Origin of the sequence: Consotaella aegiceratis, from assembly GCF_036541425.1 — a bacterium.
GTDB lineage: Bacteria > Pseudomonadota > Alphaproteobacteria > Rhizobiales > Rhizobiaceae > Consotaella > Consotaella aegiceratis.
The window spans coordinates 1-41,035 of the sequence record NZ_JAZHFT010000038.1 but is presented as its reverse complement, the minus strand read 5'-3'; the positions used below and the strand labels follow the sequence as shown (position 1 = coordinate 41,035).

37 protein-coding genes, 1 other RNA gene and 2 pseudogenes are annotated in these 41,035 nt (G+C 64.2%); 31 read left to right on the top strand and 9 right to left on the bottom strand.

The window, feature by feature from the left end; genetic code table 11:
- From SMD10_RS20025 to SMD10_RS19990, 8 genes and pseudogenes are all read left to right on the top strand, one after another.
- Nucleotides 1-222 (top strand): annotated as a pseudogene (locus SMD10_RS20025) (ISAs1 family transposase); the annotation flags it as partial.
- A 32-nt stretch (nt 223-254) separates the two neighbouring features.
- Nucleotides 255-610: a transfer-messenger RNA gene (ssrA, locus tag SMD10_RS20020) on the top strand.
- 67 nt (nt 611-677) lie between these two features.
- Nucleotides 678-1,214 carry an SspB family protein gene (locus SMD10_RS20015; protein ID WP_331687506.1) on the top strand — a complete coding sequence of 179 codons (537 nt, stop codon included), beginning with the start codon at nt 678-680 and terminating at the stop codon, nt 1,212-1,214.
- Nucleotides 1,214-1,450 carry a DUF4169 family protein gene (locus SMD10_RS20010; protein WP_331687505.1) on the top strand — a complete coding sequence of 79 codons (237 nt, stop codon included), beginning with the start codon at nt 1,214-1,216 and terminating at the stop codon, nt 1,448-1,450. The genes SMD10_RS20015 and SMD10_RS20010 overlap by 1 nt, the downstream gene beginning before the upstream one ends.
- Nucleotides 1,447-1,716: a ribbon-helix-helix domain-containing protein gene (locus SMD10_RS20005; protein WP_331687504.1), complete on the top strand. Its 270-nt coding sequence runs from the start codon at nt 1,447-1,449 to the stop codon at nt 1,714-1,716. Before SMD10_RS20010 ends, SMD10_RS20005 begins: the two co-directional genes overlap by 4 nt.
- The gene (locus SMD10_RS20000; protein ID WP_331687503.1) at nt 1,713-2,183 is read left to right on the top strand and encodes a hypothetical protein; all 471 of its coding nucleotides are present in this window, start codon (nt 1,713-1,715) and stop codon (nt 2,181-2,183) included. The genes SMD10_RS20005 and SMD10_RS20000 overlap by 4 nt, the downstream gene beginning before the upstream one ends.
- A 354-nt stretch (nt 2,184-2,537) precedes the next feature.
- Nucleotides 2,538-3,815, top strand: coding sequence for a glycosyltransferase (locus SMD10_RS19995; RefSeq protein WP_432757283.1), 1,278 nt, complete (start codon nt 2,538-2,540; stop codon nt 3,813-3,815).
- Nucleotides 3,812-4,570, top strand: coding sequence for a sugar transferase (locus SMD10_RS19990; RefSeq protein ID WP_331687502.1), 759 nt, complete (start codon nt 3,812-3,814; stop codon nt 4,568-4,570). Before SMD10_RS19995 ends, SMD10_RS19990 begins: the two co-directional genes overlap by 4 nt.
- Nucleotides 4,571-4,621: 51 nt before the next feature.
- On the opposite strand, the gene SMD10_RS19985 is transcribed toward SMD10_RS19990, so the two are convergent.
- Nucleotides 4,622-4,789, bottom strand: coding sequence for a hypothetical protein (locus tag SMD10_RS19985; protein WP_331687501.1), 168 nt, complete (start codon nt 4,787-4,789; stop codon nt 4,622-4,624).
- A 153-nt stretch (nt 4,790-4,942) separates the two neighbouring features.
- Between SMD10_RS19985 and SMD10_RS19980 the strand changes: the two genes are divergently transcribed.
- The 7 genes from SMD10_RS19980 (at nt 4,943) to SMD10_RS19950 (ending at nt 13,966) form a co-directional block, all read left to right on the top strand.
- Nucleotides 4,943-5,737, top strand: coding sequence for a glycoside hydrolase family 16 protein (locus SMD10_RS19980; RefSeq protein WP_331687500.1), 795 nt, complete (start codon nt 4,943-4,945; stop codon nt 5,735-5,737).
- Nucleotides 5,738-5,984: 247 nt separating this feature from the next.
- On the top strand, nt 5,985-6,899 hold the full coding sequence (locus SMD10_RS19975; RefSeq protein ID WP_331687499.1) for a glycosyltransferase family 2 protein: 915 nt from the start codon (nt 5,985-5,987) through the stop codon (nt 6,897-6,899).
- A gap of 73 nt (nt 6,900-6,972) precedes the next feature.
- Nucleotides 6,973-8,547, top strand: a complete 1,575-nt coding sequence (locus SMD10_RS19970; RefSeq protein ID WP_331687498.1) for a lipopolysaccharide biosynthesis protein — start codon at nt 6,973-6,975, stop codon at nt 8,545-8,547.
- Nucleotides 8,540-9,814: a GNAT family N-acetyltransferase gene (locus SMD10_RS19965; protein ID WP_331687497.1), complete on the top strand. Its 1,275-nt coding sequence runs from the start codon at nt 8,540-8,542 to the stop codon at nt 9,812-9,814. Before SMD10_RS19970 ends, SMD10_RS19965 begins: the two co-directional genes overlap by 8 nt.
- A gap of 33 nt (nt 9,815-9,847) precedes the next feature.
- A complete protein-coding gene (locus SMD10_RS19960; protein WP_331687496.1) occupies nt 9,848-10,906 on the top strand; it encodes a polysaccharide deacetylase family protein in 1,059 nt (352 codons plus the stop codon).
- A gap of 179 nt (nt 10,907-11,085) precedes the next feature.
- Complete coding sequence (locus SMD10_RS19955) at nt 11,086-12,543, top strand: GumC family protein (RefSeq protein WP_331687494.1); 1,458 nt, start codon at nt 11,086-11,088, stop codon at nt 12,541-12,543.
- A gap of 115 nt (nt 12,544-12,658) precedes the next feature.
- Nucleotides 12,659-13,966 (top strand): O-antigen ligase family protein, encoded by a 1,308-nt coding sequence (locus SMD10_RS19950; protein ID WP_331687493.1) that lies wholly within the window; start codon nt 12,659-12,661, stop codon nt 13,964-13,966.
- A gap of 30 nt (nt 13,967-13,996) precedes the next feature.
- On the opposite strand, the pseudogene SMD10_RS19945 reads toward SMD10_RS19950, so the two are convergent.
- Nucleotides 13,997-14,632 (bottom strand): annotated as a pseudogene (locus tag SMD10_RS19945) (PIG-L family deacetylase); the annotation flags it as partial.
- Between SMD10_RS19945 and SMD10_RS19940 the strand changes: the two are divergent.
- Genes SMD10_RS19940 through SMD10_RS19920 form a run of 5 tightly spaced genes read left to right on the top strand, consistent with a single transcriptional unit; the run spans nt 14,591 to nt 19,796 of the window.
- Nucleotides 14,591-15,403 carry a carbohydrate ABC transporter permease gene (locus SMD10_RS19940; protein ID WP_331687492.1) on the top strand — a complete coding sequence of 271 codons (813 nt, stop codon included), beginning with the start codon at nt 14,591-14,593 and terminating at the stop codon, nt 15,401-15,403. The pseudogene SMD10_RS19945 and the gene SMD10_RS19940 overlap by 42 nt on opposite strands.
- Before the next feature lies 1 nt (nt 15,404).
- Nucleotides 15,405-16,268, top strand: coding sequence for a carbohydrate ABC transporter permease (locus SMD10_RS19935; protein WP_331687491.1), 864 nt, complete (start codon nt 15,405-15,407; stop codon nt 16,266-16,268).
- Between the two features lie 11 nt (nt 16,269-16,279).
- Nucleotides 16,280-17,803 carry an argininosuccinate lyase gene (gene argH, locus SMD10_RS19930; protein ID WP_331687490.1) on the top strand — a complete coding sequence of 508 codons (1,524 nt, stop codon included), beginning with the start codon at nt 16,280-16,282 and terminating at the stop codon, nt 17,801-17,803.
- Entirely contained in the window at nt 17,803-18,900 is a 1,098-nt protein-coding gene (locus SMD10_RS19925) for an ABC transporter ATP-binding protein (protein ID WP_331687489.1), read from the top strand. The genes argH and SMD10_RS19925 overlap by 1 nt, the downstream gene beginning before the upstream one ends.
- Nucleotides 18,897-19,796: a carbohydrate kinase family protein gene (locus SMD10_RS19920; RefSeq protein ID WP_331687488.1), complete on the top strand. Its 900-nt coding sequence runs from the start codon at nt 18,897-18,899 to the stop codon at nt 19,794-19,796. Before SMD10_RS19925 ends, SMD10_RS19920 begins: the two co-directional genes overlap by 4 nt.
- 26 nt (nt 19,797-19,822) lie before the next feature.
- On the opposite strand, the gene murA is transcribed toward SMD10_RS19920, so the two are convergent.
- Both murA and SMD10_RS19910 read right to left on the bottom strand, forming a co-directional pair.
- Complete coding sequence (murA, locus tag SMD10_RS19915) at nt 19,823-21,112, bottom strand: UDP-N-acetylglucosamine 1-carboxyvinyltransferase (protein WP_331687487.1); 1,290 nt, start codon at nt 21,110-21,112, stop codon at nt 19,823-19,825.
- Nucleotides 21,113-21,274: 162 nt separating this feature from the next.
- On the bottom strand, nt 21,275-22,144 hold the full coding sequence (locus SMD10_RS19910) for a glucosamine kinase nucleotide-binding domain-containing protein (protein WP_331687486.1): 870 nt from the start codon (nt 22,142-22,144) through the stop codon (nt 21,275-21,277).
- Between the two features lie 204 nt (nt 22,145-22,348).
- Between SMD10_RS19910 and SMD10_RS19905 the strand changes: the two genes are divergently transcribed.
- From SMD10_RS19905 to SMD10_RS19855, 11 genes are all read left to right on the top strand, one after another.
- Nucleotides 22,349-23,293: an N-acetylmuramic acid 6-phosphate etherase gene (locus tag SMD10_RS19905; protein WP_331687485.1), complete on the top strand. Its 945-nt coding sequence runs from the start codon at nt 22,349-22,351 to the stop codon at nt 23,291-23,293.
- A 142-nt stretch (nt 23,294-23,435) separates the two neighbouring features.
- Nucleotides 23,436-24,695 (top strand): ABC transporter substrate-binding protein, encoded by a 1,260-nt coding sequence (locus tag SMD10_RS19900; RefSeq protein ID WP_331687484.1) that lies wholly within the window; start codon nt 23,436-23,438, stop codon nt 24,693-24,695.
- 180 nt (nt 24,696-24,875) lie between these two features.
- Complete coding sequence (locus SMD10_RS19895) at nt 24,876-25,826, top strand: carbohydrate ABC transporter permease (RefSeq protein ID WP_331687483.1); 951 nt, start codon at nt 24,876-24,878, stop codon at nt 25,824-25,826.
- An 18-nt stretch (nt 25,827-25,844) separates the two neighbouring features.
- On the top strand, nt 25,845-26,684 hold the full coding sequence (locus SMD10_RS19890) for a carbohydrate ABC transporter permease (protein WP_331687507.1): 840 nt from the start codon (nt 25,845-25,847) through the stop codon (nt 26,682-26,684).
- Complete coding sequence (locus tag SMD10_RS19885) at nt 26,681-27,745, top strand: Gfo/Idh/MocA family protein (RefSeq protein WP_331687482.1); 1,065 nt, start codon at nt 26,681-26,683, stop codon at nt 27,743-27,745. Before SMD10_RS19890 ends, SMD10_RS19885 begins: the two co-directional genes overlap by 4 nt.
- A 9-nt stretch (nt 27,746-27,754) precedes the next feature.
- Nucleotides 27,755-28,825, top strand: a complete 1,071-nt coding sequence (locus SMD10_RS19880) for an ABC transporter ATP-binding protein (RefSeq protein ID WP_331687481.1) — start codon at nt 27,755-27,757, stop codon at nt 28,823-28,825.
- An 11-nt stretch (nt 28,826-28,836) separates the two neighbouring features.
- Entirely contained in the window at nt 28,837-29,871 is a 1,035-nt protein-coding gene (locus SMD10_RS19875; RefSeq protein WP_331687480.1) for an SIS domain-containing protein, read from the top strand.
- A 10-nt stretch (nt 29,872-29,881) separates the two neighbouring features.
- The gene (locus SMD10_RS19870; RefSeq protein ID WP_331687479.1) at nt 29,882-30,664 is read left to right on the top strand and encodes a GntR family transcriptional regulator; all 783 of its coding nucleotides are present in this window, start codon (nt 29,882-29,884) and stop codon (nt 30,662-30,664) included.
- Between the two features lie 48 nt (nt 30,665-30,712).
- Nucleotides 30,713-31,735: a serine hydrolase domain-containing protein gene (locus SMD10_RS19865; RefSeq protein ID WP_331687478.1), complete on the top strand. Its 1,023-nt coding sequence runs from the start codon at nt 30,713-30,715 to the stop codon at nt 31,733-31,735.
- Between the two features lie 288 nt (nt 31,736-32,023).
- Nucleotides 32,024-32,287 (top strand): Flp family type IVb pilin, encoded by a 264-nt coding sequence (locus SMD10_RS19860; RefSeq protein WP_331687477.1) that lies wholly within the window; start codon nt 32,024-32,026, stop codon nt 32,285-32,287.
- Between the two features lie 134 nt (nt 32,288-32,421).
- Nucleotides 32,422-32,604, top strand: a complete 183-nt coding sequence (locus SMD10_RS19855) for a Flp family type IVb pilin (RefSeq protein WP_331687476.1) — start codon at nt 32,422-32,424, stop codon at nt 32,602-32,604.
- A gap of 423 nt (nt 32,605-33,027) precedes the next feature.
- Here SMD10_RS19855 and SMD10_RS19850 read toward each other — a convergent pair whose 3' ends face one another.
- The 5 genes from SMD10_RS19850 to SMD10_RS19830 form a co-directional block, all read right to left on the bottom strand.
- Nucleotides 33,028-33,303 (bottom strand): HU family DNA-binding protein, encoded by a 276-nt coding sequence (locus SMD10_RS19850; RefSeq protein ID WP_331687475.1) that lies wholly within the window; start codon nt 33,301-33,303, stop codon nt 33,028-33,030.
- Between the two features lie 163 nt (nt 33,304-33,466).
- Entirely contained in the window at nt 33,467-35,890 is a 2,424-nt protein-coding gene (gene lon / locus SMD10_RS19845; protein ID WP_331687474.1) for an endopeptidase La, read from the bottom strand.
- 242 nt (nt 35,891-36,132) lie between these two features.
- Nucleotides 36,133-37,401, bottom strand: a complete 1,269-nt coding sequence (gene clpX, locus SMD10_RS19840; protein WP_331687473.1) for an ATP-dependent Clp protease ATP-binding subunit ClpX — start codon at nt 37,399-37,401, stop codon at nt 36,133-36,135.
- A 218-nt stretch (nt 37,402-37,619) separates the two neighbouring features.
- On the bottom strand, nt 37,620-38,252 hold the full coding sequence (locus tag SMD10_RS19835; protein WP_331687472.1) for an ATP-dependent Clp protease proteolytic subunit: 633 nt from the start codon (nt 38,250-38,252) through the stop codon (nt 37,620-37,622).
- Between the two features lie 184 nt (nt 38,253-38,436).
- On the bottom strand, nt 38,437-40,809 hold the full coding sequence (locus SMD10_RS19830) for a mechanosensitive ion channel domain-containing protein (RefSeq protein WP_331687471.1): 2,373 nt from the start codon (nt 40,807-40,809) through the stop codon (nt 38,437-38,439).
- Nucleotides 40,810-41,035: the final 226 nt, after the last annotated feature.

Genomic DNA, 41,035 nt, shown 5'->3' with positions numbered 1-41,035 from the left:
GCCATCGAGAACCGGCTTCACTGGGTGCTCGACGTCACCTTCGCCGACGATCAATCCCGCCTCAGAAAGGGCCACGGCGCCAAGAATATGGCCGTCGTCCGCCACTTCGCCCTCAACCTCATCCGCAGCGCAACCGACAAGAACTCCCTGAAAACCCGCCGTAAACTCGCAGGATGGTCGACAGACTACCTCGCCGAACTCCTCACATCATCCCTTCAGTAATTTGGATTCGGAGCCCTGCCTTTTGCCCGTCCGGCCTTTTCAGCGTGAGCCGGAACCCCTATATTCGCAGCGCCGGTCATCGGATCGGCTATGGCGATAAACGGCCGATGTAATAAACCTATCGGACCCGGGGGCGGTACCCGGCGCCTCCACCTGAACCCGTCTGCGGCGGGTTGAGGCGGGGGCGAAATAGGATCGACGAGGGTGTAAAGATCGGACTTTCGCTCGGCATGGTTCCGCCGTTATCGGGCCGAATTTATAGTTGCCAACGACAACTATGCGGAAGCACGTCTCGCCGCGTAAGCAGCGCGACAGCTTCAATTCAAAGCCCTAGGGGTTCGCACTTCTAGGCGGGGCTCGGAGGCGCCTGGCAACAGAAGCCTCCACTCAAGTTTCGTCGGTGCCTCGGGCATCGCCGTAAGGGCCGGTAGTAGAAGAGCACCGCAGGACGCCACATGGGCCAGGATCTCATCCGTTACGACATTCTTGCCCAGGACGCTCTTCGCGGCGTGATCCGCAAGGTCCTGAGCGAGGTGGCCAGGACCGGGCTTCCGGGCGAGCATCATTTCTTCATCACCTTCCTCACGGGCGCGCCGGGCGTGCGTCTGTCGACCCGCCTGCGCGAAAAATATCCCGAGTTGATGACGATCGTCATTCAGCACCAGTATTGGGACCTTCAGGTCACCGAGAACCATTTCGAGGTTGGCCTGTCCTTCTCCGACGTTCCGGAACGGCTTCTGGTACCGTTCAACGCCATCCGCGGCTTCTACGATCCGGCGGTGAACTTCGAGTTGGAATTCGACGTCCGCGACGTCGAGGCGGCCAATGGCGAAACGGCCGATGACACCGCGACCGACGAGATCGACGAGCCGCCAACGCAGATTCCCGCCAAGGCTCAGCCGGCGCCGAGCGCAACGGCCGACCCGGCCCAGGACGAGGAAAAGGCGTCCGCCGAGGTGGTCTCGCTCGACGCATTCCGCAAGAAGCCTTGATGGCCGCTGAGATCGTCAATCTGCGCCAGGCGCGCAAGCGCGCGGCCAAGCGGCAGGACGAGAAGCAGGCGGAAGACAACCGCATCCGATTCGGTACGCCGAAGGCTCTCGGCAAGCGCGCAGCCAGCGAAAAGGAAAGAGCCGCGCGACTTCTCGAAGGCCACCGCCTGGACCGGGACGAACGAAACACCGCGCGTTCCCGGCCCAACGACGATGACGCCGGTTCCGGCGAATGATCGTCAAGCGGTCCGTCACGATCCGTGGGCACCGCACCTCCATCAGCATCGAGGATGAATTCTGGCGACTCCTGCGCGCCGTCGCGGATCGCCGCGACATGCCGCTCGCCGGGGTGATTGCCGAGATCGACCAGCAAAGACCTCCTGCCACTAACCTGTCGTCGGCGATCCGCCTCTTCGTTCTGGCCGACGTGCTGTCGCGGGTGACCGATGGGCCCGGCGAAAACTTGCCCCCTCCCCGACCGCTCCCCGTCGAACAGCAGTGACGACGGCGCCCCGCCTTTCACCCGACCTAATCAAGACGTTGACGATGGCCGCCGAGGTGATCGCGCCGGCCCGCGACGACTGGTGGATCATTTCGAGTGCCGCCGTGGCCCTGCACGGCGTCAAGGCGATTCAGGTCGGCGACGTGGACGTACTGATGAGCCTGCGCGACGCGACCGCGCTGCTCCGACGCCTCGGGACACCGCCCGAGGACGATGGCGGCAACGAGCGGTTTCGATCCAACGCTCATGGCCGATGGCGCCAGCCGCCGCTCGCCCTCGACGTCATGGCGGGACTTCAGGTCCGCTTTCGCGGCGAGTGGCGCGACGTCGCGCCGCGGTCCCGCCTCGCCGTCACGATCGGAGGCCACCGCCTATTCGTGCCCGAGAGGACCGAACTCGCCGACCTTCTCCTCCTCTTCGGCCGGCCCAAGGATCTGGAACGGCACCGCCTGCTCACCGGGACATAGCCCCAGTCGTCGACGAGTGCCGGTGACGGCGACGGGCGTCGTCGAGTTATGCCCACACGCCGGCGAAGAGGCCACCCAGCCGGCGAAGGTGCTCCCTCCCGGCCTGAACCTATCTCACCACCAAGCGGCACTTGGCCGGGCACGCGCGCGGAGCGCCTGTCGCGGCCTCCGATTCCCCTGTGGTACGGGGCCGATGGCGTCATGGTTACCATATTATTAATTCCTACAAAAAAACTCTTTCGGTAGGTCGATTTTCATAGAAAACTAACAGCAACAACGAGAATAAAAAACTTATATAAAGTTTTAAATCAAGAAAAGTCGTCAAATTTATTTAAATTTTGCATGGAGGCGACGATGAAGCACCAACCGATCCCTGCCCGTCGAACCTGGGTGGAATTGGAAGCCGCGAGGCCGAACGAATTCGCGCATCTCCGCGTGGCGCTGGTGCACTATTGGCTGGTCTCCATGCGCGGCGGCGAGAAGGTGCTGGAAGCGCTCTGCGAACTGTTTCCGCAGGCCGACATCTTCACGCTGGTCTGTGACGAAGAGACCTTGTCGGAGCGTCTGAGACAGCACCGGATCACCACGTCTTTCCTGCAAAAGCTGCCCGGCGCGCGTCGTCTCTACCAAAAGTTCCTGCCCGCGATGCCCTGGGCGCTCGAGAGCTTCGACCTGTCGGGCTACGACGTCGTCATCTCCAGCGAATCCGGGCCGGCCAAGGGGATCGTGGCACCGCCGGATGCACTCCATATCTGCTACTGCCATTCGCCGATGCGCTATCTGTGGGATCAGCAGCACGTCTACCAGGTGAGCGCGGGTCGCCTGAGCCGCTGGGCGATGGCATGCGTGGCCCCGGCCATGCGGACCTGGGACGTGACCACCGCGGCTCGCGTCGACAGCTTTGTCGCCAACTCCCGTCACGTCGCCGACCGGATCCAGAAATACTACCGGCGCGACGCGGAGGTCATCCATCCTCCGGTCGCCGTCGAAAGCTTCGCGCCGACGTCCGAGGTCGGCGACTTCTATCTCTGCGCCGGTCAACTCGTCCCCTACAAGCGGATCGATCTGGCCGTGCAGGCCTTCACGCGGATGAACAAGAAGCTCGTGGTGGTCGGCGATGGGGCGGAGATCGACGCGCTGCGGAAGGTCGCCGGTCCGAGCATCGTCTTCATGGGGCGCCAATCCGACGACGTCCTGCGCCAGCACCTGTCGCGATGCCGCGCGCTGATCTTTCCCGGCGAGGAGGATTTCGGCATGGTCCCGGTGGAAGCGCTGGCTTCGGGGCGGCCGGTGATCGGCTATGCCCGCGGCGGCCTGATGGAAACGGTCGCATCCGAAACATTCGGCGTTCTGTTCGGCGAGCAGAGCGTAGAGGCGCTGATGGCCGCCGTCGCGCGGTTCGAAAAGCGCGAGACCGACTTCGATCCCACCATCCTACGAGCCTGGGCCCAACGCTTCGGCCGCGACGAATTCAAAAACCGCTTCGCCGGGAAGGTTCGCCGCGAACTGGCGGCGCGGGCCGAGCGGTCGTCGACCCTGTCCGGCGATGCCTTTGCCCCGATCGTCAGCCGATTGGCCGAGCCAAGGGAGCGCTCGGCGTGGGATTCGCTGGAGCACGAGGCCGTATCATGACGCGTCGTGACGACGATCGGATCTACGAGGAGGACTATCTGTCCATCGCCTCGGTGGGCTCGTTCGAGGCTTCGGGCGAGGTGTCGGAGCGAGTCCATCATCTCGCGACCATCTCCACCAAGGAAACGACCAGGCCGGAAATGGCTCGGCGCCGTTGGAAGCGGGCAGTCGACGTGGTCCTGGCGTCTGCGGCCCTGCTCTTCTTCCTGCCGGTGATGCCGGTGATCGCCGTTTGCCTCCTGGTCCAGGACGGCTGGCCGATCGTCTACGGCCACCGGCGGATCGGGCGCCACGGCAAGCCATTCTCCTGCCTGAAGTTTCGCACGATGCACAAGGATGCCGCGCTCATCCTCAACCATCTCCTCGCCGCGTCTCCAAAGCATCGAGCGGAATGGCAGAGCACGCGCAAGCTTCAGAACGATCCCCGCATTCATACCGTGGGCCGGATCCTGCGCCGTTCGAGTCTCGATGAACTGCCGCAACTGATCAACGTTCTGCGCGGCGACATGAGCATCGTCGGGCCGCGTCCGATCGTACAGGACGAAGTGCCCCTCTACGGCGCGAAGTTCATCACCTACTGCCAGGTTCGGCCCGGACTGACGGGCCTCTGGCAGGTCAGCGGCCGCAACACCCTCGCCTATGCCGAACGCGTCGAACTCGATGCGCGCTATGTGGAGACCCTGTCGTTCCGGTCGGACCTGGAGATCCTCGTCAAGACCGTTCCGATCGTGTTGCGGGCCGATGGCGACTACTGACCAGCGCCCCGAAAGCGACGCCTCGGACGCACCTGTCGGAAGGAGCGCCGATCAGAGCACCGCGACGGCGAATCCGATCCAGACAGACAAACAGCCGACGATCGCCGCGAACAGCACAAGACGCCCCCACGGCCACGAATGCCGAAGCGGACGACGCTCGACAGCCTTGTCATTCGGCGCGCTGGCACGGACGTTGCGCGCCAACCCGGCATCTGCCATCCGCCTGCCTCCCCGTCCCGACCGTCTCAGCCTGATTACCGTAACCAAACTATGAAGATGCGATTCCTAACAAAGTCTTACCGCCGCGCCGCGTCGGCCGGTACCCCCACCGATTGGGGTGAATCGCGGCGCCCGGTCAGGCCGCTCGCCCTGATGCCGGTATGCATCCTCCTGGCCGGCATCGGCCCGGTTCATGCCGAGGCCCAGATCAACCTCGATCAGTTCGACCTGACGTTCTCCGCCGAGTTCGATCGGCCAAGCGACATCGACGAAAAATTCATCCACCACTACCGCCGTTGGGGCGACCTGCGAACGCTTGCGGGCAATCTCGAACAAGAACTCTACGTCGACCGCGCCTATCTCGACGAGCTCGGCGCGCACGACGTCGAGGCGCCGTTTTCAGTCGACGACGGCATCCTGTCGATCACCGCGCGACCGACGCCCGAGGCCCTCAGTGGCAAGATCGATCTTCCCTATCTGTCGGGCATGGTCACCACTGAGGAATCCTTCGCGCAGACCAACGGCTATTTCGAAATTCGCTGTCGGATGCCTGCGGGACAAGGGCTCTGGCCCGCCTTTTGGCTGGTCGGCCTGACGCACGACGAGGCGCTCGAGATCGATGTCGTCGAGGTGCTCGCCGACAAACCGAGGACCATCTACAACTCGATCCACACCTCGGACCGTGGAGTCGAATGGGGCATCGAGGTGCTCGCCGCCGACAGCTCCAAGGATTTCCATACCTATGGCGTCGACTGGCGCCCGGACCGCATCGACTTCTATGTCGACCGGATCATGGTCGGAAGTGCGCCCGTCCACCTGCCGGGTCCCATGTACATGATCGCCAATCTGGCCGTCGGAGGCGAGTGGCCGGGCAACCCGACGAAGGAAACGGCTTTTCCCGCGTCGTTCGAGATCGACTACATCCGCGCCTATGCCCACCGCCAATAGCCGCACGGAATGTGCCGAATGCAGAGACCGTCCGCCAATGACGGCAACGCAACGCCGCCTAAACCGACACAACTCAAGAAGAACAACCTCAACGAGAACAGTCAATCCAATGTAGTTTTAATAAAACTCTATAGTTAACTGAAAATATTTTAATTCGTCAATTGCTCAAAGAGCCGTCATTGTTCGCTACGTAAGTATGGTTTAATTTTTGTTAACGGGAGAATGAACTTGCGAAGCGAATTGCGTCATGTTCGAGGAAGGTGAAATGTCGGCCGGCGAGATCCCTTCCGGGCGTGGTGGATGGTCGGTCCCGGTTGGCCCGGCTGTGGAAGTCATCATCCCGAGCCTCGGCCGCCAGGATGTGCTGATCCATACGCTGGACGCGATCCGGCAGCTCTATCCCAACCTCGCCGTCCGTGTCGCCCTGCAGGGCGACGACATCAGGCCGCTCCTGCACGAACGCTTCGGTCGGTCAGGCAACTTCACGGTCGAATACCGCCCCGCGCCAGCGCTGATCGAAGCGCTCAATCACGCGGTGTCCAATTCCCGGGCCGACATCTGCATCCTGCTCGACGACGACGCCGTGCCGTGCGACGGCTGGCTGGAGGCTCACCTGACGGGTTTGAACAGCGAACCGGCCGTCGCCTACACCTATGGCCGGGAGGTCAACACGTCGCGTTGGCGCTCGCTCGGGTCGGAAATCCTGCGCATCGCCGGCGAACTGGTTTTCGGCCTGCCCCTGTCGTCGCGCACCAAACTCCATGGCCGCATCATCGGCTGGACGAATTCCTTCGGCTTCGTCTTCGCCAACTTCCACCTTCCCGGCAGCTGCGTCATCAACGCGCCGGCGGAAGGCAATCTGGCGTTTCCGCGCACGCTTTTCCTGGCCAGTGGCGGCTTCGACGAGCGCTTCACCGGCAATGCCTGGGGCTATGGACCGGAATGGGGTCTGCGGCTCGCCCGCCAAGGCCTCTACGGCCGCTATGTCGGTGACGCGATCATGATCCACCGCCAGCATGCCACGGGGGGTACGCGATCGGGCAGACGCTCGGCCTGGTATCGCAGCTACGTCGCCAATACCAGGATCTTCGTCGAAACCGTCGGGCCGCTCGGATGGATCGGCGCCGCCCCGCGGCTCATACGGCGCTATTTCGTGCGATGACCTGCGCTGCTTCCCTCCCGACCGCCATGTTTGCGCGACCGGCCCTTGTGGGCCGGCCGGCAGAGAATGCGGCATGAGGGCGTGGTGGTCGAACCGCGCGGCGGCGTACAGGCAGTGGCGACTTGCGCGCCGTCTGCCCCAAGCGCCCGCGCGCCAAAACGGGGCGACGCACCGCGGACCGTCACCCGACCAAGGTGCGGGCCGGGCCGTCAAGGCGATCGGTTGGGCGACGCTCGGCAATTCCGGCGCCCAAATCATCTCGCTCGGCTTCTTTCTGCTGCTGACCCACCTGCTCGACCCGGCCGAAATCGGGTTGTTCGCGCTGGCGATGGTGGTTCAGGCCTTTTTGGGTGCCTTCGTCAGCGGACCGATGGGAGAGGTCGTCATCCAGCACGTCTCGCCCAAGCGGTCGGATCTCGATGCAGCCTTCTGGCTGGACACCGGGCTCGCCGTCGTGCTCGCGGGAACCACGGCGATGGCTGCCGGCCTGCTTGCGGATGTGATGGGCCACGACGAGCTCGCAATGCTCATCCGCCTGCTTTGTGTCGCAGTGGTCATCGGAACTCTCGGCAACATACCGCTGGCTTTGCTGCAGCGCCGACTGGAATTCAGGCAGGTGACACGCCTGAGCCTGATCGCCCAGATCGTCGGCGGCGTCGCGGCGGTCACGCTCGCCTTCGCCGGCTGGGGCATCTGGAGCCTGGCGGCCAATCAGCTTGGCGAGACGGCGACCAAGACGATCCTGGTCTGGGCCGCAGCGCGCTGGCGGCCGCGGCTCCGAATCCGGCCGAGATGCGTCCGCCGTCTGGCCGCCTACTGGCTCAATACGATCGGCTTCCGCCTGGTCTACTTCGCTTGCGACAACGCCAACCGGCTGATCATCGGATTGATCCTGGGTCCCCTGGCGCTCGGCTATTACACCACCGCCATGCGTATCGTGCGGATGGTCGTCGACACGTTCTGCGAAGGCGTGTCGCGCGCCGTTCTGGCGATCATGAGCCAGATACAGTCCGATGCGGCGAGGCTGGAGAACGGCTTCCACCAGTTGTTGCGACTGACGACGCTCGTCACCTTTCCGATCCTCGGCGGGCTTGCGGTGTTGGGGCCGCACCTCATGCCGGAGATTTTCGGCCAGCGATGGGCGCCGGCCGGCGGGATCCTACCCGTCCTCTGCTTCTATGGCGCAGGCTCGATCGCTCTTAACCTGCACGGCATCGCGATGCGTGTCGTGGGCCGACCGGAGATGAATCTGCTGGTCTTCGGCGCTGCCACCACACTCGACACGCTGGTGCTCATCCTGCTGGTTCCGATGGGCTTGCCCCTGGCGCTCACCGTTCTGGCCGCGCGTGGCATCCTGTTCATGCCCGTCCTGTCGATCGTCACGGCGCGTGTTCTCGGCATCCGGGTCGGCGCCGGCACGCGCCAATACCTGCCCGGCGTCCTCGCGACGACGGCGCTGATCCCGCTTCTGGCCCTGACCTGGGAGGTTTTGAACGGCACGATGGATGTTTTCGCGCAGACAGCGATCGTCCTCGCGCTGGCGGCAGTCGGTCATATTGCGGCGCTTCTGCTGTTCGAGCGCCAAACGCTTCGCACGGCGATCGGCGTGCTTCGCGCGTCGGCCTTGGAGGGCGACAATCATGCATGACTATCGCTGGACTGCCGATACAGGCGATCTGGTAATCCGGGTTGCCGACAACTGCGCCGATCTTGAAGAGACCTGGCGACGGTTGCAGGCCGTATCCGCCTGCACCGCTTTCCAAACGTTCGAATGGGTCTCCGCACTCCTGGAAACGGTCGGCCGAGTCCAGGGCGTCGAGCCGCGTATCGTCCTGGTCGGCGATGGCTCCGGACGGCCGCTGATGCTGTTGCCCTTCGCCCTTCGAAAGACGCGCGGGTTGCACCTTCTCGAGTTCATCGACTTCAAGGTCAGCGACTACAACGCGCCGATCATTCGCAGGGAATTCGCGCGCACTCTCACCGCCCAGACATTCGAGCGGCTCTGGCACCAGATTCTGGCCGCAGTTGGCGCCGTCGACGCGGTTCGTTTCGAAAAGATGCCGGCCAAGATCGACGACGTGCCCAACCCCATGTCCTTCCTCTCGTGCGTGCAGGAGGAGCAAAGCCATTACGCTCGTCTCGACGGCACTTATGAAAAATATCTCGCCGGCCGATCGACCAACGCGCGCCAGGGCACGCTGCGCAAGCGCCGAAAGCTGGCAAAACAAGGGGGGCTGACGTTCCTCCATGCCACGAATGGGCAGGACGCGGACCGGCTGGTCGAAGCGATGATCCGGCAGAAGTCCCGGCGCTATCGGTCGACCGGCGTCGCCGACCTGTTCGACGACCGGTCCTATGCGGATTTCTACCGAACGATCGCCCAGCGGGACTTTGGCGGCCTCATCCACGTTTCAGGACTGATGCTGGACGACCGTCCGGTGGGAACGGTGTTCGGCACTGAGTTTCGTGGACGCCTGTGCCTGCTGATGCCGACCTTCGACGCGGATTTCAGCTATTTTTCGCCAGGACGAATGCTCATCCTGGACCTCATCCACTGGTGCTACGCACAAAAGATCTCGGTGCTCGACTTCACCTGGGGCGATGAGGAATACAAGTGTGGATGGACCAACGATTCATTGCCGCTCTACACTCATTGCCGCGGCCTGACGTGGCGCGGCCACTTTTGGGCCCGCAGCACGAGAGCCAAGGTCGTCGGCTATCGCTTTGCCAAGCGCCAGTTGCAACGCTCCGGGCCGCTCTTTGCCGCAGCCAAGAAGCTGCGCACCCTGATCCGTTCCCTGCAGCGGCACGGCCGCCCGGACACGTTGCCATCATGGGAGAGCGCCGGTGCGCGGGTCAGACCTCTGACCGATTCCGCTCCCGACAACGCTGCCGTGCGCACTGACGACGGATAACGTCATCCGGATCTCATGGGAGAGAGAGACACGATGAACCTGCGCTCGAACGCCATCGCCCTTGCCGATTGGCTCGCCGTGCGATCCGGCGCGGCCCATCTTCTCCATCGTACCCATGGTGGATTGGGCTGTGCTTTCATGTTCCACAGTGTGGTCCGCTCGACCGAGGAGTGGCTGCACCAGGACATCCGCTTTCCCGAGCGCGCCTTGGACGATCTCCTGACGCTGTGCCGACGCCAGGGGATCGACATCGTCAACACGGACGAAGCTCTTCTACGGCTGCGCAATAGAGTCCCGGCCCCGTTCGTCGTCTTCACTTTCGACGACGGCTATCGGGACAATCTGCAACGGGTGCTACCCCTGTTCGAGCGCCACGGCGCCAAGTTCTCCGTCTTCGTGACGACCGGCATGATCGACCGGACGCTCGACTACTGGTGGGGCGGCCTGCTCGACCTGGTCAAGCGACATGAGACGATCGACGCCGCGCCGTTGGGCCTGCGACTTTCGACACGCACCCATCGTGAGAAAGAGCGGGCATTGCGCCGGCTCACACGCTGGGTGGAAGCCGACGTCGATGCGCGGACGCCGACTTTGGCGTCGCTGTTCAGACAATACGGCGTGTCCGCGACCGACCGGTTGAACGACGATGCCTTGTCGTTCGAGGAGCTGCGCCAACTGGCACGCAGCCCTCTGGTGACGATCGGCGGCCACACCGTCACGCATCGGCCTCTGGCGACACTGAACGATGCGGAAGCGGTCCGCGATATCGGCGAAAACCGCCGTTTCCTGGAGGAAGCGATCGATCGCGAGGTGGCGCATTTCGCGTTTCCGCATGGCGATGCCGCCGCCTGCAGTCCGCGCACCGCCGCCCTCCTCAAGGCGGAAGGCTTCCGCAGCGGCTACAGCACGCGCAAAGGAAGCCTGTTTCCCGAGCACGCCGCGGCGCCGTTTCTGCTGCCGCGCGGCGCCATGAATCCGCGGCGTGCCGATGTCGTGCACTTCCAGGCCCAACTGGCCGGACTGCACCGCTGGCTGGTCGACCCCGCCGGATCACCCTTCGATCCCGAAACGATCTCCATAGAATACCAATAGTAAACCTTTTCGTCAAATTTTGTATATTTACTTTATTGATCTCTATTAACCCTTTAGAAACCATGTCGTTGATCGACAAAGAAATCAAAAATAACTTGGGCTGAGCGATCGGAAGAGGTTGAACGTCGTTCGGATGTTGCTCTGACCGACGTCGAGCGATGAGTTTCGACGGGAAAACAATGGAACACGTGACGTTTCCGAAATCGATGCCGGCCGAGGCGGACCGCGACGTCACGGTGTTCGCACTCCTGTTTCGAGCATTGCAACGCTGGCGCCTGGTCGCCGCCATCGTCATCCCGGCCATCGCACTCGCCTTAGCCTATGTCGTGCTGGTGCCGCCCAGCTACACCGCGACGGCCCTGGTTATGGTCACCGGCGAAAACGGCAATGCGCTCGCCGACACGCCCGCGCCGGCCGCCTATAACGAGCTGGAAGTCGTTCAGACCCAGGTCGAAGCCATCCGGGCGCCGGCCGTCGTTAGCGCCGTCGCCGACGGGCTGTCCGCCGACGAACGGCGGAAGCTGGCGCAGAGCGACGGTCTCATTCCCGCTTTCGCCGAGGCCGGCGATGCCGCAAGGCCCACTTCGCGCGACCAGGAAATCCGGAAGGCGCTCGTCAAGGCCATGAAGGTCGAGCAGGTCAGCCTGTCGTCGATCATCTCGATTTCATTCACCGCCGGAGATCCGGCCCTGGCGGCCGACATCGCCAACCGGACGATGGCGATCGCCGCAAACCAAGCGCGCGAACGGGCCGCGACACAGGTCGAGAAGGGCCTGTCGCCGATCAACGAGCGGGTGAGCACCCTGCACGAGCAGTTGCGGCAGGAACAGGAAGCCGCGCGGAAATTCCGTGAGGACAACGAACTCTACGGCTCGCGCAATCCGGCCGCTCTCAAGGCCCAGCTCGCGTCGCTCACCGCGAAGTTGGCCCAGGCCCGCAGCCAGCAACTGGCGGCGCGTTCGCGTGCGGTCAACTTCGCCTCCCCCACGGCATCCTCCGACGGCGGCGTCTCGGATTCGGCCATGCTGGGCTCGCCCGCCATGGTGCAACTGCGCCAGAAGATTTCGGAACTCAGCGCCCAGCTCACAAGCCTGCGCGCATCGCTTGGCGATCGGCACCCTCGCGTCCAGGAGGCCCAATCCTCTCTCGACGAACTGCAGCGGCGCCTGGACGACGAAACCTCCACCATGGTCGATTCGCTGCAGCAGGACGCCCGGGCCTCGCGCACCGAGGAAGATCTGCTCGCCGGCGCCATCAAGGACCTCGAAGCCATGATCGCCGCCGCCCAGGAAGCGGAGAACCAGGCCCAGGAGCTCGAACGCAAGGCTTCGGCGACGGAAGCCGTTTATCGTCAGCTTCTCCAGCGCCAGACCCTGTTGCAGCAGATGCAGAGCGCCGATCTCTACAAGATCAGCCTCGAGCCGGTTTCGCCCGCCGAGGTGCCGCGCGACAAGTCCCATCCGAAATCGGCCCTGATCCTGGTGATGACCGTCACGATCTCGCTGATCCTCGGTCTGCTGGCCGTTCTTCTGAGCGAACAGTGGGCGCGCTGGCGACGTCAGTCGCTTGGCGCCGGAAAACCGCCGCGCGCCGGCACGCTCGCATCGGCGCAGGCCGGATCCACTCGAAACCAATGAACAGCGCCCACGCGATGTCGGCGCCTGATTTCCCGAGTCCCCCGGCGGTCGCGATGGGCCGTCTCTCCGGACCGAACGGCCGAACCGACCAAGAGGCTCGGACGGGAGGCCCCCGATGACCTTCATCGGACTGGTCCTCATTCCGCTCTGCGCCATTCTGATGCTGCGGGCGCCGCAGACGGTCTTTTATCTAATGATCGCCTTCACGGCCTTTTCGTCTACGGCGGTCGTCAACCTACCGGGCTTCACCTTCGGACTGCAACCCTGGCACCTATTTTCTGCCGCGCTCGCCATCCTGTTTCTGGTCGGTGTGATTCGCATTCCGGCGAGTGGCCACGCAGCGGCAATCACCACTTTGCTGGCGGGGTTCCTGATCGCGATCCTCCTGTCGATCTTCGCTAAGGCGATCGAAAGTTCCGTCGCCATATCGAATTTCACCCAAGCGGCAATCGCGGTCGACGGGCTTATCACGGCCGCCATGGTCGCCTTCTTCTGCTCGAGCGAAAAGCGATTGCTGGCGGCCCTGCGCGTCTTCGTCTGGAGTGCCGTGGCCGTCGCCTTGTGGGGGATCTTCCAGGCCGCTTGTGGCTATATCGGCCTGCCCTATCCGGCCTGGCTGTTCAACAACAGCATCAGCGACTCCGCCGACATGTTCGCGCAGTCCGTCGGAGGAATCCCGCGAATCAGCTCGGTTGCAGTCGAGCCATCCTTCTTCGCTCGATACGCCGTGGCAGGTGCCGGAATCGCGCTAGTCATGGCCGACATTTCCTCGGGCCGCGAACGTTTTTATTACAGAGCTGCGGCGGCGCTCATCGTTCTGACCGCGATCGGCTCGACCTCGACCAGCGCCTATATCGGACTGGTGCTTCTCTTCGCCCTCTGGATCGCAATGGATGTCCGACGCGGCTGGATCGCGGCGATTGCCGCAAGTGGCGGCCTTCTGCTGCTGGCGATGGTCGAACCGAGCTTCGTGACGGCCCTTTGGCGGATGACCGGCGACAAGGCCGCATCGGGATCCTTCTACGAACGATTCGGCAGCGTGCTGGCAGCGCTCCGCCTGTTCGGGGAACATCCGCTGTTCGGCCACGGTTGGGACGAGCTGGCGTCCTACGACGTCCTGAGCGCACTTCTCTATCACGTTGGCGCGGTCGGCTGGCTCAGCTTCCTGGCGCTTTGCCTCTACGCACTGATCGGCGGGTTGCCGAACGGCGCCTCGGCCGCCGCCGACGATCAATTCGCGACGCGGACGGCGCGGCTCTCGATCGGCCTGCGCGCCGTCTTCGCCTGTGTCCTCGGTGTCGACGCGGTCTCGGGCATCTCCTATGTGGCGGCCAATCTCTGGGTCGTCCTCGGCCTTACGCTGGCGGTGCAAGGGCTGCAGCGCCAGCAAGCCTTGCGCTGGACCTCAAGCCCGGCCACCTGACGACGCTCCGGCCACCGCGCGGCATCCGGCTCAGGCCGGCTGCACCAGATTGGCGAGCAACCGGAACGCGCCCGGCACCAGACGGTCGAGCTGGTGATGCAGAACCAGACTGCTGTGCGTGTGCCGGCCACGGCCGATTTCGGCCGTGACGAGCGCGCCGGTCAGCGGCGCCTCGCCAGCGTCACGCATGGCCAGCAGCGGCCGATAGGCCAGGTCCCACTCTGCCGCGAAGTAGAGGCCGCGCTCCTTGTCCCACACCGCCCAATCCCGCTCGCCGATAAGGTTCGGACCGCAAAGCAGCGGATGGTCCGGCTCGAGCACCGTGACCGGCGCCGCGGGATCGGTCACGCGCCAGCGCAAGGACGGCGAGCCGATCACCAGGCGGCGCGGCGGCGTGACGGCCGGATCCCAGCCGTCCTTCGGCCGATGATAGAGCGTCACCAGATGGCCGCCGGCTTCGACCCAGTCATGGAGCTTCGGCCGCGCCGCCGCGAGGTCCGCACGGTTGCCGAAGGCGAAGATGCCCACGACGATCGTATCGAAGGCTTCGAGGCGACCGGCACGCAGCGTCTCACCGTCCAATTCGGTGACGTCGAGTCCCAGGCGGAGGAGCCAGGTGCCGACTTGGTCGTCATCCGGTTCTATCCGACCTTCCACGCCTTCTGGCTGTCGTTCACGGACTGGAACCTGCTCCGGCCGCCGGCCTTCATCGGGCTCGACAACTATGCCCGGCTGATGGGCGATCCGCTGTTCTGGAAGGTGTTCAAGAACACCTTCCTCTATCTGATCATCGGCACGCCGGTGAGCCTCTTCATCTCCTTCGTGGTGGCCTACAATCTCGACAAGACGCGCTTCCTGCACGGCTTCATCCGGGCGCTTTATTTCCTGCCTTTCCTGACCACCGCGGCGGTGATGGGGTGGGTCTGGCGCTGGTTCTACCAGCCGGTTCCCATTGGCCTGTTCAACGACGTTCTCGCCGCCATGGGCCTGCCGCAGCAACCCTTTCTGCGATCGATCACCCAGGCTCTTCCGGCGGTGCTGGCGCCGGCCGTCTGGGCGGGCCTCGGCTTTCAGGTGGTGATCTTCATGGCCGGGCTGCGCGCCATTCCGACGAGCTATTACGAGGCGGCGCGCATCGACGGCGTGTCCAACTGGACGATCCTCGTCAAGATCACCCTGCCGCTCCTGAAACCCACCTTCGTTTTCCTGGTCGTGTTCTCGTCGATCGCCTTCCTGCGGATCTTCGACCAAGTCTACAACATGACGACCAACGATCCCGGCGGCCCGCTCAACGCGACGAAGCCTCTGGTGCTGATGATCTATCAAACCGCCTTTTCATCCTTCGACATGGGTTACGCCGCGGCCCAGACGGTGGTCCTGTTCATGGTGCTTCTGATCATCTCGCTGATCCAGCTTCGCATCCTTAGGAACCGCTGAGATGACGGCGATCGACGGCACTGCCTATGACGCCCGCTTCACCCGGCTCGGCAGGATCAAGCCTGGACGAGTGGTCACCTGGACCCTGCTCTTCATCGGCGGTCTCCTGATGATCACGCCGATCCTCTACATGCTGTTGACCTCGCTGAAGCCGGCCGGCGACGTCTACGATCTGCGCCTGATCCCCGCTCATCCGACGCTTCAGATCTACGTCTCGGTGCTTGCCGACGGCCGGTTCCTGCGCTGGTTCCTCAATTCGTCGATCATCGCGACGACGGTAACCGTCTCGAACGTCTTCTTCGACAGTCTCGTCGGCTATACGCTCGCCAAGTTCGATTTTCGCGGCCGCACCTTCGTCTTCATCGCCATTCTGTCGACCCTGATGATCCCGACCGAGATGCTGGTCATCCCGTGGTATCTGATGTCGCGCAATTTCGGCTGGCTCGACACCTATTGGGGCATCATGTTTCCCGGCATGATGACGGCCTTCGGCACGTTTTTGATGAAGCAGTTTTTCGAAAGCGTACCCAACGACTTCCTGGAGGCCGCGCGCATCGACGGGCTGAACGAGTTCCAGATCTGGTGGCGCATCGCCATGCCGCTGGTGACGCCGGCGCTCTCGGCGCTCGCAATCTTCACCTTCCTCGGCAACTGGACCGCCTTCATCTGGCCGTTGATCGTCACCACCAGCCGCGAACTCTACACCCTGCCGGTCGGCCTCTCGAGCTTCTCGGTCGAACAGGCGATCCGCTGGGAGCTGATCATGACCGGCGCCAGCCTCGCCACCCTGCCGACGCTCCTGGTCTTCCTGGTGCTCCAGCGCTTCATCGTACGCGGCGTGGTCATGGCCGGCCTGAAGGCATAGGCAATACTCCCATGACCAAGCTTCCGTTCTCCCACCCGTCCCTCGCCGACACCAGCGCCTTTCCCGATCCGGTCTACAAGAAGACGGTGCTCCAGCCGCTGTTCGACGGGGCCAGGACGCACCATGTCGACGGCCTGCGCCAAATCAATCGAGCCCATCTGGTGATGCTCGCGGAGGCCGGCATCCTCGGCCTCGATCAGGCGCGGCCGCTGGCCCGCGCGCTCGACGCAATCGACCGCGAGATCGATCCGGCCAGCCTCGAATACACCGGAGAAGTCGAGGATTTCTTCTTTCTGGTCGAGGCGGAGCTGAAGCGCCGGCTCGGTCCGGATCTTGCCGGCCGGCTGCACACGGCGCGCTCGCGCAACGACATCGACCACACGCTGTTCAAGCTTGGCCTCAAGGGGCGGCTCGACCTCCTCCTGTCGCAGGCGCGAAAGCTCGCAGACGCCTGGATCGCGGCCGCCGAGCGCGAAAAGGCGACGCTGATCGTCGCCTATACGCACGGCCAGCCGGCGCAGCCCACCACCTTCGGCCACTATCTGGGCGCCGCGATCGAAGTGCTTCTGCGCGACATCGAGCGACTGGTGGCGGCTCGCGCCATCGTCGACCTCTGCCCGATGGGCGCCGCAGCGATCACCACCTCCGGCTTTCCCATCGACCGCGAGCGCATGGCGCATCTTCTCGGCTTCGCGCGGCCACTCGAAAACTCCTACGGCTGCATCGCCTCCGTCGACTACGTCACGGCCACCTACGGCGCCATCGAACTCCTGTTCCTGCATCTCGGCCGGCCGATCCAGGACCTGCAGGTCTGGACCAGCTTCGAAGTCGGTCAGGTCTATGTGCCCAACGCCTTCGTGCAGATCTCATCGATCATGCCGCAGAAGCGCAATCCGGTGCCGATCGAACACCTGCGTCTGCTCGCCTCGCAGACGGTCGGCCGGGCGCATTCGATGCTGACGGTGATGCACAACACGCCCTTCACCGACATGAACGACAGCGAAGGCGAGACCCAGGCCATGGGTTATGAGGCGTTCGCCTCGGCAGGTCGCGTCTTGGACCTTTTCGCCGCGCTCGCTTCCGCCATCCGTATCGACGAGGCGCGGGTGCGCGACAATATCGCCCGCAGTTCGATCACCATCACCGAACTGGCCGACAGCCTGGTGCGCCTGGAAGATCTCTCCTTCCGCCAAGCCCACGAGATCGCAGCGGACGTCGCCCGCAAGGTCGCCGCCTCGCGCGGCAAGCTTGCCGAGGATGGCTACGAGACCTTTGCCGCCAGTTTTGCCGAGGCCGCCGGCCGGACCACCACGATCGACGAACCGACCTATGCCGGGATCGTTTCGCCCGAACACTTCATCGCCGTTCGCGCCAGAACCGGCGGTCCTGCGCCGGCGGCGCTGGAGGCTTCGCTCGCCCGCTATCGCACCCGCCTCGCCGGGTTCGAAAGCGAAGCCGAGCAGACCCGCCTGCGCGAAGCCGTTGCGGCGGCCGAACTCGACACCTGCTTCGATGCCCTGACCGGAGAGCGCTGATGGCGACGATCGAACTCGACAAGCTGGTCAAGCGCTACGGCAAGATGGTCGCGGTCCACGGCATCGATCTGGAGGTGAAGGACGGCGAATTCATCGTCCTGGTCGGTCCTTCCGGCTGCGGCAAGTCGACGACGCTGCGCATGATCGCGGGTCTGGAGGACATTACCGCCGGAACGCTCAGGATCGGCGGCCAGGTCGTCAACGAGCGCGAGCCCAAGCACCGCAACATCGCGATGGTGTTTCAGAACTACGCGATCTATCCGCACATGTCGGTGGCCAAGAACATCGGCTTCGGCCTCTACACCTCCAGGCTCGACCAGGCGGAGAAGGACCGCCGCGTCGCCGAGACGGCCGCGATCCTCGGCCTCGAAGCCTATCTCGACCGGCGTCCGTCGGAGCTGTCGGGCGGCCAGCGCCAGCGCGTCGCCATCGGCCGCGCCATGGTGCGCGACCCGCAGGCCTTCCTGTTCGACGAGCCGCTCAGCAATCTCGATGCCCAGTTGCGCGCCCAGATGCGCCTTGAGATCAAGCGGCTGCATCAGCGCCTCGGCACGACGATCGTCTTCGTCACCCATGATCAGGTGGAAGCGATGACGCTCGCCGACCGGATCGTCGTGATGCGCGACGGCCGCATTCTCCAGGTCGGCCGTCCGCTGGACGTCTACGAGAATCCCAACGACGTGTTCACGGCCCGCTTCATCGGCTCCCCCACCATGAACCTTCTTCCGGGACAGCTGGTCGGCCACGGCGGCCAGCCGCATGTTCATCTCGATGGCATCGCCGGTGACGACATCGCTCTGCAGCGTCTCGCCGGCACCGCCTCGCCCGGCGCCGGCGTGCTGCTCAGCGTCCGCCCCCACGATCTCGTCGTCGGCGCACCGCAGTCGGGAGGCTTCAAGGTCCGCGGCCGAGTGGCGGTCGTCGAGCCTCTCGGTTCGGAAACGCTGATCCATCTGGAATCGGAGGGTCAGCAGATCGTTGCCACGGGCTCCGGCCGAACCCTGCCGGCGATCGGCGAGGACGTGGAGGCGAGCGTTCCCGCCGAGCACCTCTATATCTTCGACGCGACGACCGAAAAGAGCCTGCGCCAGCAATGAACGAGCAATCCGGGCAAGTCGGCCCGTCGATCCTGTGCCTTGGTCGTCTCTATTGCGACGTGCTGTTCACCGGACTTGCCGATCTGCCGTCTCTCGGCCGTGAGATCTTTGCCGACGACGTCACCATCACGCCGGGCGGCGGCGCCTTCATCACAGCGGCCTATCCGGCGGCGATGGGCCGGCCCACGGGCTTGCTCGCGCGTCTCGGTCTCGATCCGCTGTCGCTCGCTCTCGAAGCGCCTCTGGCCGAGAGCGGCGTTGATCTCGGCCTGTTGGAACGATCGGCGGAAGCAGGACCGCAATTGACTGTCGCCATCGTCCGGGATGGCGACCGGGCCTTCCTCTCGCGACGCGCCAGCGGCGCGCGGCCCTCGACCTTCGCCCAGGCGCTGGGCGCTCCCTCGTCCCGGCATCTCCACATCGCCGAGGCCGCCACCCTGTTCGAGATGCCCGACGCCGTGAGTGCGGCCAAGGAAAGAGGGCTGACCGTCTCGCTCGACCCGAGCTGGGACGACACGGTCATCCACCATGCCGACTTTCTGGCGCTTTGCCGGGGTGCGGACGTCTTTCTGCCCAATGTCGAGGAAGCCAAGGCAATCACCAGCCTCGCCGACATCGATCGGGCGCTCGACGCTCTGACTGCGGTCTTTCCGGTGGTGGCGCTGAAGCTCGGCGCGGACGGCGCGATCCTCGCTGAAGGGTCAAGCCGCATCCGGCTTCCGGCACCGCAGGTCGAGGTGGTCGATACGACCGGCGCGGGCGACGCGTTCAATGCCGGGTTCCTGGACGCGTGGCTGCGCGGCGGCTCGCCCGAGGCGAGCCTGACGGCGGCCATCGCCTGCGGCAGCCGCTCGGTGCAGGCGGTCGGCGGCAGCACGGCCCTGCGTGCGGGCTGAGACTGCCGACCGTCCCATTATCCATTTCATCCAGAGATGCGCTGGATGTCGGCGCCGCAGGCGGAGAGTTTTTCCTCCAGGCGCTCGAAGCCGCGGTCGAGGTGGTAGACCCGGTGCACCGTGGTCTCGCCGTCGGCCACCAGACCGGCGATCACCAGCGACACCGAGGCGCGCAGGTCGGTCGCCATCACCTTCGCCCCCTTCAGCCGATCGACGCCCTCCACCCGCGCCGTCTGACCCGACAGCGAAATGCGGGCCCCCAGCCGCGCCAGCTCCTGCACGTGCATGAAGCGGTTCTCGAAGATCGTCTCGGTGATCTCCGACACCCCGCCCGAGCGCGTCATCAGCGCCATGAACTGCGCCTGCAGGTCCGTTGGAAACCCCGGAAACGGCCGCGTCTCCACATCCACCGCATGAATGCCGCCGCCGTTCCTGACCACCCGCAGCCCGTTCGGCGTCTCCGACACCTCGGCGCCCGCCTCGCCGAGCGCCGTCAGCGCCGAGGTCAAAAGCTCGGCCCGCGTGCCCAGAAGCTCCACGTCGCCGCCCGCCATCGCCACCGCCATCGCATAGGTGCCCGTCTCGATGCGGTCCGGCAGCACCGGATGGCGCGCCCCCGACAGGCCCGCCACGCCCTCGATCTCGATCGTCGACGTGCCCGCGCCCGAGATCTTCGCCCCCATGGCGATCAGGCAGTTCGCCAGGTCCACCACTTCGGGCTCGCGCGCGGCGTTCTCCAGAACCGTCTCGCCCTTGGCCAGCGTCGCCGCCATCATCAGCACGTGGGTGGCGCCCACCGACACCTTCGGGAACACGTAGCGGGTGCCGACGAGCCCGCCCTTGGCCTCGGCCAGCACGTAGCCGCCCTCGATCTCGATCGCCGCGCCCAGCGCCTTCAGACCCTCGATGAACAGGTCCACCGGCCGCGTGCCGATGGCGCAGCCGCCCGGCAGCGACACCTTGGCCCGGCCCATGCGCGCCAAGAGCGGCCCGATCACCCAGAACGAGGCGCGCATCTTCGACACCAGCTCATAAGGCGCCGTCGTATCCACGATGGTGCGCGCGCAAAAATGGATGGTGCGCCCGGCGTTCGGCTCCTGCCCGGCCCGCTTGCCGCTCACCGAATAGTCGACGCCGTGATTGCCCAGAATGCGGATCAGCTGCTCGACGTCCGCCAGATGCGGCACGTTCTCCAGCGTCAGCGTGTCGTCCGTCAGAAGCGACGCGATCATCAAAGGCAGCGCCGCGTTCTTCGCCCCCGATATCGGCAGCACCCCTCGCAACGCACCCCCGCCCCGTATCCTGATCCGATCCATCTATACCCTTTCCGTCCCTAACGTTCCGTCCGAGTCACGAGACAAGGACGAGCCACGGCGCTCGCGGCCCGCGCGAAGGTCCATGCCGGCCCGGCAGGCCACATCACGAAAGGCCGCATATTGATTCGGCGAATAATATCCGATGCTTGCGCCAGTGTGGATTCATCCGCCGCGCCGCGCGAACAGCACCGCGCCATCGAGGGCGTCGCCCAGCCTCGGCTCCAGCCGTTGCTTCAGATCGGGCGACAGCCATCCCGCGATCACGTCGGCGAGCCCCCCGAGCAGGCACAGGCGCGGCGCGCCCATGTCGAGCAGCGCCCGGCAGGTGAGTGCGATTGCGTCTGCAGCCTCGCGCATCAATCGCCGCGCCATCGGATCGCCGGCATTCGCATGTGCCACGATCAGCGGCGCGAGAGCGGCATAGTCGGTGGCGCTGGCGCCATCCATCCAGCCGATCACCGCCTGCGCATCGTGCTCGAAGCGGCCGAGCAGTGCTTCGAGCAGCGGCGTACGCTCGAGCCGGCCGTCATGCGCCAGCATGGCGCGTTGCAGGGCACCGAGACCAAGCCGGGCGCCGCTTCCTTCGTCGGAAATCGGAAAACCGTATCCTCCCAGTTGGATCTCGCGACCCTGAACCACCGCAGCACCACAGCTGCCCGTCCCGACGATGACGATTCCCCCATCGGCGCCGCCGTGGGCACCGATACAGGCAATCAGCGCATCGCTGGTAAAGGAGGCGGAGGCGAAGGGGTGTATGATCGTGCGCAACGCTTCGCGGCTGCCTTTGCGCGTTATCCCGGCCAGGCCGACGCCCAGATGAACGCGCGTCAGATCCTCTGAAGGAACGCCGGCGGCCTCGATCGCCTGACGGAAAGCTACCTCGATCGCGGCCCAGCTCTTGTCGATTCCCAGCCGTGTCGTCGCCGGACCCGCATGGCCCTCGCCGAGCACGTGCCCCTCAGCATCGACCAGCCGGGCGCGGCAGCCGGTCCCGCCGCCGTCAACACCCAGAAACAAGGCGTCCGCATGCATCGCTCTGTCCTCTGCAGCCTACTCTGCCTGACCCAAACGCAGCTTATCTTTCAACGCGATAAGATAATCCAGCGCGGCATCAGCAGAAACGCCCGTCGACGCTTCGCAACCAACGATCAACAAGGATAAACGGGCTCACGAAAGTTGGTCGTTGCTACCTGATAATCCATTTGGTAGCATTTTGGTATGCATGGAGACCACGGCATGCCTGAGACGGATATTTCGAGCAACAGACAGGCTGCCGACCGCCTCGGCGAGTGGCGCGAGACCGAGCGGCGCAGCCCTCGCTTCGAGGACCTCGATCTGTGGAGCCGCCGCGATGTCCTGGAGGCGTTGCTGGATGGCCAGCAGCATGCCCTGCACGCGCTATGGGGCGCCCTCGATTCGATCGAAGCGGCCGTCGAGGCCGCCGTCGGACGGCTGGCCGATTCGCGGGGGCGGCTGGTCTATGTCGGCGCCGGCACCTCGGGCCGCCTGGCCGTGCTCGACGGCGTCGAGCTGACGCCGACCTTCAGCTGGCCGCGTGAGCGGCTCGTCTACCTGTTCGCCGGCGGCGGGACGGACTTTTCTCGCGCCCGGGAAGGCGCCGAGGACGACGCCGAGGCAGCCCGCCAGGGGATCGAGGCAGCAGGCATCGGCGTGCAGGACGTGGTCATCGGCATCGCCGCCAGCGGCACCACGCTTTATACGCGGGTCGCGCTGCAGAGCGCACGGGTAGCCGGCGCGCTGACCATTGCGCTTGCCAACAATCCCGGCAGCCCGCTCCTGGAGGATGCCGAGATCGGCATCCTCTTACGCACCGGCCCCGAGGTGCTCGCCGGCTCGACACGCATGGCCGCCGGCACCAGCCAGAAGGTGGCGCTCAACCTGTTTTCCACGGCCGTGATGATCGGCCTTCACAAGGTCTATCGCGGCTACATGGTCGACGTGCAGGCGACCAATGCCAAACTCGTCAAGCGAGCCGAGAACATGGTCGTGGCCTTGTCCGGCTGCCGGCCGGAGGCGGCGCGGGCCGCCTTGGCGCAGACCGGCAACAGCGTCAAGCCGGCCGTGCTCGTGGTCAACGGCGCGACGCCAGATGAGGCCACGGCGCTGCTTGGCCGCCACAAGGGCAATCTGCGGGCGGCGCTGAACGACGTTCCGGCGTGATCGTCCGCTCCTGCGGACCGAAGCGTCGAACGAAAGGATGCTGGGCGGCGATGGGAGGAACCGGTGCCGCCGGTGTGGGGTGACGGATCGTGAGGATCCGCGCCAGCAGAACAAGAAACGACGACAACAGGAAGAGGTAGCCATGAAATACTCGGTCACCGGCGGTCTCGCCGCCGCCCTGCTGATGAGCGCGTCCGGCGCGGCACTGGCTCAGGATACCGAACTCGTCATCGAGAGCTGGCGCAACGACGACATCAGCGTCTGGCAGGACACCATCATCCCGGCCTTCGAGAAGAGCCATCCCGGCATCAAGCTGACCTTCTCGCCGACCGCGCCGACGCAATACAACGCCGCGCTCAACGCCAAGCTGGAAGGCGGCACGGCGGGCGACATCGTGGCTTGCCGCGCCTTCGACGCGTCGCTCGACCTCTATAACAAGGGCCTGCTCGCCGACCTTTCGGGCCTCGACGCGCTGAACAGCTTCTCCGACGTCGCCAAGGCGGCGTGGAGCACCGACGACGGCAGCGCCACCTTCTGCATCCCGATGGCCTCGGTGATCCACGGCTTCATCTACAACAAGGACATCTTCGACGAACTCGGGCTCCAGGAGCCGAAGACCCAGGCCGAGTTCATGGACGTCCTGGACAAGATCAAGGAAGACGGCACCTACGTTCCGCTCGCCATGGGCACCCAGGACCAGTGGGAAGCCGCCACCATGGGCTACCAGAACGTCGGCCCGATGTACTGGCATGGCGAGGAAGGCCGCAAGGCGATCATCGACGGCACGCAGAAGCTGACCGACGAGGATTGGGTGGAACCGCTGCGGGTGATCGCCTCCTGGGCGCCTTATCTGCCCGACGGCTATCAGGCCCAGACCTATCCCGACAGCCAGACCATGTTCACCCTCGGTCGGGCCGCGATCTTCCCGGCCGGCTCATGGGAAATCTCGCCGTTCCGCCGCGACGCGGACTTCGAAATGGGCGCATTCCCGCCGCCGCTGCCGGAGGAAGGCGACACCTGCTACATCTCCGACCACACCGATATCGGCATGGGCCTGAACGCCAAGTCGGAGCACCAGGAAGAGGCCAAGCAGTTCCTGGAGTGGATGGGCACGCAGGAATTCGCGCAGCTCTATTCCAACGCGGTGCCGGGCTTTTTCTCGCTGTCCGACCACGACATCACGCTCGAGGACCCGCTGGCGCAGGAGTTCTTCTCCTGGCGCAAGGAGTGCCAATCGACGATTCGCTCGGCGAGCCAGATACTGGCGCGCGGCACGCCGAACCTGTGGAGCGAGATGTGGGTCGTCACCGCCAACGTGATCAACGGCTCGCAGACGCCGGAGGAAGCCGCCGAGCAGCTGCAGAGCGGCCTCGCCTCCTGGTACGAGCCGCAGCAGAAATAGGTTGACCCCGATGGGCCGGACCGGAGCGCGGAGGCGTTCCGGTCCCTGCAATCACCTTCAGCGCACCCAGAGCATGATGCCGAAAAGTTGCAGACTTTTCGGACCTACATCATACCGGAGAACGAGAGGCTAGAGCGACATTGCGATTCAACGTGAACGCGTGTTCGCTCTAGAGGCGGCATGACCGAGCCGACGGCCCCGCGGGCCAAGCGAAAACGCAAGCCCTTTCCCTGGCACATTCCGGTGTTCCTGGCGCCGGCCGTGCTGGTCTACACCATCGTGATGATCCTGCCGCTGTTCGAGACCTTGCGGCTCTCGGCCTATCAGCAGAATACGGCTCAGCAGAGCGTGTTCTTCGTCGGGCTGGCGAACTACACCAAGCTGTTCTTCGACGCGTTCTGGTCCGAGCAGTTCTTCAACGCGCTCTGGAACAACTTCTATTTCTTCATCATCAACATGCTGGTGCAGAATCCGATCGGCATCCTGATCGCGGCGCTGTTGTCGATGGCGCATTTGCCCGGCAAGCGCTTCTATCGCACCTCCATCTTCATGCCGACGCTGCTGTCCTTCGTCATCGTCGGCTTCATCTGGAAGCTGATCCTGTCGCCCCTCTGGGGCGTCGGCAAGACGCTTTTCGCCGGTGTCGGGCTCGGGTCCTGGTTCGCACCGTTTCTGGGCCTCGAAGAGACGGCACTGACCACGGTCTCACTGATCTCGGTGTGGCAGTTCATCGGCATTCCGATGATGCTGATCTACGCCGCGCTATTGTCGATTCCCGAGGAGGTGATCGAGGCGGCTGAAACCGACGGCGTCACCGGCCTGTCGCAGTTCTTCAAGATCAAGCTGATCCTGATCCTGCCGACCATCGGCATCATCTCGATCCTGACCTTCGTCGGCAATTTCAATGCCTTCGATCTGGTCTACACCACGCAAGGGCCACTCGCCGGGCCAAACTTTTCGACCGATCTTCTGGGCACCCTGCTCTACCGCACCTTTTACGGCCAGCAGACGCAGCCGGGCGATCCCTATCTGGGCGCCGCGATCGCCACCGTGATGTTCTTCATCATCCTGATCGGCGTCGCGATCTATCTGTTCTTCGTCCAGCGCAAGCTGGTCCGCTACGAGATGTGAGGCGGCAGCCCGATGGCGATATCCCGCGCAAGACGCAACATCCCGGCCGAGATCGCAGCGCACGCGATCCTGCTCGTCTTCACCGTGCTGGCGCTATTTCCGGTGGTGCTGATCGTCATCAACTCGTTCAAGTCGAAGCGCGCGATCTTCCGCGAGCCGATGGCCCTGCCCGGACCGGAGAGCTTCGACCTGATCGGCTACACCACGGTTCTCACCCAGGGCAATTTTCCGCTCTATTTCCTGAATTCGCTGATCGTCACCGTCGCCAGCCTGTTCTTCGTGCTCCTGTTCGGTGCGATGGCCGCCTACGCCCTGTCGGAATACCGCTTTCGAGGCAATCGCTGGCTCGGGCTCTACATGGCGCTCGGCATCATGATCCCGATCCGCCTGGGCACGGTCGGCATCCTTCGGCTGATGGTGGCCACCGGTCTCGTCAACACCCATTGGGCGCTGATCCTGGTCTACACGGCGCAAGGGCTGCCGCTGTCGATCTTCATCCTGGCGGAGTTCATGCGCGTCGTCTCGCGCGACCTGAAGGCCGCCGGCCGCGTCGACGGGTTCAGCGAATACGCGATCTTCTTCCGCCTCGTGCTGCCGCTGGTGCGCCCGGCCATGGCCACGGTCGCCGTCTTCACCATGATCCCGATCTGGAACGATCTCTGGTTCCCGCTGATCCTGGCACCGTCGGAGAGCACCAAGACGCTGACGCTCGGCGCCCAGGTGTTCGTCGGCCAGTACTTCAACAATTGGAATGCGATCCTGGCCGCCATGGCGCTGGCGATCATCCCGGTCCTCATCCTCTACGTCGTCTTCTCGCGCCAGCTCATCCGCGGCCTCACCTCGGGAGCGGTCAAATGAACGCCCCCGTTCGCGTCCTCGTCGCCGGGCTCGGCAACATGGGCCGCAGCCACGCCCTGGCCTATCACCGCGATCCGGGCTTCGAGATCGTGGGTCTGGTCAACCGCTCGAACCCGCAGGATCTCGATCCGGCGCTCTCGCACTATCGGGTTCATCGGGATTTCGACGCCGCGCTAGAAGAGACGGCGCCCGACCTCGCCTGCATTTCCACCTATTCCGACAGCCATGCCAACTATGCGATCCGCGCAATGGAGTGCGGCGCCCATGTCTTCGTCGAAAAGCCGCTGGCAACGACGGTGGAGGACGCCCGCCGGGTGGTCGACACTGCCGAGGCGAACGGCCGCAAGCTCGTCGTCGGCTACATCCTGCGCCACCACCCCTCGTGGCAGCGCCTGATCGCTGAGGCGCGCGCGCTGGGCGGCCCCTACGTCTTCCGCATGAACCTCAACCAGCAGTCCTCCGGCAAGGCCTGGGCGACGCACAAGCAGCTCATGCAGACCACCTCGCCCATTGTCGACTGCGGCGTGCACTACCTCGACGTAATGTGCCAGATCACCGACGCCAAACCGGTCGAGGTCCGAGGCATGGGGGCGCGCCTCTCGGACGAGGTGGCCCCGCAGATGTACAATTACGGCCACCTGCAGGTGCTCTTCGCCGACGGCTCCGTCGGCTGGTACGAGGCGGCCTGGGGGCCGATGGTCTCGGAAGCCGCCTTCTTCGTCAAAGACATCATGACGCCGAGAGGCAGCGTCTCGATCGTCGTCGACAAGGCGGCGAAGTCCGACGACATCGACGCCCACACCAAGACCTCGACCATCCGCATCCACCATGCCGAAACCGATGCGGGTGGCGAGTTCGCCCGGCCCGACACGCTTCTTGCCATGGACGACGAGCCGGGTCATCAGGCGCTCTGCGAGCGCCAGCAGGCCTTCGTCCTGAAGGCGATCCGCGAGGACATCGACCTGACGGGCCACATGGAAGACGCCGTCAATTCGCTTGCCGTTGTGCTCGCCGCCGACCGGTCGGTGCGCACCGGCAATCCTGAAATTCTGGATCTATAGGATCGGACCGTGCCGAGTCTGAAAATCGACAATCTTCACAAGAGCTTCGGCCCGACGACGGTGTTCGAGGGCATCACGCTCGACGTGCCGTCCGGCGAGTTCCTGGTCCTGCTCGGCCCTTCGGGCTGCGGCAAGTCCACGCTGCTCAGGATCATCGCGGGGCTGGAGGACGAAACGTCCGGCGACGTGCTCCTCGACGGCCAGTCGATTGCCCACCTGCCGCCGGCCAAGCGCGGCATCGCCATGGTCTTTCAGACCTACGCGCTCTATCCGCACCTCACGGTGCGCGGCAACATGGCGCTGGTGCTGAAGCAGGCGGGCTATTCCAAGGACGAGATCGAAGCCCGGGTCTCGGCAACCGCCAAGGCCTTGGAGCTTGATCCCCTGATGGACCGCAAGCCGTCCGAACTTTCGGGCGGCCAGCGCCAGCGCGTCGCCATCGGCCGGGCTATCGTCCGCGATCCCAAGGTGTTCCTGTTCGACGAGCCACTCAGCAATCTCGACGCCGCCTTGCGCGGCCAAGTGCGCCTGGAGATCGCGCGGCTGCACATGCGGCTGTCGGCGACCATGGTCTATGTCACCCACGATCAAGTGGAGGCAATGACGCTGGCCGACCGGATTGTGGTGATGAACGCCGGCCAGATCCAGCAGGTCGGCACGCCGCGCGACCTCTACGAGCGGCCGGCGAATCTCTTCGTCGCCGGCTTCATCGGTTCCCCGGCGATGAACTTCATCCATGTGGAGACCGTCGACGGCGAGCTGCGCACGGTCAACGGCGCGCGCGTTGCGCATCTCGGCGGTACGCCGGGCTCCCGTGGCAAGTCGGTCATCGGCGTACGGCCCAGCGGCTGCAGCCTGGGCGACCAGACGGCGAGCGACGGAATGCCCTGCGAGGTCCTGATCGAGGAGTATCTCGGCGAGGCCAGCTACGTCCTGGTGCGCCTCGACGGCGGAGAGGAACTGGTGGTCCGCGAGGATCCGTCGCGCAGCTATCGCCCCGGCAGCCGGGCCAGCGTCAAGCTGGACCCCGCGGCCCTGCATTTTTTCGACGCCGTCAGCGGCAAGCGGCTGTCGGCCTGAGGTTGATGATCATGAGCGGCACTTCTTCCACCCACATGAAGACCGAGATCGCCGAGATTCCGACGGCGATCGCTCGATTGTTCGATCGGTCGCGCGAGGCGATCGCGGCGGCCGGCGCGGCCCTGCGCGAGCGCGACCCGGCGCTGATCGCAACCATCGCGCGCGGCTCGTCCGACCACGCCGCGAGCTTCCTCAAATACGCGATCGAACTCACCGCGCACCGGCCCGTCGCCTCGCTCGCCCCATCCGTCGCCTCGATCTTTCAGGCGCCGTTGCAGATGCGGGCGGCGGCCGCGATCTCGATCTCGCAGTCGGGTGAGAGCCCGGACATCGTCGCCATGGCCGAGACGGCGCGCGAAGGCGGTGCCCTGACGCTGGCGCTGGTCAACCAGCCGGCCTCGCCGTTGGCCAAGACCGCCAGCCATCCGATCGATATCGCCGCCGGCCCCGAGCTTAGTGTCGCCGCCACCAAGACGTTTGTTTCCTCGATCGTCGCCGGGCTGGCCGTTCTCGCCGAATGGCAGCAGGACGCCGCCCTTCGCAGCGCTCTGGCGGCGCTGCCCGACCACGCTGAACAAGCGCTCGCCTGCGAATGGCATGGTCTGATCGAAGCGCTGGACGGCCACGACTCGCTCTATGTGCTGGGGCGTGGCCCGGCCATGGCGATCGCCAGCGAAGCTGCGTTGAAGTTCAAGGAGACCTCGGGCCTGCATGCCGAAGCCTACAGCGCGGCCGAAGTGATGCACGGTCCGGTCGCCATCGTCGACCGCGGCTTTCCGGTGCTTGTTCTGGCCGCGCGCGACGCGGCGGAGAAGAGCTGCGCATCGGCGGCCGAACAGTTGGCCGCGTCCGGAGCGGCCGTCTTCGTCAGCGCCGATGGCGCACCGGCCGCCAGCCGGCTGCCCTTCGTGGCCACGGGCCATCCCCTGACGGATGCGTTGTGCCTTGCTCTGCCCTTCTATGCCTTCGTGGAAGCGTTCGCGCGTCATCGCGGGCTCAACCCGGACCAGCCGCCGCGGCTGCGCAAGGTGACGGAGACGAAGTGACGGCCCGAGTGTGAGCAAGCCACCGACCCATCCGGGCGTCGCGTTCTTCCGCGACCGGTTCGCCCAGAATCCGGACGATCCGACGCCGCTCTACGTCCAGATGGCCAACGCGCTGCGCTCCTTCATCCAGGAGGGCAATCTGCAGCCTGGGACGGCCCTGCCGCCGGAGCGCGACATGGCCGAGTTCACGGCGCTGTCACGCGTGACGATCCGCAAGGCGATCGAGCTTCTGGTGCACGAGGGACTGCTGCGCCAGCGTCGAGGCTCGGGCACCTACGTCGAAGCCCCGATCGCCCGCATCGAGCAGCCGCTGGCCGGGTTGACGAGCTTCACCCAGGACATGGTCTCCTACGGCCGCAAACCATCGATCCACTGGCTGGCCAAGGACTATGGCGATGCCTCCCCGCACGAAGCGGCGGTTCTGGCGCTCGCGTCCGGTGATCAGGTGATCCGGCTGCATCGCATCCGGCTCGCCGACGGCCTGCCGATGGCCGTGGAACTGGCCGTGGTGCCGGCACGCTGTCTGCCGTCGCTCGATACGCTGGGCGACTCGCTCTACCAGGCCTTCGAGAAGTCGGGCATCGTTCCCGTCACCGCCCGCCAGCTGATGCGCGCCTGCCTGCTGCCGGAGCGCGAGGCGGCGCTGCTGCAGGCCGCCGCCGGCGAGCCGGCGCTCTATATGGAACGCATCACCCACGATCAGGCAGGGACCGTCATCGAGTTCACCTGCTCCCACTATCGCGGCGATCGCTTCGACTTCATCGCGGAGCTCACCCTCAATCAAGGCTCATGACCGGCTTGCCCTCGGGCGAACCGCTTCCAGCCCTATCGGAGACGACGCATGTCATCCCGCCTGGACAGTTCGGACGTCGAGGTCCTCTGCGACCGAGCTTACGCTCCCGTTCAGGCGGCCATCGACGAAGGCCGCATCCCCGGCGGGGTCCTGGGGCTCGTCGACCGTGACGGGCATCGCGCCGTGCGGATCGCGGGCGCCGCCCAGATCGTTCCGCACCACCGGCCGATGCGCCGCGAAATCTGGTTCGACCTCGCGTCGCTGACCAAGGTTATCTTCACCACCCCTCGCATCCTGGCCTTCGCGGAGACCGGTCGCATCGATCTCGACGCCCCGCTCACCAGGGCTCTGCCGGACCTGCGCCAACACGATATGAACGCGTGGGAACGGCAGGTGACGTTTCGCCAATGCCTGGGACATCAGACGGCCTTTCCCGCCGTCGAGCCGATCTACACCTATGGCGACGATCCGGCCCGACTGCGCGCCTTCGTGCTGCAACACGCCTGGCGGCCCGGTCCAACCGTCTATTCGGACATCAACTTCATCCTGCTCGGCCTCGCCTTGGAGCGGCTGAGCGGCCAGACCATCCGCGATATGAACCCTGGGCGGGGATTCGCCTGGTCGGCGGCGCCGGCGATGACGGCGGCGACCGAAGGGTGTCCATGGCGCGGACGAATGCTCTGCGGCGAGGTTCACGACGAAAACGGATCCGCCCTGCGGGGCTCGGGCCATGCCGGGCTGTTCGGCCCGGTCGATGCCGTGCTCGACTTTGCCCTCGGCCTGCTCGACGGATCGGGCGCGTCTGCCTACGCCATCGAAGCGATGCGCGCTCCGGCCGATGCGATCCGCACTCTTGGCTGGGAGCGGCCGCACCCCGGTTGGTCGGGAGGAGAGCGCTGCTCGGATGCGACAATTGGGCACACCGGATTCACCGGCACCGGACTTTGGATCGATTTCGACCGCGGGCTCTCCTGGACGCTGTTGACCAACCGCGTCCATCCAACGCGGCACGCCGACAGCGGCATCGCGATCCTGCGCCAAACAGTCGGCGATTTGATCAATCAGGCCTAGACCGTCCACCAGCTTTCACAGACATCATGCCGATCAAAGGCTTTTTGCCAAGGCCAACAAGGGGTTGGCCACGCCGACTAACACGCCTGTAAGCTCTGGCCACCTTCTCGGCCGACGATCAATGCAAAAGATAACTCGGCGTCACGCTCGACTATACCATCGCCTCGGCGACAAATCCGCGGACTTATCGTCTTATTCTTGAATAAAATCGTGCAAAACAAATATTATAATTTGAACTAATCAAAAATCTGGTCATTTTTCAAATATTAACCTTGGAATTTAAGGGAGGTGAAACGTCTCGATCCTATAGTGCCTCTCAGCCCAGGGATTGGTCCCGGCCACCTGGTGTTTCGAGGACAGGAAGGAAATTTCATGATCAATCTTCTTCGCCGTTTCAAGAAGAACGAATCCGGCGCAACCGCTATCGAATACGGCTTGATCGCCGGCCTTGTGGCCGTCGCCATCATCACGGCGCTGACCACGATGGGCGGCAAGCTCGACGCCACTTTCAACAAAATTTCGGACGAATTGCAGGACGTTGCCACCAGCTAGTCAACGCCTTCGTCCATCATCGAGGCCCATTTCGGAGCCCTCATCGTCAAAAGGCCGCTCCGTCAAAAGCGGCCTTTTCACTAGCCGTGGGACGGCGATTTGTCGTCTCTCAGCTACCGCCGAGGGCTTCAGCGATGTTCAACCGAGTTCGGCAGCTTTACCGAAAAAGCGATGGCGTTACGGCCGTTGAATATGCGCTGATCGCGGCTTTGGTTTCCGTCGCGGTTCTTGCTCTCAGCCCAGTTGCCGAGGCGCTGACACCGCATTTTGCTCGCATCAGCGACGAACTTGCGAAAATTGTATCCGACGATTCCTAATCGGGATTGTTGCCAGATCGCTAATCATCGACAGTCCGCCCATCGACCACGGCAGAGCATCGCGATCTCTTCCTCAAGGTCACGCGGAAATGTCGAGCGAGGAGCTGGCTTTTTTCGGGCAGCGCCCGATGAAATTCTGCGCCGAAGGCGGCAGGAATAGTCCAGCTTTGCAAATTGGCCTAATCGACCAATTTTATCGGCTTCGATTGCCTGCGGCGGCGGCAAATGGCACTCCACAGAGATGTGGACGTAGCGCTGCACAAACCAACCTGTATACGGTTCTGTCCAACGACGATCCGCACACCGTTATCACTGTTCACGGGAGAAGCTCCCGAAACGCCATCCTGAACTTCCGGCGGCCGGCCGGACGTTCCTCTGCTCGGAGACCCGACATCGATCGGGTCTCCGGCGGACCAATTCGCCTTACTTGTTGACGGCGTCCTTCAAGCTCTTGCCGGGAGCGAACTTCGGCACGTTACGGGCCGGAATGTCCACCTCTGCGCCGGTCGAAGGGTTGCGTCCCTTGGAAGCGGCGCGATGCGCAACCGAGAAGGTCCCAAATCCGACGAGACGAATGTCATCGCCCTTCGACATGGTCGTGCTGATAACGTCGAAAACAGCGTCCACGGCCTGGGTCGCCTGCTGCTTGGAAAGTTCGGCCTTTTCCGCAACTGCGGAAACGAGCTCGTTTTTGTTCATGCCTCATTCTCCTGACTCGGCAAAATTGGTTCGGCCCGGTGGAACGATGGGGCAGACTCACTCATCATTCAAGGCTCCGTGAACGCAAAGCCCCGACTTTTTGGGTGTTTTTCGATAAAAAAACCGCCCCGGAGGGCGGTTTTTCAATGCGTATCCTGAACGATTAGTGAGCGACGGCCACAGCGCCGTCCTCGTCAGGGATCGGCCGGGGGGCCAGCGGCTCCTCCTCCTCCGACCATTCGATCGGCTCGAGCTCCCGGACCAGAGCATGTCGAAGCACCTCGCCCATGCGCGATACGGGCACGATTTCGAGGTTGTTCTTCACGTTGTCCGGGATATCGGCCAAGTCCTTGGCGTTCTCTTCCGGGATCAGCACCTTCTTGATACCGCCGCGCAACGCCGCCAACAGCTTCTCCTTCAGGCCGCCGATCGGCAGGACACGTCCGCGAAGCGTGATCTCCCCGGTCATCGCGATTTCACGATGAACGGGAATGCCGGTCATCACCGAGATGATGGCCGTCGCCATGGCGACGCCCGCCGACGGTCCGTCCTTCGGGGTGGCTCCCTCCGGCACGTGCACGTGGATGTCGCGCTTGTCGAACAGCGGCGGCTTGATGCCGTAATCGAGGGCCCGCGACCGCACGTAGGACGCGGCGGCGGAGATCGATTCCTTCATCACGTCCTTCAGGTTGCCGGTCACCGTCATCTTGCCGCGGCCGGGCATCATGACGCCCTCGATCGTCAGCAGTTCGCCGCCGACCTCGGTCCACGCCAGGCCCGTCACCACGCCAACCTGATCGTCGAGCTCCGCCTCGCCGTAGCGATAGCGCTGCACGCCCAGATACTCGGAGATGTTCTCCGCCGTCACCTCGACGGTGGTGCGTTCGCCCTTGAGGATCTGCGTCACCGCCTTGCGCGCCAGCGTCATCAGCTCACGCTCGAAGTTGCGCACACCGGCTTCCCGCGTATAGCGCCGTACGATTTCGCGAAGCGCATCGTCGCCGACCGAGAATTCCTCGGGCTTGAGGGCGTGGTCGCGGATCGCCTTGGTCAGCAGATGCCGCTTGGCAATCTCGATCTTCTCGTCCTCGGTGTAGCCCGCCAACCGGATGATCTCCATCCGGTCCATCAGCGGCGCCGGGATGTTGAGCGTGTTCGCGGTGGTCACGAACATGACGCCGGACAGATCGTACTCGACCTCGAGATAGTGGTCCATGAAGGTCGAGTTCTGTTCAGGATCGAGCACCTCGAGCAGAGCCGACGATGGATCGCCGCGGAAGTCCATGCCCATCTTGTCGATCTCGTCGAACAGGAAGAGCGGATTGGACTTCTTCGCCTTCTTCATCGACTGGATGACCTTGCCGGGCATCGAGCCGATATAGGTCCTGCGATGGCCGCGGATCTCGGCCTCGTCGCGCACACCGCCCAGCGACATGCGGACATACTCGCGGCCCGTGGCGCGGGCGATGGAGCGCGCGAGCGAGGTCTTGCCGACGCCCGGAGGGCCGACGAGGCAGAGGATCGGCCCCTTCAGCTTGGTCTGCCGGCTTTGGACCGCGAGATACTCGACGATGCGCTCCTTGACCTTCTCCAGGCCGTAGTGATCGGCGTCGAGGATCTCCTGCGCCTTCTTGAGGTCGATCTTGACCTTGGAGCGCGTGCCCCACGGCAGCCCGAGCAGCCAGTCGAGGTAGTTGCGCACCACCGTGGCCTCGGCCGACATCGGGCTCATCTGCTTCAGCTTCTTGAGCTCGGCCTGCGCCTTCTCGCGCGCTTCCTTCGACAGCTTCGTCTTCTTGATGCGCTCTTCCAGCTCGCCGACCTCGTCGCGGCCTTCCTCGCCGTCGCCAAGCTCCTTCTGGATCGCCTTCATCTGCTCGTTGAGGTAGTATTCGCGCTGCGTCTTCTCCATCTGACGCTTGACCCGCGAACGGATGCGCTTTTCCACCTGCAGCACGGAGATCTCGGCTTCCATGAAGGCCAAGGCCTTTTCCAGCCGGTCGCGGACGCTGATGAGCGTCAGCATCTCCTGCTTCTCGTGAATCTTGATCGCCAAATGCGAAGCCACAGTGTCGGCAAGCTTCGAGTAGTCCTCGATTTGCCCAGCCGCGCCAACGACTTCGGGCGAAATCTTTTTGTTGAGCTTGACGTAATTCTCGAATTCCGCGACCACCGAGCGCGCCAGAGCCTCGATTTCGACCGGGTCCTCTGCCGTCTCCTCGATGATGCGAGCCGCCGCCTCATGCCATTCGGTCTGATCGGTGAACCGGTCGATCTTGGCGCGCGAGATACCCTCGACCAGGACCTTCACCGTCCCGTCCGGCAACTTCAGCAGCTGAAGGACGTTGGCGACCGTGCCCACGTCGTAGATGGCGTCCGGCGCAGGATCCTCGTCGCCGGCGTTCATCTGCGTCGCCAGCAGGATCTGCTTGTCGGCGCCCATCACCTCTTCGAGCGCTTTGATCGACTTTTCGCGTCCCACGAAAAGCGGCACGATCATATGCGGGAAGACGACGATGTCGCGCAGCGGCAGGACCGGATAGAGCGACGCCTCGGCGTAGGTCTGATCGTAAGTCGTATTCGGCATGATATTCCCTTTCTGCGGCATTGAGCCGCGTCAGGCCGCCACGCGTCGAGCCTCATCCAAGAGCACCCGACAGGACGCCTTCGCTCGGGGTATGTGGGCCCCGCCCCTACCTCCTTCAACCGTTCCGTCGTCACCGCCCGCGAACGGCAGCCGGCCGCCCGACAAACAAACGGCCCGTCTCGGCGCGAACGGCGCCGGGACGGGCCGCTTTCAGCAGCGACGCCGGAACGCGAGAAAGGCCATCAGGCGCTGACGTTCTCTTTCTCGTCCTTGCGATCCGCGTAAATGTACAGCGGCCGGGCGTTGCCCTCGATCACGTCTTCCGAGATCACGACTTCCTGAACGCCCTCCAAGGTGGGCAGATCGAACATCGTGTCGAGCAGCATCGCTTCCATGATCGAGCGCAAGCCGCGAGCCCCCGTCTTGCGCTCGATCGCCTTGCGCGCGATCGCTTTAAGCGCGGCCTCATGGAAGCTGAGCTCGACGTTCTCCATCTCGAACAACCGCTGATACTGCTTCACCAGCGCATTCTTGGGTTGCTCCAGGATCTGCACCAGCGCCGCCTCGTCGAGGTCCTCGAGCGTGGCGATGACGGGCAAGCGTCCGACGAATTCGGGGATCAGCCCGAACTTCAGGAGATCCTCCGGCTCGACCTCGCGGAACAGGTCGCCGGTGCGGCGATCGTCGGGCGCCGCAACCGTCGCCGCAAAGCCGATCGAGGTCTTACGGCCCCGGTCCGAGATGATCTTGTCGAGACCAGCGAACGCGCCGCCGCAGATGAACAGGATATTGGCCGTGTCGACCTGCAGGAACTCCTGCTGTGGATGCTTGCGACCGCCCTGGGGCGGTACGGAGGCGACGGTGCCTTCCATGATCTTCAGGAGCGCCTGCTGCACGCCCTCGCCCGACACGTCGCGGGTGATCGACGGATTGTCCGACTTGCGACTGATCTTGTCGATCTCGTCGATATAGACGATGCCGCGCTGGGCCCGCTCGACATTGTAGTCGGCCGACTGCAGCAGCTTCAGGATGATGTTCTCGACGTCCTCACCGACATAACCGGCCTCGGTCAGCGTCGTGGCGTCCGCCATGGTGAACGGCACATCGAGAATGCGCGCCAGCGTCTGAGCGAGAAGCGTCTTGCCGCAGCCGGTCGGGCCGATCAGCAGGATGTTCGACTTCGCCAGTTCGACGTCGTTGTTCTTCTGCGCATGGGCCAAGCGCTTGTAATGGTTATGCACCGCGACCGACAGCACCTTCTTGGCGAAGGACTGGCCAATCACGTAATCGTCGAGGACCGCGATGATGTCCTGCGGGGTGGGAACCCCCTCGCGGGACTTGACCATCGAGGACTTGTTCTCCTCGCGGATGATGTCCATGCACAATTCGACGCATTCGTCGCAAATGAACACCGTCGGTCCGGCGATCAGCTTCCGAACTTCATGCTGGCTCTTTCCGCAGAAAGAGCAGTAGAGCGTGTTCTTGGAGTCGCCGCCGCTCACTTTGCTCATTCGTTGTTCCTTCCGGTCCGGTCATCCAGACGGTCCTTGCGGACCCAAATTGTAGTTCTAGGATCGGGACAATATCATTGCAACCGCGAAGCACCCTGAACCAAGGGTGCGAATGTGACGCTTTTACAGCAGACAATAACGCGGCAACCCTTGAGTGACACTTAACTCAACCGTCGAGATGCTGCCGATCCTTGCCCGAGGCTTGATGGCCGGCCCCGTCAGGACGAGACGGCCGTCTCCAATGCCTCACGCGACGAATAGACCTTGTCGATGATGCCGAACTCGCGCGATTCCTCGGCCGTCATGAAATGATCACGGTCGAGCGTGCGCTCGATGGTCTCGTAGTCCTGGCCGGTGTGCTGGACATAGACCTCGTTGAGGCGGCGCTTCAGTTTGATGATATCCTGGGCATGGCGCTCGATGTCGGAGGCCTGCCCGGAGAAACCGCCGGACGGCTGATGCACCATGATGCGCGCGTTGGGCGTGGCGAATCGCATGTCCTTGTGCCCGGCGCACAGAAGCAGCGAGCCCATCGAGGCCGCCTGGCCGATGCACAGCGTCGAGACCGCCGGCTTGATGAACTGCATGGTGTCGTAGATCGCCATGCCGCTCGTCACCACGCCGCCCGGCGAGTTGATGTAGAGCGCGATCTCCTTCTTTGGATTCTCGGCTTCGAGGAACAGGAGCTGGGCGCAGACCAAGGTCGACATGCCGTCTTCGATCGGCCCGGTGATGAAGATCACGCGCTCCTTCAGGAGGCGCGAGAAGATGTCGTAGGCCCGCTCGCCCCGGTTGGTCTGCTCGACCACCATCGGCACGAGGTTCATCGCGGTTTCCACGGGGTCTTTCATCGATATGCTCTCAATTCTGGCAGGAATGGAATGATCGGAGCAGCCCTGCCGATTCGGAATGGCTGTCGGCGTATGGTCTGTAGATAGGGCGTGCTGAAGCTCCTGCGCAAGGGATCAGCCGTCCTCTGCGGATTTCACAGTGAATGGGGCGCCGTCAGCCCCCTGAAACCAGCCGATTCGCACCTCAACGATCGTCAACGTCATCGTGATCGGGAGGAATCGGCTTGCCTTCGGCGTCGATCGATCCGTGCAGGGTCGGCTCCGGCCTCGATGACTCGTCGGGCAAAGCCGCCCGCGCCTCACCTTCGACGACCGTTGCGCGCTCGTCGCGCGGGGTGCGCTGAAGGCGCATCGGCGGCGCCGTGCCATCCTTGCCCTCGCCGAACCAGACGGTCATGTGCGGGAACGGAATTTCGATCCCGCGCTCGTCGCACAGCCGCTTGACGACTTCGTTGTAGGCCCGGCCGACGCCCCACTGCTTGCCCGGCAACGTCTTGATGCGACCGCGCACCACGACGGCCGAATCGCCGAGCTCGTTGACCCCGAACATCTCGAAGTCGCCCAGGATCTCCGGTCCGTGGTCGCTGTTGCGGAGGGTTTCGAAGGCTTCGTGCATCACCGTTTTGACCTCCTCGGTGTCTTCCCGGTAGGCCACCCCGAGATCGATCACGAACTGCGAGAAGTCTTTGGTCATGTTGGCGACCTGATCGACCGAAGAGAACGGGATGAGGTGGTAGGTGCCGTCGAGCGCGCGCAGTGCGACCGACCGGATCGTCAGCCGTTCCACCACGCCCGAAACACCGCCCACCTCGACCACGTCCCCCTCGTTCATGGCGTTCTCGAGCTGGATGAAGGCACCGGTGATGATGTCCTGAACGAGCTTCTGGGATCCGAAGCCGACAGCCAGGCCGACGACGCCGGCACCGGCGAGCAGCGGCCCGATGTCGATGCCAACCTGTGAGAGCACCAGCATCGCCACGATGACCACCAGCGTGATGGTGAAGCCGTTGCGGAACAGGGCGAGCAACGTCCGTTCTCGCGCCGTGGGGACGGAGCCGAAATTGGGGTTGAGCCGGTACTCCACCCAGGACGAAACCACCAGATAGATGCCGAAGCTGATGATCAGCACGATGCCGGCGCCCAACAGGCCGCCCACGAAGCGCTGCCCGACGGACGTGGCGATCCAGCCGCTGAAATCCAGGATCTGCCAGGCTTCGAAGATGACGGCAATCACCACCACCACGACGAGGACGCGCACCGCCGTCAGCAAAGCGGGAATGAAGGAGTTGACCCGCCGCTCCAGCAGCGGAAGCCGCTCCTTCGTCGACTGCGGCACCTTGATGCCTCGCTCGGTCAGCCACGTCAGGACGGACGTGACGAGACCACCGACGGCCATGGCGATCAGTGTCTTGATGCTGGCGGCCGCCAGATACTGCAGCCCGCTGTGTGGACTGGTCAGCCATGCCGAAAACAGCGAAACCACATAGACGATCGCGATCAGCCACCAGACCCGGCCCAGCAGCCAGAGGAACCGCGCGCGAAAGCTGTGATTGCCCGCCTCGAAGGACCGCCCCAGCCGATCCCGAACCCATACGCGGTTTTGCAGCACCAGCCAGATTTCCAGGATGGTGCAGGCCAGGGACACGATGACGCGCACCGCGCGGGCGGCCGCGAAACTGGAATTGGCTTGAACGATGGGAGCCAGAAACAGAAAGGTGTAGCCGAGGATGGAGATCAGCCGGGACAGCCAAAAATACCAATAGCTCGCCTGACGATCGCCGAAAGGGGTAAGACGCAGCTGCGGATAGCGCGGCGCCATCAGCATCGACAGCACCACCTTGACGCCTTCGATCGCCAGGAAGGCGTTCAGGAACAGTGTCTGATTGATGTTCGGCGCACCGCCATTGTAGATCGCGGCAGCGATGTGGCCGCCGGCCCAGCCGAGCACGATGGTGACCGCGTCGATCAGCGACGAGATCACCAGCAGCGACAGCTTTCCGAGCGGGCCGGAATGCGAGGCCCGGTCGGCCATCCGCGCAAAGATCGGCGTCTTGATCAGACGCGTCAGTCCCAGCACGGCGAACACGACGACCATCACCAGCACGACCGGCAGGATCGCGGCTGTCAGGCGCGGCAGATCGAGGCTGCTGACACCCGTCATCAGCGAAAACGACCGGTTCAACGTGCCCCAGAGATTCTCGGCCACGCCCACGCCGAGCTCCACCACGTTGCGGCTGTAGGCGGCGATCTGTCGGGGCAGGCTCTGCACCAGCTCCGAGGGCGGCGAGTCCCCCTCGCCTTCGCTCTCCGCATTCGCGGCAGGCTCCTCGTTGGACGCGGCCGCCTTCAGCGAATCGATCAGCTTCGCGCGCGCCTCGTCGTTCTCGAGAATGCCGATGAGGTCGTCGAGCGAGGCTGCGTCCTGCGAGGTGGCCTCATCCTGGCTTTCGCCGGAACTGGCTGCGGTGGGCAGACTCAAGATCTGCGCCGCGGCCGGAGCCGCCACCGCCGTGAAAAGAAGAAGGAAGAGAAGCCAAAGGCGGGAGAAGGTCATCATCATTGCCGTCGTTGAACACGGTCGCCGGACCCGTTGCCGGCGCGGAAAGGCGGCGAACGCCGCTCGTCAACAACTCGCTGACCCGCGACCGATACGAAGTCATGACCTCCGCCAGAGGCGGAGGTTTGGAACGCTGCGCTTGAGCCACTAGAAGTGGCTTTGCTACATCAGGCGTTCAGCTTGAACAAATCGTTGTAGTCAGACGCTTTATCGGCTTTTTCTTGAT

Bases quoted from the DNA above. Each gene is read 5' to 3' on its own strand.
- SMD10_RS19865 (WP_331687478.1), top strand. From the start codon at position 30,713: ATGTCATCCCGCCTGGACAGTTCGGACGTCGAGGTCCTCTGCGACCGA.
- argH (WP_331687490.1), top strand. From the start codon at position 16,280: ATGACCAAGCTTCCGTTCTCCCACCCGTCCCTCGCCGACACCAGCGCC.
- SMD10_RS19900 (WP_331687484.1), top strand. From the start codon at position 23,436: ATGAAATACTCGGTCACCGGCGGTCTCGCCGCCGCCCTGCTGATGAGC.
- SMD10_RS19855 (WP_331687476.1), top strand. From the start codon at position 32,422: ATGTTCAACCGAGTTCGGCAGCTTTACCGAAAAAGCGATGGCGTTACG.
- SMD10_RS19895 (WP_331687483.1), top strand. From the start codon at position 24,876: ATGACCGAGCCGACGGCCCCGCGGGCCAAGCGAAAACGCAAGCCCTTT.
- SMD10_RS19935 (WP_331687491.1), top strand. From the start codon at position 15,405: ATGACGGCGATCGACGGCACTGCCTATGACGCCCGCTTCACCCGGCTC.
- SMD10_RS20010 (WP_331687505.1), top strand. From the start codon at position 1,214: ATGGCCGCTGAGATCGTCAATCTGCGCCAGGCGCGCAAGCGCGCGGCC.
- SMD10_RS19955 (WP_331687494.1), top strand. From the start codon at position 11,086: ATGGAACACGTGACGTTTCCGAAATCGATGCCGGCCGAGGCGGACCGC.
- SMD10_RS19830 (WP_331687471.1), bottom strand. From the start codon at position 40,809: ATGATGACCTTCTCCCGCCTTTGGCTTCTCTTCCTTCTTCTTTTCACG.
- SMD10_RS19960 (WP_331687496.1), top strand. From the start codon at position 9,848: ATGAACCTGCGCTCGAACGCCATCGCCCTTGCCGATTGGCTCGCCGTG.
- SMD10_RS20005 (WP_331687504.1), top strand. From the start codon at position 1,447: ATGATCGTCAAGCGGTCCGTCACGATCCGTGGGCACCGCACCTCCATC.
- SMD10_RS19925 (WP_331687489.1), top strand. From the start codon at position 17,803: ATGGCGACGATCGAACTCGACAAGCTGGTCAAGCGCTACGGCAAGATG.
- SMD10_RS19885 (WP_331687482.1), top strand. From the start codon at position 26,681: ATGAACGCCCCCGTTCGCGTCCTCGTCGCCGGGCTCGGCAACATGGGC.
- SMD10_RS19975 (WP_331687499.1), top strand. From the start codon at position 5,985: ATGTTCGAGGAAGGTGAAATGTCGGCCGGCGAGATCCCTTCCGGGCGT.
- SMD10_RS19970 (WP_331687498.1), top strand. From the start codon at position 6,973: ATGAGGGCGTGGTGGTCGAACCGCGCGGCGGCGTACAGGCAGTGGCGA.
- SMD10_RS19920 (WP_331687488.1), top strand. From the start codon at position 18,897: ATGAACGAGCAATCCGGGCAAGTCGGCCCGTCGATCCTGTGCCTTGGT.
- SMD10_RS19850 (WP_331687475.1), bottom strand. From the start codon at position 33,303: ATGAACAAAAACGAGCTCGTTTCCGCAGTTGCGGAAAAGGCCGAACTT.
- SMD10_RS19965 (WP_331687497.1), top strand. From the start codon at position 8,540: ATGCATGACTATCGCTGGACTGCCGATACAGGCGATCTGGTAATCCGG.
- SMD10_RS19905 (WP_331687485.1), top strand. From the start codon at position 22,349: ATGCCTGAGACGGATATTTCGAGCAACAGACAGGCTGCCGACCGCCTC.
- murA (WP_331687487.1), bottom strand. From the start codon at position 21,112: ATGGATCGGATCAGGATACGGGGCGGGGGTGCGTTGCGAGGGGTGCTG.
- SMD10_RS19990 (WP_331687502.1), top strand. From the start codon at position 3,812: ATGACGCGTCGTGACGACGATCGGATCTACGAGGAGGACTATCTGTCC.
- SMD10_RS19995 (WP_432757283.1), top strand. From the start codon at position 2,538: ATGAAGCACCAACCGATCCCTGCCCGTCGAACCTGGGTGGAATTGGAA.
- SMD10_RS19835 (WP_331687472.1), bottom strand. From the start codon at position 38,252: ATGAAAGACCCCGTGGAAACCGCGATGAACCTCGTGCCGATGGTGGTC.
- SMD10_RS19950 (WP_331687493.1), top strand. From the start codon at position 12,659: ATGACCTTCATCGGACTGGTCCTCATTCCGCTCTGCGCCATTCTGATG.
- SMD10_RS19910 (WP_331687486.1), bottom strand. From the start codon at position 22,144: ATGCATGCGGACGCCTTGTTTCTGGGTGTTGACGGCGGCGGGACCGGC.
- SMD10_RS20015 (WP_331687506.1), top strand. From the start codon at position 678: ATGGGCCAGGATCTCATCCGTTACGACATTCTTGCCCAGGACGCTCTT.
- clpX (WP_331687473.1), bottom strand. From the start codon at position 37,401: ATGAGCAAAGTGAGCGGCGGCGACTCCAAGAACACGCTCTACTGCTCT.
- SMD10_RS19875 (WP_331687480.1), top strand. From the start codon at position 28,837: ATGAGCGGCACTTCTTCCACCCACATGAAGACCGAGATCGCCGAGATT.
- SMD10_RS19985 (WP_331687501.1), bottom strand. From the start codon at position 4,789: ATGGCAGATGCCGGGTTGGCGCGCAACGTCCGTGCCAGCGCGCCGAAT.
- lon (WP_331687474.1), bottom strand. From the start codon at position 35,890: ATGCCGAATACGACTTACGATCAGACCTACGCCGAGGCGTCGCTCTAT.
- SMD10_RS19980 (WP_331687500.1), top strand. From the start codon at position 4,943: ATGCCGGTATGCATCCTCCTGGCCGGCATCGGCCCGGTTCATGCCGAG.